Below are 51,286 nucleotides of genomic sequence, written 5' to 3'. Positions count from 1 at the left end.
GGTTGTTTCCGCTTAACTGTCGTGTCTCTTTGGAAGCTTGGACGCTGACAGACAACTGTCCCGCTCTCAGCCTTACTCCGAGGGTGTCCGCGTGCACTCCTCAGAGCCGGATGGCACAGAGCGAAAATGCATCAAACCCGCACTCACACCCATCTCCCCGACGTACGGTTTGCCCGTCAAGGGGAGGTACCGGCCATTTCCACGTTCGATGAGCTGCACGAGCTTGGGCACTTCGGTCCCGTCTGTCTGTCTTTGATCTACAAGTTGATCCGGGAGGAAGTGCGGCGGCTGCCCGTTCTGTCTCCGCCGGGTGGGTGGCAGGAGGCCGACCTGGAGGATCTGCTGGGTGATTTTCTGGCAGACCGAATCGAGCCGGTCACCGCCAACCTGCTGGCTCTGGCCAGGAATGACGACTCTGTCGGAAAGCTGCTGCGGACGTCGATCCGGTACTGGTTGATCGACCGCTCTCGTAAGACTGCGGTCGTATCGGTGGGCCGTTCACTGGAGAAGGTGCTGGCCGACAGCGATGCCTTCGAGGTAGTGCCTCTGGGCACGGAGGGCGCTGGCAGGTGGCGATTGGCCGGCACCACGGTGCAGCCGTGGTCGGGCCCCGTCACCCCGCTGGTCGAGGCCGCGTACGCCGTGCCGAACGTCAAGATTCCCAAGTGGAGCAGCGAAACGCGCCGTGCCCCCGTCGCCGACAGAGCATCGACAGAAGCTGTAACCATTGCAGTTCTGACCGCTGCCTCCGGCTCGATGGAGGTCGCTCAGCTGGTCGAGGTGTTCACCGCTCGCTTTCCCGTGGTGCTGGATCCCGTTGTGGTCTCGCTCCCGGCCGACGCCGGGTCAGAGATCACGGTAAATGCTCAGTCTTCCCCGGAAGAGATCGTCTTTGCGCGCATTGATGACGCCGAGACCACGTCACTGGCGGAAGAGGTCGTGAGCATGCTCAGCCCCCAGGAACGGCGCATAGTTCCGTATCTGGACGCTCCCGGAGAGATTCAGACGCTTCTGGGCTGCGGTCGCTCCCAGGCGTATCACCATGCAGCGCACCTGCGGGAGAAGCTGCGTCAGCTCGTCGGGGACGGCGACGATGTACTTTCCGTGGGGGCGGAGGTGATCCGGTTGTGCAGCGGAGTAGCGGAGACACGATGAACAGGACCAGGGCCGGACACCGTGAGCGCTATGACGTCAGTCAATGGTGGAGACCTGCTCAGTCGATGGATGCGGGAGGACACCATGAGTGACCAGGGGGTACCGCAGCGTTTCCTGGATCTGGCTCGGCGGGCTCGTGCGCCGCAGGCCCTGTCGGAGGCAGGGCTCAGAGAGCGGTTCGGTGATCCGGCTCAGGTGGAGCTTGAGATCGGTCAGGTGTGGCGGGCTCGCTGGGAGGACACCAGCATGCTCGTGCTGATCCTGGACGTCGAAACCCATGAAGTAAGCGTGGTGCCGGTCACGATCGACCCGCCGGGTGAGGACGAGAACAGCGTGGTGGTGGCCGGTTCGCGGACTGCATTCGGCGTCAACGCCACTGTGTGGGCGAGCCGGGCCTCTTGCATCCCGCTACGTGTGCTGGAACGCGTGGTCGACGCCTGGGGTGAGGACCTTGTGGAATTCACCGTAGCGAGGACCCGAGGCCAGTCGAGATCGGTTCCGACAGGAGTACGCGAGGGGCTGCCGATCCGTTCTTCCTTGGAGCCGGCCGCGGAGGTGCGCGCCACCCTCACCGATGATCTGGAGTACCTGCAGCATGCGCCTGGCCTGCCTGTTGAGGAGGACGGGCAACCGCCTGAAACCCTGGCATCGCTGCTCGGTGACCGACTGGACCTGGGGGCGCTGTGCGCGGCCTTGCAACTGCCGCAGCCGCAGGCCATGAAACTATTGCGAGGCAAGACGCCGCTGTCACCAGACCAGATCGACACGGTCGCGTCGGCCACGGGACTGCCCTCGGCGGAGATCGCCCAAACGGTCCGCCCCTTGCCTGCTGATCTTGTGCTCGTCGCAGAACACCCGCGGTGGCGCTCCGTCTGGGTACGCCGGGCCCAGCGCCTGGGGGTCAGCGAAACTCAGGCCCGGCTCTCGGGCGGTTACGGCGCCTTCGCGCTGGCCGCTCGCCAGACGGGCGGCGGGCCCGCCGCCTGGGATGCCCGTCTGAGGCAATTCCTCCAGGGCGAAGACGGCGCGGAGGACAAATGACACGTCACCGGTTCATCGAAGAGGCCCCTCGGCAGGCGGAAGCGATGATCTCAGCCGTCGAGCGCCTTCACCCCGGCACATTGGAGGCACTGCGCGCGGATCCGCTGGCTGAGCTGCACCGCTGGACGGAGATCCAGGTGTCGTTGGAGGCCGAGGCGGGAGACGGCGGCCGGTGTTCGGTCGCCGGCAGTTATCGGTCGGACTCCGATCCCCCGACCCTCGTGGTCGGGGAGGCACGCTCACTTCGGCGCCGGGGATTCACGGGGCTGCACGAGCTCGGCCACCATCTCCAGCAGACCGACACGGCGCTGGGCCAACGACTGTTCGACTGGGAGGACTCGGAGGCCTTCGAGGAAGCGGCGTGCGACGCGTTCGCGGCACGCATCCTGGTACCGGATGACCAGATTCCTGAGGATGTACGCCGCAGAGGTCCGTCCGCAGACGACGTCGTCACCATGTTTCGTACGTCCCAGGCATCGCGTGAGGCGTGCTGCGTGCGAGCGGCGCGGTATCTGGCGGGTGGCGGCGCCGTCGTACTGCTCGACACCACGGGTGAGGTCCTCTTCGCCGCGTCCCGGGGCATGATCCCGCCCGCCCGGGGCTCCGACCAGTCCCGGACACCGCTCGTCTCCGCGGCCCTGCGCACCCGAGCCACGATCCAGCGGGACAAGACGTACGTCGTCTACCGCTCCGGCGGCCACAGTGATCTGCTCTACGGGCAGGCGGCATGGTGCGACGAGGACTACCTGATCGCGGTGCTCGCGGAGGACAGCGTGGCATGGCGTGCCTTCACGGCGCCGCGCCCGTACACACAGAGCTCCCGGTTCGGTTCCTGGCGGGAATGCGAGACGTGCGGGGACTCGTTCAAGGTCACTGAGCCGGCGTGTGAGGAGTGCGGCGAGCCGCGGTGCGGGCAGGGGCACTGCGGGTGCACGACCGCCAGGAGCCGGAGTGACCGTACGTGCGAGCGCTGCTCCATGGTCCTGGCTCCGTCACGGTTCGAGGGCACGAGTACGACCTGCCGCGACTGCTCCTGAGCTGTTCGGATACTCCCCGAAACGAAGATCCCAGTGCGGCCCGGACGATCTCAGCGGTGTGACGTCAGAGGAGGGTGAGCCGCCAAGTGGCGGCTCCGCCCGGGGAAGTCCCGGGCGACGCGTGGCGCTCGGCGCCTCTCACCCGAACGGAACCCCACCATGGGATACACCGAAGACATCCTCAACGACATCCGCGGCCAGATCGACGCACATCCGCAGCCCCTGGCGGAGGCCCGGACGCGCCTGGATCTGGTCCGCTCCAGCGCCATCGGCTTCCAGGGCGCACTGCGGACCTACCGCAGTGGTTCGCTGCCCCAGCACACCTTCATCCACCCTGTCGGAGACGGCGACGGCGGAGTCGTACTCGACCGCCGCGTGTATCCGCAGCTGGGCCCCGAGGGAGGCGGCGAGACGCCCGCCGACATCACCGATGACCTGTGCGCGCTGCTCGGCCCTGCGGTGCGCAAGGTCTACCCGAAGGCCCGCTGCGGTACCTCCAAGCGCGGCCCGAAGATCACCTTCGGACAGCCCGTCGATGGCCAGGACCCGACCGTGGACCTGGTCGTCGCCCTCACCCGGAAGGCGGGTGCCGGGCTGTGGATCCCGAACCTGGAGACCAACAGCTGGGAGGCGTCCGACCCCGAGCGTCACGTGGTGCTCTTCACCGGTGGGGAGGAGTCGCTTCGGCGTACGCGACGGCGTGTGGTGCGTCTGCTGAAGGCGTGGAACAAGCAGTACGGTCAGCCGGGCTTCTCCTCTCACAACCTCACGGTCTGGGCGTGGGAGTTCGTCGAGCCCGGGATGGGCATGGCGAAGGCTCTGAGTACGGTGCTGTCCAAGGCTGCACTCCGGGTGGAGACCGGTGGGGCCACGCGGGACCCGGCCGGGGTCTCGCCGAACGTGAAGCTGCTGGTGGGGCGCGACGTCGCGGCCCGGCGTCTGCGCACCGCGTCGGACGGCGTGGCCGAGGCGCTGGCGAACGACAACGACCGCGAGGCGGTGCTGTCGGCCCTGTCGCGGGTCTTCTACCGGTACGTCGACGCCCCGGCGTCCGGCAGTCTGGCGGGCAAGATCTCCGCGCTGCGTCGGCCTTCCCCCGTCACGACGGTGGCCCTCGGGCTCGGCGGTGCGGCGGCCGCCGTGCGGCCCACTCGTGCCTTCGGCGAAACCGGACATCACGCGTGACACGCCGCCCCGCGTGGCGCAGGCCGGCCTGGTTCGCCAGGCCGGCGGCCCGTATCGCCTTCCAACACCGGCTCGCCGCCTGTGGCCAGCAGGTCCGCGTTACCCGTCCGCCGCATCGGCACCGCGGCGGCTTCGCCCTGGCAGTCCGGCTGCGCGTACCGGATGTCATGGAGCAGACGGTCTCGATCGTCTTCAGCCCCGGGGCGCCCGAGGTGCCGTATGTGTACACCGACGGGCCGTCCGAGTCTCCTCACCGGTACTCCGACCGCGCGCTGTGCATGTGGTTTCCGTACGATCCTCCCGAACAGCGATGGACCCGCAGCGACGGGCCCGCTGCCCTGCTGGGGCATGTCGTGGCCCACCTGTTGCGCGAAGAATGGTGGCGCCGTACGGGCGAGTGGCCCGGCGAGGAGGCGCCGCACGGCACGTAGAACGTAGTGCCGCATGACGACTTGGAGGGCCGCATGACGTCCGCGCAGACGGCGGTACCGTCACCGGTCCCCACCACGTCGACGACCACCGTGGTTCCGTCGACGCCTCCTGCAACGGACTCCACCACCTCCTCGCTCGAGTCCGGCTTCGTCCTGTCGGCCGTACTGTCCGGAGCGTTCCTCGCCGCCATGCTCACCGCGACCATCAACATCTGGCTCGCACGACGCAAAAGCCGTGAAGAGCAACTTGACCGGCTACGGACCGCGTTCTCCGAGGCATTCGCTGCACACAGCGCCTACAAGGAAATGCCGTACGCCATCCGTCGCCGACGCTCGGATGCCCCGGCCGAGGAGAGGGTGCGGCTGTCGGAAGCCCTGCGGGACATCCAGGCCAACCTCTCGTATCACCTTGCCTGGACGAAAATCGAGTCAGAAACCGTGGGCGCCGCATATGCGGAGCTCATACAGGAGCTGCGCAGGACGGCGGGGCTAGCCATGCACGCCGCCTGGGAAGCACCGGCCATCGAGACCGACACCGCTGTGAACATCCCGCCGACCGTGATCGATCTCAGTGCGCTGCAGCCCCTCGAAACTGCGTACATCGATGCCGTCCGGGCACACCTGCGTGCCCTTACACCGTGGTGGTATCGATAAGGCCCTATCAGACCGACCGCCTTGAGAGGGCTTTTACATAGATCTGGTCGGTTATAAGGCTTTCATGCGTGCCCTATTTCAGTATGCGACGCGGCGTTAGCGGCTATCGCCCCCCTCAGGGGTCGCGCACCCGACTGCCCGTCTCATCCGACCTTGAGTCCCGAAGTCCGTCTAATTGCCTGCGCCGGTAGCGAGCACCAGCAGGGCCAGCAGGATGTCCAGGACGATGCGGACGGCTGTCATGGTTGGCTATTTGCCTTCGGCTTCGCGCGAGACGGGGGCCCACGTGGCCCATTCGTCGAGGCGCTGCTGGTAGATGTGCCCGGCGATTGCGAGCGGCTGCTCACCGAAGAACACGCGCAGTGGCGCCTTCTCGGCGTCGACGATCTTGAGGATCGCGGACCCGAAACCCACGGGCTTGGGGATGCCACCGGCCATCTGCGCGGCCATGCCCTCGTGCAGGGGCGCGTACTGCGGCTGGGCGTCGGCGAAGACAGCCGAGGCGCCGCTCCAGTCGGTGTCGAAACCGCCAGGCTCGACGAGGGTGACCTTGATGCCGAACCCGCTGACTTCCTGAGCCAGTGCCTCGGTCAGACCTTCCAGCGCCCACTTGGACGCGTGATATCCGCCGAGCGACGGGTAGGCTGCGACACCGCCGATGGTGGAGATCTGAATGATGTGCCCCGAGTTCTGCTCGCGCAGGACCGGCAGGACGGCCTGGGTGACGTGGAAGACACCGAACAGATTCGTCTCGAGCTGGTCACGCAGCTGCTGCTCGGTGATCTCCTCGACCGTGCCGAACAGCCCATAACCCGCGTTGTTGACCACGACGTCGAGGCGACCAAACTGCTTGTGCGCCGCAGCGACCGCTTCGAAGACCTGCTTGCGGTCGGTCACGTCGACCTGCAGGGGCAGGACGGCGTTGCCGTACTTGTCCACCAGGTCGCTCAAGGTGTCGGTGTTGCGTGCTGTGGCAGCCACTTTGTCCCCGCAGTCGAGTGCTGCCTCGACGAACTGCCGTCCGAACCCCTTGGACGACCCGGTGACGAACCAAACCTTGCTCATGACATTTCCCTTCCCGAGGCGGGCGTACTGCGGCTGAAGCCGCTGGTCAGAACTGGTCTGACCGCCTGCACCTTCATCACCGTACATCAAACTTAGACGCCGTCCATGATTTGCTGTTATGATCGTCGGGAAGAGGTGACACGATGGGCTTGCGAGAACAAAAGAAGCTGGACGCATGGCGCGCCATCCGGGCCGCCGCGCTGCGACTGTTCGACCAGCGCGGCTACGAAGCCGTCAGCGTCGAGCAGATCGCCGCCGCCGCGAACGTCTCCCGCGCGACATTCTTCAACTACTTCGCCAGCAAGGAAGCCGTCGTCTTCGACCAGGACCCCGAAGAACGCGAGCACTGGCGCACCCTCATGAACGCGCGCCCCGCCGACGAGCCGCTGTGGGACTCACTGGCCGCGATCATGATCGGCTTCAACGAACGTCTCGCCGACCGCATGCCCCTGCAACGCCGACTCAAAGCGCAGTCACCCGCGCTCGCCCAGTCGACCCAGGACCTCGGCGAACAGTTCCGCACCGACCTCCGCGACTGGGTCGCCACCCGCACCGCCGGCACGAACCCCCTCACGGCCACCCTGCAGTTCAACCTCGCCTTCGCCGCAGTCTCCACGGCCTACCAGACCTGGCCGGCCAACGAGTCCTTCGACCAATACCTGCAACGACTCCGGAGCTGCCTCGACCAAGCCGGCGCCGGCCCCGCCACCAAGGCGCACTGACAGGCCGCGCTCGATGCACTGGGGACTCGATCTCGCCGCCGAGCCGCGCCGAGCTACAGTAGCCGCCGCGTCTCGCCCGCCGACTGGACCCGGTTGAGCGGTCCCGACCGGTCATGAGAGATTCCAACCTGCTGAAGACGTCCCGCGCCGCATCCGCATAGTTGGTGCCCGCATTGCCAGCGTTCTGCTGCAGCAGTCGCATCATTGCCATGGCCGTGTATCCCCAGACTTTGGCGTCTGCGGGGTCAAGGCCGGGGAAACGCACGGACAGCGCCTCGGCGAGGTGTTCCTCCCAGTCGGTGGTCCTGATCAGCAGGGCCGCCATCACCGTCCTTGATTTTTCGGCGATCGGCTGCAACGCCGCGAAAAGTTTTCCGTATTCGTCGCACCATCGCACGACAGCGCTCTTGCGGTCTCGATCAGCTCCATCAGGCGGGAGTTCGTCTGACCGTAGATGTCCAGCAGCACGGTTTCCTTCGACGGAAAGCATCTGAAGAAGCTGCGTAAGGTGACGCCGGCGAAGCCTTGATCGGCGAATACATACCAGATCGGCGTTCTCAGGTAGACGCCGAGCAGGGCAGTCTTCGCGCCGTCGCGGTCCTGCCACGACGCCGCGAGAACGGTGACACCGACCAGTAAGCCGAGGGTGTCGGTGACGATGAATCGCTTACTTCCGTTGACTTTTCTTGCCCGGATCGTAGCCGCGGGAGTCTCTGCCGACGGCGTCGGCTGCCTTGACCGATTGCGAGTCGATGACTCCGGCCGACGGCTCGGCATCGCCGCCCTGGTGCTGGTGGTGACGTCCGGGTCGGACGCCGGCCGGCTTCTGGGAACCGCGCAGTTCGCCACCACGCCGGCAGGCCACCGGCAACTGCTGAGCTGGCTGAAGCGGCACGGCACCGTGATCCTCATCGGTGTCGAGGGCACCGGCGCCTACGGCGCAGGCCTCACCCGCTACCTGCACACCCAACACGTCCGTGTCGTCGAGGTCGATCGGCCCGACCGTTCCCTGCGCCGCCACGAGGGCAAAAGCGACCTCGGGTTCACGTTCCAGGCCCGCAGAGCGCGGAGCAGGAAGGGGAAGAACTTCACCAACTTCCTGCCCGCGATCAGCAAGGAGGACCTGAAGAAGATCAGCGGGGAGGTCCGCTCCTGGCGGCTTCACCTGCGGATCGGCCTCACCTTCGCCGCAGGGCTTCGGCGTAGTCGCGTGATGTCCGGTTCGTGATCATGTGATGCCGAGCAGGGCGAGCGGGCGGTTCGGGTGGCGTGCGTTGGCGCGGAGTGCGGCGGCGATGTTGTGGGTGCCGGCCAGGCGGAGGGCACCGATGGCGAGGTTGCGCCAGGTTGCCATCGTGCGGGGCGCGTTGCCGGTCCGCAGTTGGGAGGCGTCCTCGGCGAAGGTGGTGTCCCGCACGTGGTGCAGGGCCTCGATCTGCCAGTGCGAGCGGAGCGTCTCGGCGAGTTGATCCGGGGTGGCCTGTCCGGCGTTCAGGCTGGTGACCGCGTAGACGGTCTTGACGGTGACCTTGCCGGTCTTGCGGTTCAAGCGGCGGCGCTTGAGCTGGACGGCCTGGCGGGCGCCGGGGAAGAGCAGGCCGTCCGTGGAGCAGATCTTGATGCGGCGGATCTCGCCGCGGCCGTGACCGGTCTCGCGGATGCGGCCCTGGAGCGGAATCCGGTTCCAGGGAAGGCTTTTGAGCTGCTTGCGGAGCTTCTTCTGATTGGCCTTGACGATCACGATGTAGTGCGCACCGCGACTCATCAGGTACTGCGCGTCCTCGCGCTGGGTGTGCATCGCGTCGCTGGTCACGACGGTTCCGGCGAGGTCGGCCACAGTATCCAGCAGGGGTTGGAAGCAGGTGATCTCGTTCGTCTGCTCCCCAACGTCAAGTTGGGCGAGGACCAGGCGGTCGGTGTGGTCGAGGGCTGCCAGCAGGTGGACCCTGCGGCCGTCGGATTTGGCGGCGCCGCGCAGGCTCTTGCCGTCCACCGCCACCGCGCGCAGGGCCTTCGGCCCAGGATCGGTACGGCGGTCGGCCAGCCAGGCGCCCACCGCCCGGTCCAGGGCGTCGGCGTCCAGGCGGGCCAGAGTGCGGCGGATCGTCGTCTCGCACGGCACCAGCCGGACGCCGGTCAACGGGCAGCGGTGGGCGCCGATGCGGTCCAGGACCGCCTGCGGGGCGTCGGCCGCCCACTCGCTCACCGCCAGCAGCGAGGTGGCGCCGGCCAGCACAGCGCAGGCCGCCAACGCCAGAACGAACACCAGGCCATGGCGGATGCCGCACGGCTTGCGCGGGTCGGGAACGGCGGCCAACCGGGCCAGCAGTCCGGGTAGTTCGTTCTCCGCGGGGTCGGGTTGACCGCGGAGTTGGTCAAGAACGGGTGGGATCGGGGATGATGCGTTCGCAAGCACGGGCTTCCGTAGGGATCACTGGACTCGACACCCAAATGATCTTGGAAGCTCGCGCCTGCTTCACGCCGGGGGTCACCCGACCGCGCGGATCCGGACAAACCACCCACATCGCAACTACGCCGAAGCCCTGCGGCGTCGCCTGGATCAACTTCCTCCTCGATGTCGGCGAGCGTCTTTAGCCAGCTTCGCGGCCGGAGCGAGAGTTAGGAACGGACAGCCCGCCTCCCGGCGAGAAGAAGTGATTCGCGCGGGAAGTCGTCAGTGCCCGGCGCCCTGCTCCCGCAGGACGGGGAGAACCGCCTGCGTCACGTTCAGCACGCCGAACAGGTTGACCTCGAGCTGGTCTCGCAGCTGCTGGACGCGGATCTCCTCGGCTGCTCCGAACAGGCCGTATCCGGCGTTGTTGACGACGACGTCGAGGCGGCCGAAGGTCTCCACGGAGCGAGCGACCGCATCGAAGACACCCTGGCGGTCGGTGACGTCGACCTCTAGCGGCAAGAGCACGTCACCGTACCGCTCGACGAGATCGCCCAGCGCTGATATGTCGCGAGCCGTCGCGGCCACGCGATCTCCCCGCTCCAGGGCGCTCTTGGTGAAGTCTGATCGTCACTCGTCAGGCGTTGGTCGGTCGCTCCGCCTGGCGGTAGGTCGCTTCATAGGCAGTGTCGAAGTACTCGCGGTACCCGACGACCTTGCCGTCCGCGACATCCAGGGCGTAGTGGCACAGGCTTTCGTATGGACGGCCATCTGCCCATGTCGCGGTGATCCGGGTCTCCACCGAAGCGCGATTACCATCCGCCAGTACCGACAGGAGTTCTGTGGAGAAGTCGGCACCGCCATCTTTGAGGCCGCCCACCCACGAATCGCGAATGACCGCGATCTCCGCCAGGTCGTGCATACCGCTCCACCAGAAGTCCCCCAGGATCCAGACGGTCATTTCCGGTGACGCTACCTTCGATACCGCCTCGTGATCTCCGGCGATCTGCGCAGTGAAGAAGGAGGTGACCACCCTTCGTGTCACCTCGGTCAGGTCGGGGTCGGTGAGATGCGTAACGGCAAATCGATTCATGAACTCGCTCCTTTGCGATTGATGTCCTCAGCGAGACAGTGGGGTGTGACAGAAAGCGAGGCCCTGCACCACGTGCGGGACACCACCTTCGCCGAGGACGCCTCCCAACTGCGGACCGGCAACGCGCCCCGCACGATGGCAACCTGGCGCAACCTCGCCATCGGTGCCCTCCGCCTGGCCGGCACCCACAACATCGCCGCCGCACTCCGCGCCAACGCACGCCACCCGAACCGCCCGCTCGCCCTGCTCGGCATCACATGATCACGAACCGGACATCACGCGACTACGCCGAAGCCCTGACCTTCGCCGAGCTGGCCCGCATGATCAACCCGATCGTGCGCGGCTGGATGCAGTACTACGGAGCGTTCTACCGCTCCGAACTGCTGCCCCTCCTGCGGCGTATCAGCGCCTACCTGATGCGCTGGATCCGCAAGAGGTACAAGCGATATCGGTCGTTCAAAGCAGCCCACAAGTGCTGGCAGCGCATCACCAGCCGGCATCCCATGCTCTTCGCCCACTGGTCATGGACACCGTGTTTCTGGTGATCAGAGTGACAAGAGCGGAGTGACGGGACCCTGTCACGCTCCGTTCTGTGGGAGCCCGGGGTGAGACTCCCTCGGGCCACCCGACCCGTGCAGCTCTGGGGTCGATGCGGCGGGTGGTGACAGCCTGGCCGATGACATCTTCGGAGATGTTTTCGGCGCCTTCGGTGGCGAGCCGGTCCATCAGACCGACGCCGACATGGACGTGCTGCGGGGCATGCAGGCCAAGGACTACGGCGAGCACAGCGCCTTCCCCGTCTACAGCGGCAAGTAACGACGACCGTACGAACGGCCCCGGCTCGGGCCCGACGTCACTCGGGCGGCCGCAGCGCCGCGAGGATCTCGTTGATCATCCGGAGCCACTCCTCCGCGAAGGCGGGGTCACGCCAGTCACGGTCCGTGATGAGTGTGGTGAGTTGCGGCAGAGCGGCCGGCGCGGTGGTCAGAAGGACGACGAGAAGCCCGAAGTACTCCGGGGACAGCGACGAGCGAAGCCGGCCGGCAGCCTGTTCGGCGGCGATGACGCCGACGATGCGCTGAAAATCGGCTTTCCGGTCGGGTCCGACAGGGATGTCGAGGCCGTCGGGGTTCAGGTACTCCCGGCCCTCCCAAACCAGGTGCGCGACTCCGTCCTGGTTGACGACGGACGTGTCGAGGGAGGCTTGGAAGATCTCGGAGAGCGAGGATGACGCGAATGAGTGCCAGAAGTCGGCTGTCAGCGCGTGATTCCTTTCGAGCACCGCCAGCGCGAGTTCCTTCTTGCTCGCGAAGTAGTAGTAGATTACCTGCTTCTTGATGCCGGAGAGCTGCGCGATCGACTCCATGCGTGCCCCGGCGAACCCCGCCAGCGCGAGCTCGCGGGAAGCCGCGGTGAGAATCCGTTCGCGCGTGTCCCCTCCCCGTGGACCCTTGCCGTCGCCTGCCTGGGACATCGAAGCACCTCCTAGAACGTTTGCCCTCACATCCTCCACTGCCAGCGCCCCGGTGCCTCAAGCGGGTCAGCCTGCCCGACGACATCCGCTGCGCGACGTCAGTGGGGTGACTTGCTGAGGATCGCTCCGGAGCCGAGGTTCATCAGTCCGCTGACCACGGCGACGTTGTCCGCCTTCTTGATCTGGCGCCTACCGGCGCGTCCTTGCACCTGCAAGGCGGCCTCGACCCAATGTCCCATCCCGTGCAAGCGCCCCTCGCTCAGATTGCCGCCGTGGGTGTTGATGGGGAACTCACCGTCGATGTCGATCCGCCCTTTCTGGATGAACTCGAAGGCTTCGCCTTCTCCGCAGAAGCCCAGTCCTTCAAGCCAGAAGTAGACGTCGGGTCCCCACCCGTCGTAGAGCATGGCCGCGTCGACATCGCTCGGACGCAGGCCGGAGGTACTCCAGAGGCTTTTCCCGATCGTCTTCGCGGTGTGCTGCATCTGCTCGAACATTCGCGGGCCGATACCGCTGCCGAGGCCACTGATCGATCGCGGCTCGATGCCCTTAGGAATGCCGGCTTGGCCGAGGCCGGAGACGTAAGCCGGCGGATGTGGCAGATCCTTCGCCCGGTCGGCCCGGGTCATGACGATGGCGGCCACTCCGTCGACCGGAATGTCGCAGTCGTAGAGGCACATCGGGTCGGCGATCATCCGCGCGTTCATATACTCGTCGGCCGTCAGCGGTGTGTTGCGAAAGTACGCGTTCGGATTGAGGTTCGCGCCCTTGCGCTGCGCCACGGCGAGCGTCGCGAGGTGCTCACGACGGGCGCCGTACAGCTTCATGTACCGCATGTAGGCGGGCGCGAACTCCGCGATCGAGGCCGATTTGCCGTACGGAAGGGTGAAAGCCGAACTGTCCGGCGCCTCCAGCGCGGAATGTGTGGCCTGGTAGCTACCGCCCGCCACGAACGACATCGCCCGCCAGACGACGGCGTAGTTGCATCGGTTGAGCGCCAGCGCGTGGGCGGCTTGTTCGATCGCCGTGCTCACGTTGCCGCTCTGGGTCTCGGCCCACCACGTGACGTTCTCAAAGCCCAGGCTGTTAACGAGCCAGGCCACGCTGACGAACTGTGTACCGTCTCGGGGTCCCTCGGGGAACTGCGGGAACGTCGCTGCGCCGTCCACGTCGTCGATCGTGATGCCCGCGTCTGCGATGGCGGCCAACACGGCGTCCTTTGCGAGGAGGCCGAGGGGGCGGGTGAGCCGGCGCCCTATCTGCGAGTGTCCGACGCCGACGATGGCGACTGGGTTGTCTTTACTGAACATCGGTGCCTCCGGCCAAGCGGAATTGCAGGATGATCTCGTTGCCGCGCGGTTCGAAGTCCGCGATCACGGGGAGGCCGAGCTCCAAGGACTCGAAGTCATAGTCGCCGAGTAGGTTGGTCACGAGGACCAGCGACGGTTGTTCTTCGAGGGCGACGGAAACGAGTACGTACGGTGTGTCGTCCTGGAAGGCGGTGACCCAGGTCTGGTGGACGCGCGTGAAGGAGTAAATGGTTCCCCGGCCGGAGATCTCTGCCCAGGTGAATTCCTCGCCGTGGCACTCCTGGCAGAGCATCTTGCGGCGCTGGCTGTACCAGCCGCAGGACACACATCGGGAGAGAACCACTCGGTGCTCGCGGAGCGCGTCCCAATAGGGCCGGTCTATTTCGGTGGGAACCGGAACCGGCTTCCCGATACTTGCCGTCATGTCGCGCCTGCCTCTGTGATGAGCATTATCGATCCTGTCCCGCCCGGGTCGTCGCCCACTGTGGGGCCGACGACCCCGCGTCCTCCGCGGGGCGGTCCCAGTACAGGTCCACACCGTCCACTCGGACGGGAAACTCCAGCCGCCTGGACGGCCGTCGGTTCATCTCGTGGACCCGCGTTCCCGTCGGCAGCGGCAACGGCAGGTCGATAACCTCGGGTCCGGCGGTGAACTCGGGCTGTGCCAGGAGTGTCGACGTCCGCGCCAGCGAGAACGTCGTGAGGGAGCCCTTCCCTGTCATGAGCTGGCGGCGCAGACCGTTGATCGCGGCCGCGGCGAGTTGGTACCCGGTGCTGAAATCGAGGATCTCGACGGGAAGGATCCGGGGCCGGGATCCGTCCACCCGGTGTCCGAGGGAGTTCAGCGGAAGCCGACGGCCGGGGTCCTCGTTGGCCCACCGGGCATGTTCGTGCGCCAGCCCTGTGGCGAACTGGAGGATTGTGTCGAAACCTCGGCGGTGGCTCAGCGGGCCGGTCCAGCCGTAGGCGTCGAGGGTGACCTCGACGAGCCCCGGGCTGATCTCGGCGCGCGCGTCCACGTCGAAGCCCAGAGCGTCGATAGCGCCCGGACGGTACCCGTGCACGAACACGTCCGCGGAGGCCAGCAGTTCGCGGTACCGAGCCCGGCCCTCGGGGGTTTTGGCGTCCAGCACCGCCCACCGCTTGCCAATCACGATGTCGTTGGCCTTCATCATCGTCACCTCGTCCCCGTCCGGAGGATCGAGCCGAAGCACCTCCGCACCCAGGGCGGCCAGGAATCTCGTGGCCATGGGGGCTGCCACCACACGGGTCATGTCGAGTACCCGCACCCCGAGCAGGGGCCGCAACGGGTGTGGGGACCACCGTGCGCTCCGCGATGTCGTAGTCCGAACGTCGGCGATGGGTTCGGCCGCGACAGCGCGTCCCTGGTCCGACTCCCGCCATTGCGCGAGTGAACGGCCGATGGTGGCGACGGCGCCGGCATCCACCAGCTGATGCTCCAGCGCCTCGGCCGTCTGGGCGCGAAAGGCGCGTGCGACCTCTCCAGGATCCTCGGCGACGTCCAGGGCCTCGCACATGCGGCGCCGCAGCGATGGGAAGGAGGCCTGGACCCGGATCCACCGATCGTCCGCGGTGAGATACTCGGCCATCCACCGCGAGTGGATCCCGTGTCGATCGGGTTCGTCGATGTAGCGGGTGGGTGCCATCGGGACGTCGAACCACGCCACCGACTCCCGCCGGTCGACGGCGACCGGCGGCGCGTCCAGCCCGGCGGCATTCAGCAGGGACGCTACCGAAAGCCCGCTGACGGCGAAGGACGCCGCGGCGAGGTCCGCGATCGGGAAAGGTGTTCCCAGATCGCCGTCGCCGCTGACCTGCAGGCAGTCGGCGCCGGACGACGGTTCGCCGAGGCTCTGCCAGATTTGCCGGGTGAACCACCGAGTGAGTTCGTGCTTTCCTTCGGGCGGCGTGAGACTTGGGTGGTCCATTAGTGGAGCCCCAGCCAGACGGACTTGGTCTCGGTGTACTCCAAGAGAGCGTCGGGCCCGATCTCACGTCCGATGCCGCTGCTCTTCACCCCTCCGAAGGGCACATTGTTGCTGAACGCGCGCCAGGTGTTGATCCACACGACACCCGACTCCAGGCGTCGCGAGACTCGGTGCGCCCGCGTGAGATCATTCGTCCACAGCCCGGCGACGAGCCCGTACCGTGACTCGTTGGCGATGCCGACGGCGTCATCGGCGTCCTTGAACCGGATGACCGCGCCGACCGGGCCGAAGATCTCCTCACGGCGGATCCGGGAGGCGGATTCCGGCGTCGCGTACAGCGTCGGCTCCACGAAGCGCCCCGTGCCGACGCCGTCGATCTCCTGTCCGCGACGTCCACCGACGAGGAGCTCGGCCCCGTCGCCGCCGGCGATGTCGAGATACCGCGTCACCTTCTCGTACTGCGGCCGCGACGCGAGGGGACCGATGTCGAACGCCGTGTTGAGCGGGTCGCCGATCCGGACGCCGGCGACGCGCTGGCGAAGGAGCGTCACGACGTCGTCGTAGATCGAGTCCTGTACCAGGAGGCGGGAGCCGGCGTTGCATGCCTGCCCGGCACCCGCGACGATGCCCTTGACGAGCGAGTCCACGGCCAGGTCCAGGTTCGCGTCGGCGAAGACGATCTGCGCGCCCTTGCCCCCCAGCTCGAATGTGGTGCGCAGGAAGCGCGGTGCGACGCGCTGTGCGATGGCCGCGCCGGTAGCGGTCGAACCGGTGAAGGCGACCTTGTCGATCCCCTGGTTGTCAATCAGTGCCTGACCCGTGGCGCCGAATCCGGTGACCACGTTCACGACGCCGGCGGGAAGCCCGGCTTCCAGGCCGAGCCGGACCAGCAACAGTGTCGAGACCGGCGTCACCTCTGACGGCTTGATCACCATCGTGTTGCCCGCGGCCAGGGCCGGGAACAGCTTCCACCCGAGGAGCCCGAGCGGGTTGTTCCAGGGGGTGATCGCCGCGACGACACCGATCGGCTGACGCAGGGTCCAGGCCTCGTGGTTCGGCATCGCCGGTTCGATCACTTGCCCGACCGGCCCGAGCGCGAGTTGGGCGAAGTACTCCGCCGTCGCCGCGAGCGCGCCGCTCGCCCCGCGCATCTCGGCGATCGTCTTGCCGTTCTCGTGCACCTGGGTCCGCGCCAACGACTCGACGTTGTCGGTGATCGCGCGCGCCCACCGGGTAAGGATCGCCGCTCGCTCATGGGCGGGCGTCTGGCTCCACGTGCGGAACGCCGCCCGCGCCGCGTCGACCGCGCGGGCCACGTCCGCGCTGGCGGCGAGGGGCACGTGCCCCCACTCGACGTCTTCATACGGATCGAAGCAGCGGAAGGTCTCACCCGTGGCGGACTGCGTCCAGCTGTCTCCGATCAGCATGTCGTACTGCTGCTCGATGTTGAACTCGGGAAATCTGGTGGGGCTCATCATTGACCTACCTGATCTGGTGAACGGACGCTCTCGATGGCGGGCTCGAATACGGGTAGCCGGCCGAGCACGGCATCGTTGTGCTCACCCAGCCGAGGCGCGCGGCGGCGGACGCGCCCCGGAGTCCGGGAGAGTCTGGCGACGAAGCCGCGCTGGATCGTCGCGTCACCGGGCACCGTTTGGTGGAAGCCGAGTGCGGCCAGTTGCGGGTCGTCCAGCACCTCCTCGGGACGCTGTACGGGGGCCGCTGCCACGCCCACCGCCTGCAGCTGATGGGCCAGCGCGCTCTTCTCGCGCGACGCACAGGCCGCGCCGACGATCTCGTCCAGCTCCGCGCGGTGGCCGCACCTGGCGTCGGTGGTCATGAAGCGTGGGTCCCGAGCCACCGCATCGAGGCCGAGAACCTCGCAGAGCCCGGCCCATTCGTCGTCCGACCGGACGGAGAGCGCGATCCAGTCGTCCCCGCCGTCCGTGCGGTACACCCCGTGCGGCGCGTGCCGCGGGTGGGTGTTGGAGTCGCTGGCCGATGAGCGGTCACCGCGGCTGGCGCGGACGATCTCGTGGCCCAGGAGACTGGTCACCGCTTCGCGCTGGGAATGATCGACGTGGACGGCTTCGTTCGTGTGGTCGCGCAGTCGCAGGGCCGCCAGTGCCAGGCCCGGCGCGATGATGGAAACGAGCTGGTCGGGGTAGTTAACGTTGTTCCCCGTCCACATCGGGTCGCCGGGTCCGTACCCGGTGACCGACATCAGGCCGCCGATGGCTTCCAGCGTGGAGCCGAACGAGATGAATTCCCGCTCGGGCCCGGTCGATCCCTGGCTGCTCAGGGAGAGCAGGACGATCCGCGGGTTCGCGGCCTTCAACTGTTCGAAGCCGACGCCCAGCCGCTCGAGCACCCCGCGGCGGAAGTTCTCCACCACCAGGTCCGCTTCGGCGACGAGCTGGAGAAACGCCGTGCGCCCCTCGTCGGTCTTCAGGTCGATCGCGACACCGAGCTTGCCCCGGTTGACGGCGTTGAAGGCGGGGCTGGCGTTGGGGTCGGGCGATCCGCCGTCCGCTATTTGGGACCAGTTGCGGAAGGGGTCGGTGTAGGTCGTCGACTCGACTTTGATGACCTCGGCTCCGAAGTCCGCCAGCACCTGCGACGAGGCCGCGCCAGCCGTAATGATCCCGAGGTCCAAGACCCGGAGACCGGCGAGCGGCAGGGGGTGATCGTGGTCCTCGCTCATCGGTGTTCTCCTCCTGTCGTCACGACACGCTGGGGTGCGGCGCTCCGGGCGCCGTTGAAGGTGACCGGCAGCGCCGGCTGGATGGTCTCGGGCCCTGCGGCGTCCATGGGCACGAGGAAGCCACGCTCGCGGTACTGCTCGGAACGCAACAGGTCGGTCGGCGTGTAGATCGGTCCGGCTGGTACGCCGACCGCTTGGAGCCGGTGGTACAACTCGTCGCGCGAGAGCCCGGCGGAGAGCTCGCTGATGACCTCGGCGAGCTCCCGGGTATGGCACACCCGCTGCCGGTGGTCGGCGAACCGTGGATCGTCGAGACGCTCGCGGCCGAACACCTGAAGGATCGCCGGCCAGTCGGTCGGGCGGTAGTAGAAGCCGAACGGGCCGTCGCTGCACTCGGTGACGATCGGACCGGAGCGGTCTCCTCGAGTGAGCACGTTGCCGGCCTGGTGATACATCCGGCCCTTCCACTCGATGTAGGCGGCGACCTCGAGCAGAGAGGTCTCGACCACCTGGCCGCGACCGTCCTTGTCGCGCTGGTGCAGGGCGACCATGGTGCCGGTGAAGGCCGCCAGTCCGGCCGAGTACGCGATCTGGTGGCCGCCGATGGCCAGCGGCGCTCGGTCCGCGACGCCCACCAGTGACATCAGCCCGGAGCGCGCTTGAGCGAGGAAGTCGCCGCCCGCCCACGCGGAGTGCGGCCCCGTGCGGCCCTGGTCGGTCACGACGACGGTGACGACGTGGTCGGGCAGCCCGCTCGGAACGTCGGACGTCAGGACCACGTCGTAGTCGCCCAGGGTTCTGGCCGGCCGCGGTTCTGTCGAGAGGTGTTTGCCGTCGTCCACGTAGTCGCGGACCACCTCGTCGTACTCGGTGAGTCGTGGTCCGCAGACCGTGACGTCCGCGCCGAGTCCGGCGAGGTACTTCCCGCAGAACGCCAGCGCGAGAGACGAGTCGAGTTCTGCGACCACCAGGCCTGCGAGGGGACGGACGGGCGTCATGTCTGCACCCCGGAAACGGGTGCCGGCTGCCCGTCGGCACCCGCGTTCTGCCTGCTCATGCGGTGCTCCTATCCGATTCGGTACGAATGTCAACCAACTGGTTGGATAAGCGGGGGTATAGGTTACATATGTTTGAGCGACAAGCCTGAGCCGACGTAGGGTGCTGGCATGTCCGCAGCTGTTCAGGCCCCAGACTCCACGTCCGAGCGCATCCTTCAGGCCGCGATCAAAGAGCTCGCCGAGCACGGGTTCGCAGGCCTGCGAACAGATCGTGTCGTCGCGGCTGCCCGGTGCAACAAGCAGCTCTTGTACTACTACTACAAGAGCAAGGCCGGCCTCCGAGACGCGGTTCTGGAACGGATGGTGAGCAGCTCCGTTCCCCAGTGGGAGCAACTCGAGGGCCTGGGCCTCGTGGACGCCGTGACGGTGATCACGGAGAGCATGGCGGCCGGTGAGCGCCAGTGGCGACGTCTGCTGGCCTGGGAGGGCGCCGAGCATGTGATCGGCGAGTCCGAAATCGTCCTCGAGCAGGTCCGCACCAGGGCGTGGCAGCAGATGGTCCGCGTCTTCGAATCCGCCCAGGCCGACGGCACCCTGCGCGAGAGCGTCGACGCGAGGATCCTGGCTCTGCTGTTCAGCCTGATGACGATGGCGCCGGACACGCTGCCCCAGATCACCCGCATGGTCACCGGGCGGGAGGCGTCGGATCCGACGTTCGTCGAAGGACTGGTGGACACGATCCGCTTCCTCGCTTCCCGCGTCGTGGAGGACGTCAGGTCCTGATCACGCCGGCCGGGTGTAGAGACTCTTGCCACCACAGACATAGAGAACCTGGCCCGTTGTCGAACCACTGGCCGGCCCGGCGAAGTACGAAACCGCCCAAGCCACGTCCTCGGGGCGTCCGATGACCCCCGTGGGCTGCGCCGCGAGCAGTTTCGCCAGCACTTCCGGCGTCTCGTTGCGGATGAGTGGGGTGTCGATCAGGCCGGGTGCGACCGCGTTCACGGTGATCCCGAAGCGGGCCAGTTCGATGGCCAGGGATCGGCTGAGCGAGACCACGCCACCCTTCGACGCCGAGTACGCCGATTGCCCGAACCATCCGAGCCACGCCCGCGACGTGATGTTGACGATCCGGCCCGACCGTCGGTCGGCCATCACGCGGGCGGCCGCGCGCGAACAGTTCATGACACCGGTCAGGTTGACGGCGAGGGTGCGATTCCAGTCCTCGTCGCTCAACTTCCTGATCCCGCTGTTGATGCTGATGCCCGCATTGTTGACCAGGATGTCCAGCGGCCCGTGGCGTTCTTCGCTCACCCTCACCAGCGCGTCGGCCGCGTCGGCCGAGGTGATGTCGGCGACCGCGGCGGAGGCGGTCAGCCCCGATGCGGTGAGCTCCGCCGCAGCGCGTTCGGCGCCCTCGGCGGACCGATCGGCGATCGTGACGGCCGCGCCCTGCGTAGCCAGCTCGGTCGCGATGGCCAGGCCGATGCCCTGCGCCGCGCCGGTGACGACAGCGGTCTTCCCCTTGAGCTTCACGATGCCCCCTCAGACGCTCAGGCTCGACAGCAGGCTGGCGCCCCCGCAGCAGAACAGAATCTGCCCAGTGATGTAGCTGCTCCGTGGATCGGCGAGGAACGCGACGGTGGCGGCGACATCCTCGACGGCGACGGGTGTGGGCAGCAGGCTGCGCACGTCCTCGACGGACGGGTCGAAAGGCGCGACCAAGTTCACCCGCACCTGCGCCGGTGCCAGCTCCAGCGCGAGGCTCCGCACCACCGAGGCGAGCGCGCCGGCGACCGCCGCGGCCTCGGCGCGCTTGCCGCTGCCGAGCTGGTCCCGGCTACCGACGACGACGATCGCGCCGCCGCCGGCGTCGCCACTGTGGAACGGCCATCGCCGGGCACCGGCGAGCAACTCCGCGACGGCGGTGTCGTTGACGGTCCCTTCGGCGAGTCCCGCATCGACCACGACGGCGTCGACCGGGCCACTCTCGTCCGGCGCGACGTCCCATCCGGCGTCCCGCAGCTGCGCGAGAACGGTGTCGGTCAGGTTCGTCGGGGCGGATCCGATCATGACGACTGGCATGTCAGTCCTCCGCGGTCAGGATGTGGATGGAGCACGCGCCGTTGTCGACGCCGAAGATTCCGCCGCCGGTCGTGTGGGTCAACGCGACTTGGGCGTTCGGAACCTGGATGTCGCCGGCGGTTCCTATGAGCTGCCAGTAGGCCTCGGCGAGCTGCGTCACCCCGGTCGCGCCGACCGGGTGCCCCCGGGAGAGCAGTCCGCCGCTCGGGCTCACCGCGACGCGGCCTCCGATGGCGAACTCTCCGTCTGCGACCGCTCGGTACGCCTTGCCGCGTTCGGTGAGGCCGAGCGCCTCGGCGTGCAGGAACTCCGCGATCGCGAACGCGTCGTGCAGCTCGACCAGGTCCAGGTCGGCCGGCGCAATCCCCGACATCTCGTACGCCGCCGACGCGGTGCGGTCGGTGATGTCCGGCCAGGTCATGTCGCGGTACGACGTGTGGAACTGCCCCGACCGCACCACGCTGGCGCGGATCCTGGCCGTGGGCCGTCCCAGCTGCTTCGCGAAGGCTTCGCTGCACAGCAATACCGCTGCCGCGCCGTCGCTGTTGGGACAGCAGTGGAAGAGGTTGAACGGATCGGCGACCGGACGTGAGGCTTCCACCTCTTCTGCGGTGACCGCCTTGCGGAGGTGGGCACGCGGGTTCAAGGCGCCGTTACTGCGGTTCTTTACCGCCACGTTCGTCAAGTCGGCGACCGTCGCGCCGGTCTCGTGCAGGTAGCGCTGCGCCCGCATCGCGTAGGTCGCCGGCATCACGACGCCCTGGTCGATCTCGATGTCGGCCGTGGTGAGCGGCAGGGTCCCGCCGCCGAACGCGGACAGGTTCTCCACCCCGACGACCAGCACGCAGTCGTAGACGCCCGCCGCCACGCCCTGCCACGCCAGGTTGGCCGCCGATCCGCCGCTGGCGCAGGCGTTCTCGACGGTGAACACGGGCTGGCCGGAGACCCCGACCCGCTGCAAGATGCGCTGCGCGATGAGGGAGCCGCCGTACACAGAGCCGACGAACCCGGCCTGAATCGCGTCCGGCGTGACGCCGGTGTCGGCGAGCAACGCCGCCGCGGCGGAGACACCGAGGGTGGCGGCCGACAGCGTCTTGTGCTTGCCGAAGGGGTGCACGGCCGCCCCGGCGATGTACACGTTGTTCATTACCGATCACCTTCGGTCTGGATTCCGACGCCGTCGGAGATCGCGCGAGCCACGTACGACACGAGCGGCGTTCCGTCTTCGTTGCCGACCTCGCCCAGCGTCAGCGCGACGGGAGTGTCCGGCGTCAGCGCGGAGTCCCCCTCGGTGTGGGCGAGCACCCGTACACCGTCGATGTCGACGTAGCTGAGAACGTAGGGGGCGGGGAATCCGGGCGGTCCGACGCGGACGACCGTGGAGGCGTAGGCGACACCGGTCGTGCCGCTGTTGACGTCGGTCAGGTTCGTTCCGGCGCACCGCGAGCAGATCGCGCCGGGCGGGAACCAGCGGCTGGAGCAGTTCCGACACTCGGTGATGCGCAGGTGCACCCCGTCGTCGCCGTGCGTGAAGTATTCGGCGGCGACGACTCTGGTAGCGACGCCTGTCGGGGCCGTTTCGTTGCGCATTTACTGTCCTCCGTACTTGGGGGAACGTCGTTCGCCGAAGGCCCGGCGTCCTTCGGCCCGGTCGTCGGTGTCGCGGAGCAGGCCCCACATGGCCTGCTCCATCGCGATCGCCTGGCTGAGCGGGAGCTCATAGCTGCGCCGGGCGAGCTGGGTCATAGCCCGGACGGAGAGCGGACCGTTCGCCGCGATCCGATGGGCCAGCTCGCGCGCGGCGCCGAGCAGTTGCTCCGGCTCGTACACGTCGCTGACCAGACCGACGCGGTGCGCCTCGGCGGCGCCGATCCGTTCGCCGGTCAGCACCATCTTCATCGCCACCGCCGGCGGGATGGCGCGCAGCAGGAGTGACAGGCCGCCGACGGCGGGAAGGCTCGCCCAGCGGGCCTCGGGCAGGGAGAACGTGGCGTTGGTCGAGGCGATCCGCAGATCACAGTTCAATGCGATCTCCAGGCCCCCGCCCGCGGCGTGACCGTTGATAGCGGCGATGAGCGGTTTGCCGACGCCGATCTCGTTGAGGGTGATGGCCCGGACGTAGCCGCCGTTGCGCACGCCCTGCTCCCACGGCTCAAGCAGGGCCTTCGCGAAGGGGCTGCCGTCCGGCGGCGTGCGGCGCAGGTCGGATCCGGCGCAGAACGCCCGTGTGCCGGCTCCGGTGAGGATTGCGACGGCGAGCGAGTCGTCGTCGCGGAAGTCTTCGAGGGTGTGCCGCAGCAGAACCATCGAGTCGGGGTCGAGGGAGTTGTGGACGTCTTCGCGGTCGAGACGCACGATCAGGATCGCGCCGTCTCGCTCCGTGCTGACACCCGGGCGCGGCGACTGGTCGGTCTCCGGCATAAGGTGTCTCCTCTCTTGCTTGTGCGGCCGATCAGTCGCGGGAATTAGGACGCTTCGGAGGTGAAGGATCGCCTCCTGCGCAGGGGGACGGACGGGTCCTGGAGGTCGCTGAGGGGGACGACGGCGCTCGAAGCGATGAGCGCCTTTCCGGCCGCGAAGTCCGCGGGGCTGCAGATGGCGTCGACCGCGCGCACCACGCCGTCGCGGAGGTAGAAGACCGAGAAGCGGCGCCCCGACATAGCGTCACCGCGAACCGCTACGGTGTCGTAGCCCGCACTCGACCCGGCGGCCTGCAGCTTGACGTCGTACTGATCCGACCAGAACCAGGGAAGGTCGTTGTAGGGCCGCCCCCGCCCGAGGATGTCCTCGGCGACGAGACGGGCCTGGGCCGCGGCGTTCGGCATCGACTCGAGCCGGCGCAGCCCTCCGTTCAGCGGATCGGGGTGCCGGGCGACATCGCCGATGGCGTAGACGCCGGCGGTCCCGGTCCGGCAGAACTCGTCGACGACGATGCCGTTGTCCACGTCCAGGCCGGCCCGCGCGGCGACCTCGTCGTTGGGCACCATCCCGATGCCGATCAGCACCTGATCCACCGGGATCCGAGAGCCGTCGCCCAGCACCACCGTGGAGACGTTTCCGTCCTCGACCTGAAAGAGCTCGACTTGGGCCGAGAGCCGGACGTCCACCCCCTCCTGGGTGTGGACACGGAGGAAGAACTCGGAGACCACCGGCGAGGTCACCCGCGCGAGGAGCCGGTCGGCGGCCTCGATGACGGTCACCCGCGCGTCCAGGCGGCGCAGCACCGCGGCCACTTCGAGCCCGACGTACCCGCCGCCCACGACGGCGAAGCGGGAGCCGGCGATCGTCGTCCGCCGGAGACGTTCCACGTCCTCGATGGTGCGGACGTAGTGGACGTTGCCGGCGCTTTCGAGGCCGGGGTCGGCGACGCGGCGCGGGCGCCCGCCGGTGGCGAAGACGATCCGGTCCCAGTCGAGCACGGAACCGTCGTCGCAGCCGGCCCTCCGGCCGTGCAGATCGACCCACTCGACCGCCACGCCCCGGTGCACCGTGATGTCGTGGTCGCGGTAGAAGTCCGCAGGGCGCAGATACAACTCCGCAATCGCCACCTCACCCCGCAGATAAGCCTTCGACAGCGGCGGCCGGGTATAGGGGAAGTGCGGCTCAGAACCCACGAGGGTCACGTGGCCCTCGTGACCGCCCGCCCGTAGCGCACCCGCGAGCTCGCCTGCCGCTTGTCCCGCCCCGACGACTAGCACACGCGAGTCTCTGGTCGGCTCCATCATCTCTGCACCCCGCGGCCTATCGTTGCGTCGAGGGAACGTGGACGACGATGCCGTCGAGGTCGTCGGTCAGCGTTACCTGACAGCTCAGACGACTCGTCTCGGTGGGCTCCTCCGACGTGACGTCGAGTAGGGACTCCTCGTCATCACTACGCGGTTTGAGCTTCCCGAACCAGGCTTCGTCGACGAACACGTGACACGTCGCGCAGGAAAGGTCACCCCCGCACTCGCCGATGATCCCCGGCACGAGGTTCTCCACCGCCACCTTCATCAAGCTGCGGCCGTCTGCTGCGCACGTGGTGCTGCTGCCGTCGGGCTGCACATAAATCACTCGTGCCATACCTCTGGTACTCCGATCCATGCAAGTCTCTGCGCGAGTTCAGAACTGGTCGACGACCGGGCACCGCGACGCGTCGCCGGTCCCGTCGTGGGCGTGGCCGGCTTCAGCGGCCACCGGCAGCATCTGGACGGCCGTCATCACGTCCCGTGCGTGCTCGATGACGAAGGACCGCATCACCGGGTTCGTAGCGGTGATGTAGTCGCCGCGGAGCAGACCGTCGACCGCGGCCCGCGCCACGTCCCGGGTGTTCTGCGCGTGCGGCTCGATGGCCCGGGCCAGTTCCGGAGAGGAGCGGACGAGCTCGACGACCTTTTCGGTGCGCACCCAGCTGGGAGCCAGCAGGGTGACCGAGACACCCGTCCCCTCGAAGTCCCGGCGAGCCGTGTCGGTGATGCCCAGCGTCGCGTACTTCGCGGTCGTGTAGGCGCTCGCCGCGAAGACGTGCGGGGGAACGCCGAGCGAGTGCTCCGACCCGACGAGCAGCAGGCGAGCGGCCCGCCCCGACCGGGCGGTGTCGATCAACGCCGGTCCGAACGTGTGCACCGCCGAGAACGTCCCGAACACGAAGACGTCGAACATCGCACGGACGTCGTCCAGGTCGTGTTCCCAGATACGCCCGCCGCCGTTGCCGGCCATGATGCTGACCACGGCGGTGGTCACCGGACCGAACTGCGACTGTGCGGCTCGTACCACCTGCCGCAGTTCTTCCCCGCTCCGTACGTCCGCGTGAGCGTAGGCGGCCGCACCGCCGGCTTCCGTGATCGCGGCCACGGTCTGCTCGCCGCCTTCGTCGTCGATGTCGCTGACGACCACGCGCGCGCCGCGAGCGCCCAGCTCGAGGGCGATCCCTCGGCCGAGGCCGGATGCTCCGCCGGTGACGACGGCAACCTCGCCGTCGAGCCCTGTCTTGTTCTCCATCAGGAAACCCTCGCCACAGGAAGCGAACGGATCTGGTTGATGAACGTGGACCAGCCCCGCTGCGGTGCACCGTTGAGCCGGAAACGGAAGTCCCGCTTCGCCATCTCCTCGAAGAGGATGCGCAGCTCGAGCTTGGCCAGCGCGTTGCCGATGCACCGGTGCGGGCCGCTACCGAACGCCAGCGAAGCGGTCTCGGTGCGCCACGGATCGAACTCGTCCGGGTTCGCGAAGACGGCAGGATCACGGTTCGCCGCCGTGAAATAGAGGTTCAGCAGATCGTTCTCGCGAACCTGCTGGTCACCGACCACGGTGTCCTGCGTCGCCGTGCGCGACATGAACATCGCCGGCGTAATGAACCGCAGGAATTCCTCGATCACCTTGTCCGGGCCGAGTTCCTCGATGCCGCGGAACGTCTTATCGGCGATCTCCGGGCTTTCGAGAATCATGCGCATGGACTGACCGATAAGCGTGTGCGTCGTCTCGAAGCCCGCCGCCTGGAGCAAATTGAGGAAGTCGTAAGCCTCAGCTTCGGTGATCTCACCGCGTTCTGCCGCATGGATCAGCACACTCGTCATGTCCGACTGGGGATTGCGCAGCTTCTCCGGTACGAGTTTCTCGCGGTAATAGACGTGCGTCTTATGCAAGACCTCCCCCACCGCGTTGACGTCGGCGGTTTGCATGGCTTCGAAGGACGCGAGCGTCTGGTCGACGATCCACTGCCGGTCCTCGGCAGGTACACCCTGCACGCGGGCAATGACGAAAGAGGGGATGATCTGGGCGACCTCGAGGATGTAGTCGAACTCGTCAAGGTGCTCGATCCGTTCGAGGACTTCCACCACGATCTCGCGGACCCACGGGTCGAAGTTCTTGACGATCCGGGGCCCGAAGGCCGCGGCGGCGACCCGGCGCACAGAGCTGTGCCGCGGCGGATCCATCATCATGAGGTTGTTGTAGAGCGGGTTCTCGGCGGGGTCGGGCGACAGATTCGTCGACGGCCACGCTCCTCCCGGCTGAGAAGCGAACAGCGCCGGGTTGGACTCGATTTCCACGATGTCGGCGAACCGGGTGACGGCCCAGAAACCGCCGTTCGCCGTCGCTATTTCTGTGGGCTGCCAATGGAATCCCGGCGTTTCCCGCAGGCGTGCGAAAGCTTCGTGGGGCACGCCTGCGGCGAACGTCTGGGGGTTGGTCAGATCGGGGATTTGGTTCGTCTCCACACCCGTAACCACGATTCCTCCTAGAACCGTTCGATGCGTCATCGCATCGGGTTAAGGGGAGCGTATGCCAACTAGTCAGTTGAAGTCAACGAGATGGCTGCCAGATTTCGCCGTGGTTGCGAGGCTCCGGCGTCGGCACGGCAAGCGACACTCACCGCAGCACGTCGCCGTTGATCGACGCTTGACGCGTCACCCGCAAGAGCGTCTGGACGAACGGGCCCGCGCAACGTTCGCCGTGCGGGCCCCGGTGGATACGCTCAGAGGGCATTTGATCTAGGCGAATTGCCCTCTGAGAGTGCTACCGCTCTCGGGAAGTGTCTGATCATGCGACATGGATCGCCGCTGCTCCTGCCGGCTGTACCGCCTCCGTACCGAACCGGTCTCGGGCGCGATCGGCGGCAGCCTCGATACGGCGGGCTTTCTCGTCGGTCGGCTCGAAGAGCAGTTGGCGGGAGGCTCGTTCGGCGGCGATCAGGTTCTCCGCCCGCAGGGAGATGGTGCGGACGCGGGCGCGCTGAAGAGCGAGTCGGTCGTGGAGGTCGTAGGCGAGTGCTGTCAGAGCGCGCGTGTGGGCAGTGGGTTCGGGCAGCTTGCGGGTGCGAGTTGTCGTCGAGCGGTCCGCGTAGCGGATGATGAGAGTGAGAGCGCAGGCCGCCTGGGACTCGCCGCGCAGCCGTAGGCCGAGGCGGTCGGTGAGCGCGAGCAGGGCGGCGCGCTGCCGGTTCCGGTCCAACTCGTCCTGGGTGAAGTGGTGTTCGACGCTCATCGAGCGGGGCGGGGCTGAGGGGATCACTGGAGTGGGATCGAGGCCGCGGGCCGTGTCGTGGAGGTGGCGTCCGGCGGTGGCGCCCAGGATGCGCTGCAGCGTGCCGAGTGGTGCGGCGGCGATCCTGCCGACGCTGTCCAGGCCGTACGAGGACAGGGTGCGGGCGGTCACCGGTCCCACGCCCTGCAGAGCGGCGGTGGGTTTCTGCGCGAGGAAGGCGGTGACTGTGTCGATGTCGTCGGGCAGGGTACGGACTGCCGAGGGCGGGCCGTCGACCGCGACCATGCGGGCGAGCAGCGGGGTCGCAGCGACGCCGACTGTCGAACGGAGCCCGTACAGCCCACCGGTCCGCGCCCGGATGCGCTCGGCCAGTGCCGTGGCGTCCGTACCGAAGTAGCGCAGGCTGCCGGAGACATCGGCCAGCGCGGCATCCGGTGGCAGTGCCTGCACCAGGGGGGTGTACTCGGCCAGCAGGGTAAGAAGACGGCTGTAGAGCTGCTCGTCCCGCAGGTCATGGAAGTGGATGTAAAGGATGTTCATCCTGCGCTCCCGGGGCTCTGGTGCCACAGCTTGCGGCTCTGTTTGACGGACTCGCCGGGCGGCTGCAGATCCGCCCAGGGATGCAGTGCGTAACCGGTTTCCAGTTGGAGGCTGCGGCTGCCCGCGGCTCTGCCTGGTGGTGAATCGGCCTGGGTGAGTCGTTCCGTCACCGCCGAGAGGCCGTCTTCGCGGCGCAGCTCGGCCAGTTCGGTGAGATCCCAGGCGGCGGAGCCTGTCACCGACAGCGCCTTCCCGCTGCCTCCGCCACGGCGCTGCACCACTCCGCGCACGAGCAGCAGCCAGGAATGGAAGACGGTGTGTGCGCAGGCTTCGTGGCTGTCCTCGAAGAACGCGCAGTCCACCAGGCCTGTCGTGTCGTCGAGCGTGGTGAAGATGACGCGTTTGCCGGAGCGGACCGGCGGGGTCTGAACGGCTCCTTTCGCGCCGGCGACCAGCACTACCTGGCCGTGCGGCAGGTCCTTCAGCCGTTTCGCGGAGACGACTCCGAGTTCTTCCAGCAACTCCCGGTGGTCGCCCATGAGATGGCGGGAGGTGTCCATGCCGAGCACCCCGAGCTCGGCTCCGAGTCGCTCAGCGTCGTCCAGGTCGGGCAGGCCGGCGGGGGCGACCGCACTGCGGGCCGTGTCAACCTCCCCCAGTGTCAACTGGCCTTGCGCAGAGCTCCGCTGGCTGCGATGCAGCTCGGCGAGGTGCAGCAGCAGGTCGCGGCGGTTTCGGCCGAAGGTGTCCAACGCGCCAACCTGCGCGAGGCGTTCGGCGACGGGTCGGGATGGCCGGGCCCGGGCAGCGAAGTCCTGGAGCGAGCTATAGGGGCGCCCTGCGACGATTCGCGCCGCCTCACTCTCGCTCATCCCGCGCACGTCACATAGAGCGAGCCGGATCCCGTGGACGGGGCGACCACTCTCCGCATCAGACACCAGTTCGATTCGATAGGCGGCATCCGACGCATTCACATCCAGCGGCAGGATCGGCACGCCCCGCCGCCTGGCATCCGCGAGCAGCAGTCGCTTCGGATACATCCCCGGGTCGTGTGTAAGGAGCCCTGCATAGAAGGCTGCTGGATGATGGGCCTTCAGCCACGCCGACTGGTACGAGGGCACCGCGAAGGCCACTGCGTGCGCTTTACAGAAGCCGTACGCCCCGAACGCCTCGACGATCTCCCAGGTCCGCTCGACGACCTCCTCCTCGTATCCCCGCCTGCGGGCCTCCTGCGCGAACCATGCCCGTACTCGTCCGAGCTGGTCGGCGTTCGACAGCACCCGCCGCGTGTAGTCACCGAAGGCCGGGGTGCAGCCGGTCATGACAGACAGGATCCGGATGATCTGTTCGTGGAAGACCACGACGCCGTACGTCTCCCGCAGCGCGGGCTCCAGGTCGGGGTGCGGACAGCGGGGTGCCTGGCGCCCGTGCCTGGATTTGATGAACGGATCGACCATGTTGGCCGCAACAGGTCCTGGTCTGAATAGCGAGATGTCGACGACGAGGTCGTGGAAGGTTTCGGGCTGCAATCGGGCGATGAGGTCGCGCTGGCCGGGTGACTCGGTCTGGAAGCAGCCCAGGGTCTGCGAGGACTTGATCAGCTGGAACGTCTTCGGGTCGTCCGGCGGCACCTGGGTGGCGTCGTCCAGGTCGATACGCTCCCCGGTGTTCCGCTCGATCTCGGCGACGGCGTGCGCCATGGCGGACTGCATGCGTACGCCGAGCACGTCGAGCTTGAGCAGGCCGAGATCCTCCACGTCCTCCTTGTCGAACTGGGACATGGGGAAGCCCTCGCCACTGGTCGGCATGACCGGGGTGCGGTGCAGCAGGGTCGCGTCGGAGAGCAGCACGCCGCACGGGTGCATGGCGATGCCTCGCGGGAGCGCATCCAGAGCCTCGACCAGGTCCCACATGTGCGGGCCGTATGACTCCGGGTCAATGCCGCGCAGTTCCGGTAGTTCCTGCAGAGCGGCGCGGGCGTCCCGGGCTCGGATGTGAGGAAACGATTTTGCAAGTCGGTCCACCTCAGCTGGGTCCAGGCCCAGGGCAAGGCCGACATCGCGTACGGCGTGCCGGACCCGGTAGGTCTCCGGCATGGACACGGTGGCCACCCGCTCCGGGCCGAAGCGGTCGATGATCGCCCGGTAGACCTCCAGACGGCGGGCGGACTCCACGTCGATGTCAATGTCGGGCAGTTCCGTGCGCCGGTCGGACAGAAACCTCTCCATGAGCAGACCGTGCTCGACGGGATCGGCGGTGGCGATCCCGAGGAGATGGTTGACCAGGGAACCCGCGCCGGAGCCGCGGGCGGCGACCCGGATACCGAGTTCACGGGTGTCGGTGACGACCTGGGCGACGGTGAGAAAGTACGAGGCGTACCCCAGTTTCTCGATCAGACGCAGCTCGTCTTCGAGCCGCTCCCAGCGGCGGCGATCACGGTCGTAGCGGTGCCGCAGCATGGCGGCGTCGCACGTCGAACGCAGCACCCGGTCGGGGGTCCGTCGGTGGGCGCCGACGAGTTCCGGTTCGGGGAAGTGCACCCGGCCGAGCCCCAGGTCGTCCTCGGGGTCGACACGGCACGCCGCGGCGGTCTCCTCGGTGACCTCAAGCAACCGGCGGGCAGTGTTCGCCCGGTATCCGGCGGCCTCGGCGACCTGCTCGGCGATGCGCGCCATGTCCGTTGCCGGCTTGAGCCACCGCTCGCCACAATCGCGCTCGCCTCGCGTGTCGATCGGCACCAGACGGCGTGCAGAATCCAGGACATCCGCGACCGGGCCTTGGCCGGGGTCGGCATACCGTACGGCGTTGCTCAGGACGGGCGTGATCCTCTGGTCGGCGGCGAAGCCGAGGGCGCGGGCCGCCAGCCGCAGCGAACCGGAGCCGGTGCCACTGCGGCCATGGCAGACGACCTCGATGCGCAGCGCCGCGTCCCCGTACCGCTCCCGCCAGGGCGCGAGCAGCTGGGCGGCACGGTCCGGTCGCCCAGCGGCCAGGGCGCGGCCGACGTCCGAGGTGGGGCCGAGTAGCACGGTGAGATGGTCCCCGCCGAGGGCGCCCCAGGGCAGCAGGGGGCGCCGGTCCTTCTCGGTGTCCGCATGCGCCGCGCTCACCAGCCGGCACAATTCGGCCCAGCCGCAGGCACCGTCCCGGGCAAGAAAAACCACGCGCTGAGCCGACTCGTCGACGAAGGCGCCGCCGCGAGCCGGTGTGCGTCGCCGCTCCGTGCGTCCAGCCACTTCGGGAGGCGCCTCCACCGCGAGATCCACTCCGAACAGGGGACGGACACCGGCCCGATCTGCGGCCTTGGCGAAACGAACAGTCCCGCCGAGGGTGTCTCGATCGGTCAGAGCGACCGCATCCATCCCCCGCGCGGCGGTCTGCTCCGCAAGCTGCTCTGGGTGCGAGGCGCCGTACCGCAGGGAGAACCCGGAAACGGCGTGCAGATGCGTAAAACCGCGCACCTGGACCACCTCGCCACTGACTGCCCCCTATCCCGCATTGCCACTCCGGCCCCTCCGGGGTGATGACACCACCCTAGACCAGCATCGAACGTTTATGCGATTCGAAGAGGATGGTGTCGTCGAATGCCCGGGGAGGCCTGCGCGCTCCCACGCGGAGCCGGGCTGGCGAGTGCCAGGCATCCCCCACCTGCCGGGATCGGAATATGTGACCAGTGGTTATCACAGAGTGTAACGATGCTCTCGGGCCGCTTGTCGTGTGGTCACTTGTCGGTGTCGTAGGTGATCCAATGCTCAGGAACGAGGGCTTCGCCGTTGCTGCGCCTCCAACGTGCCCGGACAGCGCTGCGGAAGGGCTCGTCGTCGAGGTCGGCGTGTTCGACGACTATGACCTGAAAGCCGCCCCGGAGCGCCTCGACGCTTGCCTGGATCGTCTTGTAAAGGTTGAGGAGGGTGGCGCGGGCGGTTCCGAACCCACCGTCGCGTGTCTCATCGGGAAATCCGGCTTGAGAGGGCTGGTCGAGGATGAGGAAGCGCGGGACGGGGCTATGGATCTCGGCGAACCACTCGTGCAGGCTCAACATGGTCGCGATGTGGTAGCCCAGATAGTTCTGCCCGCTTCCCATCTCGGACATCTTGGTGGGTCGCGGTCGGGTGTCGGCGATGAGCGTCAGTGCCTGAGGATCGAGTCGGATGGGCTCGTCGTGGTGCTCCAACTCCAGCGCAGTCGCTTTAGCCTGGATCTTTTGGTTGACCAGGGACAGATGGCTGCTAAGCAGGTCCTCCTGGACAGTGTTGGCGAGCTGGTCTTCGAGTTCGGCGATCTGCACCGTGAGCTCTTCCCTGCGGTCCACGACAGGCGGTGCTTGGGTGTGGCGAGTCATGGTGTCAAGGAAGAGGCTGATGCGTCCTTGCACGACAGCTGCGCGGTGCTGTGAGTCGTTCTGGGCGCTCGCCCGTTGGCCGGCGCTGAAGACCTCGATCTCCTCTTGATTGCGGGCCAATGCCGAGCGCAGATCCGCGAGGACCTCTTCCTCTTCCGTGATCCGTGCGTTGATGTCCGGGGTCGCTTCCCCGATCGTGGTCATCTCGGCATCCAGACGCTCAAGGTCCTGTCGCATGATCTGAGTCGCCTGGCCTGCGTCAGGCGCGTGGCTGCCACACACCGGGCACAGCCCTTGCTGTGGTGGCATCTCCGGGCGGGCGAGTGGCAGGAGGCCGAGGGTGGCCAACCGGGCGTGCTGCTCACGTACCTGGCCTAGGAAGTCGTCCTTTTCTCGGGCAATGGTCTTGAGGTTGGAGATGCGCACGCGGGTCTGAGCGTAGGCCTGGCGCAGGTCGCGGCGGGCTGCATTGAGCTCCGACAGCGGATCCTCCGCTGCGGCGGAACCCGTGGCCGGGACGGTCGGTTCCGTGACGAGGCGCAGTCTGGCGACGATCTCGTCGTGCGATAGAAGGCGGCCAGACGGAGCGGGGTCAAGCAGGTTGGCTTCCACGGCTTCAGCAAATAGCGCGGCAGCCGTTCCTGACGCATGCCGGAAAGGCCGCGCTGCCTCCAGGAACTCTTGGGCCTCGGCCAGTTGCCGACGTAGGAGCTTGAGTTGATGCTCACGTTGAGCGCGCTCGGGATCGACGGCACCGAGGAAGTACGGCAGCATCGCCCGCAGCGCTGGGCGGTGGTACTCCTCGGTCTGCCCGTGAAAGAGGAGATTCTGGTTGGCGACCTCGTTCTGCTCCTGCAGACAGAAGAACAAGCCGTGCCGGATTGACGGGGAAAGCTGGCGGACGCTGCGCGCCACGGGCAACTGCACGGAAGGGTCAATGCCGGTGAACCGGGACAGGACCTTCTTGGCGATCTCCAGCGGCATGGAGAAGGTCAGTTCTGTGATGGCGGGCGGCGGCGCCCCATGCGACTGGGAGACGATGCAAAGGGTGGTGCTGTTTGCAGCCTTGCCTGTGGGGGCCGGTCGGGCCACGAACAGCTGCTGATCGCCATTGACGACGGTGAGGGCGAAGATATGCACGAAGTTTCGGAGTGCTGCTCCGCGGATGACGAAGCCCTCGCTGCCCAGGCAGTAGTCGACGATGGTCAGAATGGCGCTCTTTCCGCGCCGGGCATCCCCCGTGATGATGTTGAGTGCGCCCGTCTGAAACGGGACCGTGCGAATCTCTCCTTCCTTGTTGTAGATAGAGATGGCGCTGATCTGGAACGTCAAGGCCGCACTCCTAGCAGGGTCATGACGGTGCTTATGCTTCCGGCGCTGGGAAGCCAACGTCCCAGCAGACGCGCGGCCTTCTGGAGGGCAACGACTTCGTCGCTGCCCCCGGTGATCGCCTGTCTCAAGGCTCCCTCAGGAACATAGAGGCGGCCTTGTTCATCGCAGGCCAACAGGCGCGTTTGCAGCGCCATCAATAAGCCAGGGCGGACAACGTCGGCGATAGCAGTCGCGTTCAGGGTCATGGAAGTACGTACGGACGGGTTCTCCTGCACCCAGCGGTGCAGTCCGCTCGCGGTCGACCGCGGCAGGGCAGTGCGTATTGCCGGTTGTAAAGCCATGACCGCGGCCAGAATCGCGACGACGACCGGGCTCGGCGTGCCAAACTCTGTCTGGTGGCCCTGTACAGAGCGGGCTGCGAGTAGCCCCGTGAAGGCAGGGTTGTACAGGGCACGCTCGTCTCGGCTGAGAGTGCTGAACTCGCTCATGCGGACGTGGTCTCAGCCGGCTCAAGCACGGCCATCAGCCGGGCGACGAAGTCCATGTGCCAGCCGATCTTGTATTCGTCGGCCAGGATGTGGAACGAGCCCTTGGCCACGAAGGGCTCATCGCACTCGGGCCGGATCCGCCATCGAGCCTCGGTCATCGCCCATCGGTAGATGCTCCTGGCCGCAGCGATCTTCTCTGTTTCCGCTACCTCCGCGCCGAGCGCATCGACCATTTCATCGAAGAGGTCTTCCCACTCCTCGGTCAGACGCCGCTCGTAGCGGCTGATCTCTTTTGGCAGCAAGAGATTCTCCTTCAGCCAGCGCGAGCGCTGGCTGAAGGCTCTCATATAGTCGCGTACCGCCTTGTTCACCCGGTTGGATCCCAGCTCAATGAGCTCCAACTGCTGGACGAAGGGCTGCCTCGCGTACTTCGCGAGGTCGGCCTGCATCTCGGCGATGTCCTCGTCGATGGGCAGGTTTGCCCTCCCGAACTGGTTGCGCAGGTCGGAGAAGGCTGCGTCGAAGTCCAGTCCGGTGATCGCGTCCAAGCTTCCCGCGAGCAGTTGCTGGATGGCTCGCCGGAAGAACCATCCTTCTAGACGGACGAGGAACGATGTGGCGTGCTCTCGGCCTACGACCGCGACCGCCGTCTGACGCAACTTCTGCTCAACAGCGACCACATCCGGAGCATCGCCGATCACCTGGATCTTGGACACCATGCGTTCCAGCTGAGCGTCCGTCAGAAGATCGAAAGCCGCGAAGGCTTTTGCCAGCTCGTCGCTCTTCGAGGTCCTGCGAGTGGATTTGAGTCCCTCGAGTGCGCGCTGTTCGTCGCGCTGGCGGGAGTCCTCGGACTGCAGCATGCTACCCACGGTCTCGCGTGGCAGTTCGGCCGTGGTGAGCAGGATCAGATCGGTTTCATCCAGGTCGATTTGTCCGTGGGCGATCGCGTGACACCAGATCCGAAGGGTCTTCCACAGGTCCACGCTGGCATTGGTCATGCGTGTGCCCGGCGAACGGTGTTTGAGCTGATAGTACGTCCGCCCATCGCGGCGGATCTCCTCGATGTCGTCCCCGGCCTCGATGGCCAGCGCCCAGTCCAGAGTCCCGAGACGGCTCACACATAAGTGGAGAGCTTCACGCAACTGGTAGACGTAACCGAGGGCAGAGGCCGACGCCTTGAAGTCCGGTTCCCGCTCGCTCATGTTCGCCCCCTTGCAGGCCACAGCTCACTGCGAGTGACCCGATCTTGTCACGGAGTGTCTGCCGATAACACCCCTTCCGTCTGCCAACGCTCGCGGCGGCCTACGGTCTCAGGCATCCGCTGCGTTCGCGGCAGTAACCAACCCCAGCCCTCATCCTGAGGACATTACGAGTCCCGCACCGAGGCTCGAGGACGCCTCGAACGCATTTGTTGGGTATGTCTGGCAGTGTCCCGCCCCTACCGTTGGCGGGCATGGAAGTGGCGTTCTACTCCAGTGCGGGCTGGGGCTCCTGGGGGCTCCCTGCGAAGCCGGTGATCCCTGAAGGGATGGCCTTCCTGGTCGATGACGACCTGCTGTTCGAGGACGACCGGGGGTTACGGGCGAGCGCCGTAGCGAACGTTTGGCTGCGGCTTCGCCCATCGGACGGGTGTCCGGCGCCATCATCGTGGGGGACGTACGCGCGGATGCTGCGGGACTGGATCGTTGCTGCTCAGTTGCACGGGGTGGACGTCTTCGACACCCGGGACCGTTTGAAGGCCCTTCTCAGTACGTATGCGGTGGACCGTGCGGGCGGCGATCCGAAGCAGTACCTGGGGGCCGAGACCTGGAACCAGCACATGAGCGTGCTGAGCAAGTTCTACAAGTGGGCGGTGAGTGAGAAGTACGCCACGGCGGTTCCGTTCACCTACCACGAGGCGGAAGCGGTCTACGCCGAGACGACCGACAAGATTCTCGTCAACGATGCGAACCGACGGGCCCCTCACCCACACGTGAAGATCAAGTATCTGGAGGATGACTTCGCCTCCATGCTCGTCAACGCATTTGCAGGGCTACGGCCGAACGGCAGCGAGGACGAGGGTTCGGAGCGGTTCCGAGGCCGGCATCTGGCCCGGAACTCGGCGGTTGTCGACCTGGTGCTGTCCTCGGGGCTTCGGCTGCAGGAGTTCACCTACCTGCTGGTATGCGAGATCCCGCCGCTGCCGACTGCCCCGCGGCTGATGCCGATCCCATTCCCGATTCCGGAGAAGATCACCAAGGGCAGCAAGTTCCGGGTGGCATGGACTTCTTACACCTCATTGGCTCGCCTGCACGCCTATATCGGGCTGGAGCGGATGCTGACCTGCGAAAGCTCCTCGTGGCGGCCGCCGAGGCGTTGGGGAGAGCCGCTGTTCGTGTCGCAGATGGACTCGGTGGGAGGGAGAGTCAATGGCCGCCGGGTGAAGTGGAATTCGCTTGGCCCGGGCCAGCGCCGTCGTCTGGTGGCACCGGATGGCGGGTCGATGCTGCTGGCGACTCGATCGGATGGCGGCCCGTTCACTGCCTGGTCCAGCCTGTTCGAGCGGACAAGCCGACGGATCGCCGAGCGCTACGAGCCGCGCTTCCCGCGCGTTCATCCGCACCGATGCCGGCACACGTTCGCGATGGCCACGATGGAGCGGCTGGTCGCCGGTTTCTACGAACAGGCTGCCCGGCTGTCGGCCGCAGGCGGCGACGCCGATGCGGCGCTGGCGCACTACCTGACCACCACTGAACCGTTGCTGGTCCTGCGTGATCTATTGGGCCATTCCTCGGTGCTGACCACGGAGAAGTACCTCAAGCGCTTGGACATGTTGCGGATTTTCCGCGAGCACTACGAGGACACCGGCCGACGCTGGGGGCTGCTGGACCACGAGCGGGCGGAACGCGAGGCGGACGCCGAACTGGAGGACGAGGGGGCGCTGGTCTGATGCCGGCGACTGCGCTCACGGATCCGCTGCGGGTGGAGGGCATCTTTCCCGATGGCTCGCGGGCCACCTGTCTGCTGCGGGATGAGTCGTTCCCGGAGTTCGCCCAGATGCTGCTGCGGGCTCTGGCCGATCTGGTGCATCCGCACGGGCCGTTGAAGAGGGCGGATTCGGTGCGGGAGTATCTGGCGTCTCTCAGGCATTTCTTGCCGCAGTTGCAGGTGGTGGGCTTCGACGGGACGGTTCAGTGGCTGACCAGGCCGCGGCTGGCGGAGTGCCTACTGGGCATCAAGCTGGCCCGGCACGAGCACCACATCCGGGCCATGTTGCGGCGTCTGGATGAGCTGGAGCGAGTGTTCGCGCCGGATGTAAGACATTTTGTAGACGGTCATCCGTTCAAGACCCGGCCCACGCGGTTGCGTAAATCGCTGCCCGCCTACAGCGAGGCTGAGTGGCAGCGGCTGCGGGAGGTCTGCGAGGCGGGAGTGGCCGCCTCCTATGCAGTCTTCCTCCGGGCGAGAGAAGAGTCGGAACGGGGCCAGGACTGGCGAACGGGTGGTCTGAACAGGGAGAACATCCAGTTCACGCTGCGGCACGAGGGGCCCGAGAATGTGGGGTTCGGCCGGAAGTACATTGGGGCGACCCGCTACGACGCAGAGGTGAGGCCACTCTATGCGGGCGGGGTGTACGAGGCGGTAGCAGCACTTTTTCCGTCGGCCGTGACGGTTTTCGACTACCAACTGTTGTTCGGGATTCGCACAGGAATCGTCCCCGACGGCATTGCCGAGCTAGGCCTAGGCGACATCGACTGGGCCGGGGACGCGACGGTGTTGCTCGACTACATCAAAGGCCGCACGGCGGCCGAATCGCTGACCCTGTCCCGCAAGGCGACTCGGCTGCTGGAGCAGTGGCTGGACCACTCCAGCATCTCGAGGCTATTCATGCCGGAGGCATTCAAGGATCAGTTGTGGAGCCGTTACTCGGTCACTGGTCCGGCAAGGTGGACAACCGATGAGATCGATGGTTACACCCGAGGGGTCTGGGCGAAGCAACGTGGGCTGGTGGACGCGGATGGAAAGCCCTGGCAGATCCATGTCCACCGGATCCGCACCACATTCGAGGCTTCCCGGGACCGGCGGATTTGGCGGGGCAGTAGCAGGGCGACGATCGATCCCAACCACACCCCGGCAGTCGAGGGTGACCACTACGTGGTGGGCCAGACACCCGCGCAGAAGGATGCCACCGAGACGGTCATCGAGAGCGGCCAGGCAGATCTGCTGCGACGGGCCCAACCGCGAGTGATCGCCGACGGGGATGGCCTCGCTGACCTGGTGAGGAAATTCCCGGAGCTTGTCGAACAGCTCCACTTGGACGATGCGGCTCTGGCCGATCTGATCGGCGGAGAAAGGGACGTGTTCGCCGCGGGATGCGCGGATCAGCTGTCCGGGCTGCATGGGCCCAAGGGCAGACCCTGCCCGGCCAGGCCGTGGGTGTGTCTGCTCTGCCCGCTGGCATTGTTCGCGCCCCGGCACGTAGGGAATCTGATGCGGCTGCGGGCGTTCTTCGGCCGGCAGTGGCGACAGATGACGTCGGCCGCATTCATGGCCGTCTTCGGGCCTTATGCCCAGCGGCTTGATGCTCTGCTGACCCTCGCGTACTTCAGCGAGGCGGTGTTGCGGGAGGCCGCCGCCGAGGTCAGCGATACCGATGAGGAAATTCCCCTGCGACCTGAGGAGTTGACCGCATGAGCACGCTAGAGTCCGCCGCCGGAGGCGGGACAGGTGCCTCGCCCTTCGCCGGCCAGTACATCTGCGCGGTTGCTGGGCTGCGGATGACGCCGGGCGCCACCGGCCCGGTCTTCGAGCAGGATGTGTGGGATTTCAAGGATGGTGAGGGCTTTCCGAGGTCGATGCCGGGCGACAGGAAGATCTTCGACTTCCGCAAAATTCACAACCCAATCTGGCAGTCGGTGGCCAAAGAATACGTCGTCGCGATGATGGCGCCCGAGCATGAGGCGGTGCGACATCTGGCCCATGCCTACCGGATCCCCCGCATGGTGTGGACCTGTGCCAGCAGGCTGGAGTATTTGCAAGGCTGGTTCAACTGGCTCACTGAACAGGGTGTCACTTCTCTGGCTGCGGTCGACCAGCGAACCTGTGAGGCGTTTCTCCGATGTCGCACTTTCCTCGAGGTTAAAAAGAGCAAAGAAGAGGGCGAACCTGGACAGCATGAAACAGTGGAGACGGACGAGGAAGAGGTAGAAGCCAGCAGTGGCTATCGGCTGCTGTCGGTGCTGATCCCACAAGAGGTGGCCAACTACAGCGAACTGTTCACCCACGATCGCTGCCGGGCGGGGTTCCGTCCCTGGGGTGGTGCGTCCGCTTACTCGGTGATCGGGTCCCCGAAACGCCAAGGCAACAAGACTCAGCCGGCCCGCGAGGAACTGCTTCAACCTTTGCTGCACGACTGCCTCTTCCTGATCCAGGTCCTGGCTCCCGAAGCGCTCGCCCTACGGGACAAGATCGAGCGGGAATTCGTCCCCGACCGCAAGGATGGCTCCAAGCGCGGAGTGCGCAGTGTGGCTCGCGAACGCCAGGCGGCCCTGGAGCAGGTCCTCCGACGTCACATCGCTGAAGACCGACCGTTCATCGAAGTCGAACGCCGAGCCCAGGGAGCCAGGAAACGATGGGGCTGGGACGAGACCCATCCCCTCGGCCGCGTCAGTATCATCGCCATCCTCCGCGAGGCCGGAATCCACGCCACTGCGGCACGAACCGTGAGAAGCAGCGCGAAGGGCGGCATCCTTTCCCCAGGCGGACTGCTGGAACCGCTCAAGCCACTGCTGGAGGAAGCTATCCACCTGGTGGGCACCACCCCGCCCTGGGGCCGCAATGCCCCTCTCGTTCCACGGGCGGACGGGCGCGGTGACGTCCCCTGGACACTGCCGATCCACCGCCGAGGCCTGGATGTGGTGCTGGATCGGATCCGCACGGCCTGCCTCATCGTCATCGCCCTGGTCAGCGGAATGAGGCGATGCGAGCTGATCGAACTGCCCCGGGACTGCCAACTGCCCCACGAAGGGACGTCCGGTCGGATCCGCTACCGTCTCAAGAGCAAGCTGATCAAAGGCCAGGGCTACGACCGAACAGTCTGGGACGAGTGGGTTGTTGCCGAAGAAGCCTTCCACGCCGCCGGAATCGCACACTACATCGCCGGAGAGGAGGCCAGCCACCTCTTCTCTGCCACCCTTGACTTCGACGAGTGCCTCAAACGGTTGCGGCGGTTCACCAACGGACCCGAAGGAGCCCGGCTCGGCCTGACACCGATCCCTGACGACCTGCTGAATCTGCGGATGCTTCGCCGCACGCTGGCCGTTGAGATCGCCCACCGGCCCGGCGGACTGCTGGCCGCGAAGATCCAGCTCAAGCACCTGTCGGTGGCTACCACAGAGGGGTACGCGAACCGACCCGGAGGAGCTCAGGCAAAGTTCCTCGCGGAAATCGGCGAGGAGGAACAGAAACGCAACCTGACCCTGACACTGCAGGCCTTCCGCGACTACCAGAACGGCAGATGGCCTGCTGGCCCCGGTGCTCGCGAACTCCTCACATTCTTCAGGTCAGTTGAGGATGAGCTCGGTGAACTCCAAGTCGCCACACCCGTGATCAAGCATAGTGACCAGGAAGTGATCACCCTGCTGGGTCGGCGAGCTGGCGCCCTGCACCTGGGAGTCGCCAACTACTGCTGGTTCCTCGACCCGGACAAGGCTCTCTGCCTCAAGCTCGCCAAGACCAAGGACCGCAGCCGACCCCTGGCAGGGATGTGCGACTCGGCTCGCTGCCCTCAGGCCACCCACCACCCCTGCCACCGCCCCGTCTGGGCAGCATCCGCTGCCAACAGCCGAGTCTTCATCGGGAAGATCGGTCGCGGGCAGAAGACCGAGCGGGCCCGGCTTCAGGTCGAAGCCGACAGGGCCGAGGCCATCGTCGCCGGTATCGACGCCGCCCAGACAGCAGACCACGGAGGACGTCGTGGGCCGGATCACTGACACCGAGCGGGCCCGAAACGAGACAGCGATCCGATCCGCCATGGATCGCCTTCTTCGCGGAGAACTCCCAGCCGGCGGACGCTGCGATCTCAAGACCCTCGCCACCGAGGCCGGCGTGACGCGCACCGGTTTCTACCCGAAACAGGACCGCGACGGCACGGTCCGCGAAGGCCCCTATCAGCACCTCGGTGATGAATTCACGCGCCGCCTGAAGGCACTCCAGGAAGCTGGGACCGTCCCGGATCCCAGAGACGCTCAGATCCAGCGGCTGAAGGACCAGAATGCCAAACTCAAGACCCGCATCGCCGCCCGGGACAAGGCCGTTGAGGACCTGACCGCCTTCAAACAGCTCGCCCTGTCCCGGATCGCCGCCCAGCACGACGAGATCATGCACCTGCGCACCCCACAGCCAGCTTCGGAGATCCCGCCACCCACCCGGCTGACCAGCGTCCCTCGCGACAGAACCACAGTCATCGCTCCCCACAAGTGAGGGACCGGAGGCGGGCTGCATGCGACGCCAGCAACGCCATGCCGGGCCGGTCTGCGGTACGGGGTTGCTGGACGGAAGCTTCCGTGAGTCATCCGCCTGCCTTCTCGTGCAGGGAGGTGCTGCGTGCCAGGCCGCCGAGGTCGAGGCGGTGCCGAGCCCGAGTGACGGCAACATAGGCGAGACGGGCGTCGGTGTCACTCACCTGTTCCGGGGCCTGGTCGGCTGCGCTTCCCTCTTGGTCAGCGTCTTTGGACTGCGGGAAATCGTTGCCGATTTTGACGGTGGGCCATTCACGGCCTTTGGCTTTGTGCGCGGTGGAAACGGTGACGTCGGCGTTTGCCTCGTCGGTCAGTTCGGCCACGGCGGTGAGGATGGCATCGGGGCCGTGGGCGTCGACGAGGTCGACGAAGGGCTGCAGATCGCGGCCGGCAGGGTCGTAGGCGGCGTAGTCCTGCAAGTCGCCCCAGGACGCGAACAGCACGAGTTCGGGGTGGTGGGTGCGTCGGCCTTCCTTGAGGTCACGGGCAGCGAGGGCGAGTGCGGACAGCTGCTGTCCTCCCCGAGTGAGAGCGACGCGATGTCCGTCGCCGAGCAGGCGCATGACCTCGGTCATCGCACCGATGTTGGTCCGGCACAGGACCGCGTCCGGGTGGGGAACGTCGCTGACTTCGGCACGAATGCTGTCTGTTCCCGTCAGACGAATGGGGGCGTCGGCGAGGGCGAGCCACCGGTTGGCCTCCTCGGCGATCCGCGGGCCGAAGCGGAACGAACGGGTGAGGGTCAGCTGCTCGGCGTCGAATCCGGTCATCACGTCCGTCGCGCCACGCCAACCGTAAATGGCCTGTGCCGAGTCGCCGACCATGACCAACTGTGCGTGTTCACGCTGAGCGGCGAAGACCTGCTCCAGAACGGGATTCGTGTCCTGGGCCTCGTCGAGAAAGAGGAAATCGGCTTCGATCCTCGGTTCTGTCAGCGCCCACATCTTGAGGTAGTGATCGTGTTCGAAGCGCACCACGCCATGATCGGGGTGCTGCAGGTCTGCCCATGCCTTGGCAGCGAGGGGCAGCACGATGTCGGCGAACTGCCCGTGGTCGGGTTGTTCGAGGCCGCGCAGCCGCGGCACGTGGTGGCGGGCCAGGGCGTGGTCGGATGAATAGCAGAAGCGGGTGACGGCGTGTAGCACGTTGTGGGAGAGGACCCTCTGACTGATCTCGTGGTTTCCGATCCGTACGGGGCGGAGGATGCCGAGGGCCTGGCCAGTCCTCCAGGCCGGTTGGCGGGGGCTGTTGAGACGATGGGCGTACCGGTGGCCGAGTGCGGCGAAGGCTGTGGCGTGGGCCGTGCGGCACTGCACCGTGGCCGGGAAGCGGGTCGCGGCGTCACGGGCGATGTCCTTGTTGAAGGCCAGGTAGCGGCCGCGGCGTGAGGTGTTCGAGGCGAGCAGGCACAGCGTGCTGGTCTTGCCGGTCCCGGCGCCAGCCTGCAGAGCGAGGTGCCGTCCGGCGCGGAAGGTGTCGGCCGCGTGGACCTGTTCAGGGGTGGGAGGGTGCAACGAAGGCTCCGTGAGGCGAAGAGAAGACGGCGGCTCGGTCAGCCGGGCGGATGCTGCGGGAGAAGGTGGGCGGCCGCGTAGGCCACGACTTCTTCTGGCATGTGGTCGGTGAGCAGGTGCTGGATCTGTCTCTCAAGGCGGTGCCGCCGCTGGCGTTGGTATTGGGTGAGGCTCGCTGTGATCCGTTCGCCGAGGACGTCCCCAGGCCGTTGGCCGCTGGCCGCTGCCGCCCGGCGGATCTCAGCGTCGGCGTATGGGCCCAGAACGACATTGAGCAGGATGTGGCCGTCGTGATCCGGGTAGTGCGTGGTCAGCACGTCGATCGGCAGGCTCGTGCCCAGTCGTCGCCTCAACTGGTGCAGGGCGCGGGTAGGGCTCTTGCCGTTGTGCACTGTCATGAGCCGCGTGCGATCGGCGTTGGCGGCCAGGGGGACACGGTGTCGGGCGTGGTGGAGCTCGGCGGGAGTGGCGGGCCGGGTCAAGGCGATCTCGACAGCGTGGTGACGTGTCATGACAGGGCGCGCCTTTGTGCGTGGTGGCCGGGGCCGGGCGGGCGCCTGTGCGAGGGCAGTCGGGTGCGGATGTGCTCGTGGTGGCGGAGGGGGTCGAACGGCTCCCAGCCGGCAACCGCGAGATCACCCGCGGTGCGGCTCGCGTCGTGCTGCACACACCGCTGGGCGCGCCAGCGCAGTTGCTCCTGATAGGACAGCGCGGACAGGCTGTAGACCGCCATGACGTCGGACGGCAGGGCCAGTTGGCCTCGGACCGCGCTCGCGGGCACCAGAGTCCACACGCCGCCGGGGGCATCCGGGCTGAGGACCGTGGCGGTGCAGCGGTGACGGTGCCGGGTCTGGGCGACGCACTGGATTTCATCTACGGGACGGGACGCGAGATAGCGGACGTACAGCAGTTGCACGATGGGCCTTGCCGGACGACAGGCCGCGCCGTCTGGCACCTGGCCGCCCGGCGGCTGGGCGGACGGGACGGACGGGGCGAAGGCTCCGGTGTCCAGCAGCCGGCGGGTGCGCAGGGCGAGCGACCGGCGCAGCCCGGATAGTTGGTGCGCCGACGGCGGTGCCGGACGGGCCGGGCACAGCACGGCGTGCGGCAGCCTGCACCATCGGCTGCCGTCACCTGCCGGATGGGCCACGCCAGAGCTGACGTGCCAGCGGCAGTCGTCCGGCACCCAGTCCGTGGGCAGTTCCTGCGGATGCAGCCGGACCCGGCGCTCGTCGCTGCGCACGTACCACTCGATCGGATTGCCGCACTCGCGGCAGGAACCGGTCTGGCCGCAGCGCAGTAGGCGGCTGATGCCATCGGGGTCGACTCTCAGGGGCCGCCGCTGAGGGGCATGCGCGCAGCTGCCGTCCCGACGCCGCGCGGAGGATTGAGGTGAGGTGCACATGCGGGCGAAGCTGCCAGCCAACACGCCGCTGGGGCAGCATCCGGGCCGCTCGTTCGCCCAGTCGGCCCTCAATAGGGCGACGTCAGTGCGAACGGTTGATCACGCATTCGATGCGGCGTTGCTGTTCGGGTGATTCGCGGAAGTATTGCTGCCCCAAATCAGCCCTCGGAGCCTCCGGGCAGATCATGCCCGCGGCAGAGAGTGCTGAAGAGCTCATCGAACCGGGCGTCCAGGGCATGGGCCAGGGAGTGCCACGTCTTGAGGGTGCCGACGGTGCGCCCTTGCTCGATCTCGATCACAGTGCGCCTGGCCAGGCCGCTGCGGGCCGCGAGCTCGTCGTAGCTCCACCCGCGGGCGGCCCGCAGACGCGCCAGTTCCAGCCGCAGCGCATCAAGGTCCGGGTCGGGCGGGAAGATCGTCACCCGACCATCCGACGGTGCAGACCCCTGCCCTGTCAGTGCAGACCTCTGCCCTATTTCCCTGGGTATTGGCGGTGACGGTAGGGCAGAGGTCTGCACTACCGTGTCGGCCGTCCCGCCGTACGCCGCAGTGGGACAGGCGCCGGGTCAGGAAGGAGGGCACACGCCCATGAGGCTGCGCACCGTGTGCCCTCAGGCGCCGCGGGTCTGGACGGTGGAACTGAGGCGCCAGAGCGGCGAGCTCGTTCTCATCTGCCAGCAGTGCCCACAGAGTGGCCGATTGGTCGCTGCTGAGTTCGCGCGCTCGGCGGCCCTCGCTCACCTTGCCCGGCATGCCCGCGGTGATCTCCGGGCGTCTCATCTGCGGACCTGCCAGTGCCACGAACGTGGCTGCCGCTGGCACCGCCGCCACCGCGGATGCACAGGGCCCATCCGCCTGCTCCTGTCCTGCGAACGGGGTGGCCGGGTCTGGCGCCTCGCCGATGCCTGCGGCGCCTGTGCCGCGGCAACCGCCCAGGCCGCCGTCGTGCCTGACACAACGCTGGCCGCGCCGCTTCACCCGTCTGCTGCACGACCGCGCAGCAGACGCCATTCAAGGGGACCCGGAGAGCACGTGCGCGTGAGGGAGATCCTCGGCTACCTAGCTGTGGTCCTGCCTGCGGACGCTTCTGCCGGGACGAGGCTCCTTGCCCTGCAGTGTGCGCTGCGAATGAACGCATACATGCGGGTCGAACTCCCCACGGGCATGCTGCGCAGTCTGCGGATCGATGCTGTGGATGCCTGTCACGAACTGGAGCGGGCGCAATGGCTGAGTATCGTTGACGGTCCCGGAGCGGCTGGTGTTACCGCAGAGTTGCACGATGCGACCCTACTCGCCCAGGCGCCGGCCCGCCCCGACCGAAGGCGTGCTGCCGACTGGGCACTGCGCAGCGGGAGCCCAGCGCGGAGGGGGGCGGCAGAGCCTCTACTACGGCTGCTGGCCATCTATCTGACTGCGCACAGCGATCCGTCCTCGCGAGAGGGGCTATCCGAATGCGACCGGATCGTTCGCGACTGCGCCATGGGCGATCAAGTGCTCCATGGTGCACTAAGTCGTCTGACGGCGGCCGGCACTCTGGAAGGGTGGCGAATCTGCCCGAACTCAGAAGACCTGCATTGGAAGCTTGCGCCGGGACAGTGATGAGCACCCGTCCCCGCGGACCGGCACAACATGAGGCTGCGGCGGTAGTGCGTCAGCCGCGGAGCGAGGCGATGTCGATGACGAAGCGGTAGCGCACATCGCTGGCGACGACGCGGTCGTAGGCCTCGTTGATCTGGTCGCCGTCGATGACCTCGATCTCGGCGCCCAAGCCGTGCTCCGCGCAGAAGTCGAGCATTTCCTGGGTCTCCCGGATACCGCCGACCAGCGAGCCGGTCGAGCGCGGCGGCGTCGTGGGCAAGCCCGTGATCGCACGTGATCGCGGTGTCCGACCTGACCTGGCCTTTTACCTGGCCTGACCTGGCCTAGGCGATACGACTCAGCTCAGCGACCCCAGCGCAGCCGCGTCGTACGCCTTCAGCTCGCCCGTCCTGCCTTCGAGTACCTTCGCCGCCCACTCCGGGTCCTGGAGCAGCGCGCGGCCGACCGCGACGAGGTCGAACTCCTCGTTCTCCAGGCGGTCCAGGAGGTCGTCGATGCTCTTGAGCGGCGCCCCCTCACCCTTCTCGATGCCCCGCATGAAGTCGCCGTCGAGGCCGACCGAGCCGACGGTGACCGTCGGCTTGCCGGTGAGCTTCTTCGTCCAGCCGGCCAGGTTGAGGTCCGAGCCGTCGAACTCGGGGAGCCAGTAGCGGCGCGTGGAGGCGTGGAAGGCGTCGGCGCCGGCCGCCGCGAGGGGGGTCAGGATCGACTCCAGCTCCTCGGGGGTCTCGGCGAGGCGGGCGTCGTAGGCGCCCAGCTTCCACTGCGAGTACCTGAAGGTGATCGGGAAGGACGCGGACACGGCCTCCCGTATGGCGGCCACGATCTCCGTCGCGAACTTGGTACGGGCGACCGGGTCACCCCCGTACGCGTCCGTACGGCGGTTGGTGCCGGCCCACAGGAACTGGTCGAGCAGCTGGCCGTGGGCGCCGTGCAGCTCGACTCCGTCGAAGCCGATGCGCTCGGCGGCCACCGCGGCCTCGACGAACGCGTCGATGACGTCGTCCAGGTCCTGCTGCGTCATCTCCTTGCCACCACCGGCGGTGCCGTCCAGCCGCAGACCGGACGGGCCGACCGGCGGGGCGTCGGCGTACGGGGGCTGCCCGGCCTCCCTGACCATGCCCATGTGCCACAGCTGCGGCACGATCTTCCCGCCGGCCGCGTGCACGGCCTCGGCGACCTTCGCCCACCCCGCGAGCTGCTCCTCGCCGTGGAACCGGGGGACGCTGTCGCGGCCACCGGCGGAGTCGTGTCCGACGTAGGCGCCCTCGGTGACGATCAGACCGACCCCGGCGCCCGCGCGGCGCGAGTAGTACGAGGCCACGTTCTCGCCGGGGATGCCACCGGGCGAGAACTCGCGTGTCATCGACGCCATCACGATCCGGTTCGGCACGGTCAGGCCGTTCACTGTCAGGGGGCGGACGAGGATCTGAGCCGCGCGGGAGGTCTGGGCGGGGGTTGTCACGTGAGGGCTCCTTGGGAGGGGGTGGTGGATGAGTGGAGATGTGATTACTTGCATGCATCAACTACGCTGGCTGCCATTCAGGCCCGCAGGGGCGTCTGGTGAGATCCCGGCCACCGCGCGGCGCGACACCGTGGCAGTTGCCCGCGTAGGCGATCCCGATCAGTAGGTCGTGCTCGCGCGGATCGCGGCGCTCGATGGTGGTGCGTTCCAGGGGTGCTTTGGCGGCGGGGGAGGCGTAGGCGATGGCGGTGACCCTGGTTATGCGGGTGGTTCTGCCTGGGATGTAGGGGGCAGTACGCGGTCCGGCACCGGGGGCTGGGCGCCGTTCGGGCTCGTGATGGTGGTGTTCGTGTTCGTCGTGCTGGTCCAGTTGGCCAGCAACTGCAGGGCCGCCTCGGAGGGCGAGTCCGCTTCGGCGGTGTAGACGCACAGGGTCTGGTTGTCCCCGCCGGGGACGGCGAAGATCTCATAGGACATGGTCATCTGGCCGACCAGGGGATGGTGGAACCGCTTCACACCGTGAGTCTTCTCCCACACGGTGTGACCGGCCCACCAGGCCCGGAACTCCGGGCTCTTGATGACCAGCTCGCCGACCAATTCGGTCAGCAGCCGGTCGTCGGGGTGCCGGCCCGCCCGCAGTCGCAGCGTGGAGACCATCTCGGCCGCGCACCGCTCCCAGTCCATGTAGAGCTCGCGAGCGGCCTCGTTCAGGAACATGAACCGGGCCAGGTTGCGCTCCCGGTGCGGCAGCTTTTCGAAGTCCGTGATCAGTGCCCGGGCCAGCTGGTTCGACGCGAGTACGTCCCCCCGGAGGCCCAGGACGAACGCCGGTGACCGGCCCTCCAGCATCCGCAGCATGCTGTACACCCCGGGGCGCACCCGCTGCGGCCGCGCGGGCCGCGCCCGGGCCGCTCGGTGCGGCCTGGGCCGGGCCAGCTCGAACAGGTACGCGCGCTCGACGGTGTCCAGCCGCAGCGCCCTTGCCACGGCGTCCAGGACGGACTCCGACACGTTGAGCTGCCGGCCTTGCTCCAGCCGGGTGTAGTAGTCCGTGCTCACCCCGGCCAGCCGTGCCAGCTCCTCCCGCCGAAGCCCCGGCACCCGGCGGGTGCGGCCTTCGTCAGTCGGAATCCCGGTCTCCTCCGGGCTCAGCCGTGCCCGGCGCGACCGCAGGAATTCTCTGAGCTCGGCGCTTTGGTCCATGACTCAAGTATGGGATGGCCGTTTGGGCCGGTGGGGGCCAAAAGTAGGTCTGCCAGACCCACGCAGATCGCGCGGCGGGGGCGGTGCGGCCCGCCGGGGCCCACAGGGGGCCCACGGCTCGGTCAGCCGGCTCAGCCGTTCCTGGAACAGGTCGAGGCGGGCCTGCAGCAGTGCCGCCTCCGCCGCGAGTTACGGAAGCACCTGCTCGGGACGCACGACGAGTGGATCGCCTTCCCCGGCCGCTACCTACCCGAAGGCGGCATGGACCAGATCTACCCCACCGAGCCCCGTGAAAGCGCCCCCGCACTCCCCAACGCGACCGACGATTGATCGCCTGCACCACGTCAAGGGACACGGCCCTGTGATCCGCGGGTCGAGGCCAGGGTGCTGCGGGCGTTCAAGGGGTGAACCGGCTGTCCCGGACGGGGAGTTCGTGGGACCGTGATGGTGGAACAGTTCCGGTGGACCCGCTGACCGTGAGTTTGAGAACGATCAGTCGCGGTGGGCCCCGCGGGAGGCGGACTGCCCGCTCCTGCGGGAGGACCGGCGGGTGATGCGCCTGGTCATGAGCGTGATCGCCGCCCAGGTGATCAAGGATTCCGAGTGCTGGGTCAGCCGCTCGTAGTCCCGCGCCAGGTAGGCGTCGACCTCTTCCCGGTATTACTGCGGTGTACGGAGATCACGCGTCAGTGTGTACGGCAGGGAACTCCTGGCGATCTCCTGGAACCGCAGCAACTCGTCGACGGCCCACTGCTGTCCTTCGGGAAGGGGAATACCGTCCCGTTGCCGACGTGGTCGCCGATCGGCCCGTGGGAGAGACGACAGCAGTGCGCGACGACGTCTTTCCACCACGGCTTCGATCGCGGACGCGCCGACTGTCACATCTACCGCGGCGCCGTCCTCGACCGCGAGATCGAGATCCATCGCAGGTCCGGCACGCAGTCCGCTGTTCACCAACTGGTACACGGTGTCCGGCGAGAGGTACCGCGTGTCGTCACCGTGTCGTTTCGGGATCGCGACCCCGCCTTTGACGAGTTTGCCGTCCTCGTTCAGGGTCTTGGTGACCAGTGCCCAGCGGTCGTTCTCCGGGAGCGCTCGCACTTCGATCACGAGGTAGCCGAGTTCCGAGTTCTGGGGATCGTCGTACCAGGAGAACTCGACGCCGATGGAGGGGCACACGAGGTCATCGATGATCGCTTTGTACCGCTCGGTGTTGACCAGCCTCTTCGCGAAGGGGACCGGCTTCACCACGGTCTCGTGGAGGTCTGTCGGCCGCCGCGTCGCCTTGAACCCGCACACGAGGAGACCGCCGGCCGCGTTGGCGAACGCCGCGAAGTCCTTGGCCAGCTCGTACTTCTTCGAGTCGAGGCCGAAATCGTACGGGCCCTCGGGCCCACACCCTTGAAGTCCACCCATTCGGACTCCGGAATCCCCGCCACGGCTTCTGGCCGCTGCTGGGCGAGCAGGGTGACGATCCTGACGCGGTTGTCGACAGCGCGTTCAGCCAGGCGTGTCCTGCTCTCCATGCCCTCCGCCCTCCGCCCTCCTCAAGAAGACGGCGTTGGGACTCGGCCCGCGATGTTATTTCGGCACAACGAGACACGACCAGCGCGGGACACAGCGAGTGCGGAAACAAGA

General features: G+C 67.3%; 47 protein-coding genes and 3 pseudogenes. 15 read left to right on the top strand and 35 right to left on the bottom strand.

The genetic code is table 11. The features are described from left to right. The first annotated feature begins 126 nt into the window (after nucleotides 1–126). The 6 genes from AQJ46_RS49850 to AQJ46_RS49825 all read left to right on the top strand — a co-directional run bounded on the left by AQJ46_RS49850 (nucleotide 127) and on the right by AQJ46_RS49825 (nucleotide 5,503). Entirely contained in the window at nucleotides 127–1,155 is a 1,029-nt protein-coding gene (locus AQJ46_RS49850; protein ID WP_059211992.1) for a hypothetical protein, read from the top strand. A 30-nt stretch (nucleotides 1,156–1,185) separates the two neighbouring features. Beyond that, a complete protein-coding gene (locus AQJ46_RS49845) occupies nucleotides 1,186–2,196 on the top strand; it encodes a hypothetical protein (RefSeq protein WP_159064253.1) in 1,011 nt (336 codons plus the stop codon). Continuing rightward, nucleotides 2,193–3,233 carry an ImmA/IrrE family metallo-endopeptidase gene (locus AQJ46_RS49840; protein ID WP_059211990.1) on the top strand — a complete coding sequence of 347 codons (1,041 nt, stop codon included), beginning with the start codon at nucleotides 2,193–2,195 and terminating at the stop codon, nucleotides 3,231–3,233. Before AQJ46_RS49845 ends, AQJ46_RS49840 begins: the two co-directional genes overlap by 4 nt. Before the next feature lie 159 nt (nucleotides 3,234–3,392). Further along, nucleotides 3,393–4,418 carry a nucleotidyltransferase family protein gene (locus AQJ46_RS49835; RefSeq protein WP_059211989.1) on the top strand — a complete coding sequence of 342 codons (1,026 nt, stop codon included), beginning with the start codon at nucleotides 3,393–3,395 and terminating at the stop codon, nucleotides 4,416–4,418. Continuing rightward, nucleotides 4,415–4,849 (top strand): hypothetical protein, encoded by a 435-nt coding sequence (locus AQJ46_RS49830; RefSeq protein WP_059211988.1) that lies wholly within the window; start codon nucleotides 4,415–4,417, stop codon nucleotides 4,847–4,849. Before AQJ46_RS49835 ends, AQJ46_RS49830 begins: the two co-directional genes overlap by 4 nt. A 33-nt stretch (nucleotides 4,850–4,882) precedes the next feature. Continuing rightward, a complete protein-coding gene (locus AQJ46_RS49825; RefSeq protein WP_159064252.1) occupies nucleotides 4,883–5,503 on the top strand; it encodes a hypothetical protein in 621 nt (206 codons plus the stop codon). Between the two features lie 249 nt (nucleotides 5,504–5,752). Here the strand turns inward: AQJ46_RS49825 and AQJ46_RS49820 are convergent, their stop codons facing one another. Then, on the bottom strand, nucleotides 5,753–6,568 hold the full coding sequence (locus tag AQJ46_RS49820) for an SDR family oxidoreductase (RefSeq protein WP_059211986.1): 816 nt from the start codon (nucleotides 6,566–6,568) through the stop codon (nucleotides 5,753–5,755). Between the two features lie 143 nt (nucleotides 6,569–6,711). Here AQJ46_RS49820 and AQJ46_RS49815 point away from each other — a divergent pair, with 143 nt between their 5' ends. Continuing rightward, nucleotides 6,712–7,290, top strand: a complete 579-nt coding sequence (locus tag AQJ46_RS49815; RefSeq protein WP_059211985.1) for a TetR/AcrR family transcriptional regulator — start codon at nucleotides 6,712–6,714, stop codon at nucleotides 7,288–7,290. 324 nt (nucleotides 7,291–7,614) lie between these two features. On the opposite strand, the gene AQJ46_RS59330 is transcribed toward AQJ46_RS49815, so the two are convergent. Next, nucleotides 7,615–8,067, bottom strand: a complete 453-nt coding sequence (locus AQJ46_RS59330) for a transposase (RefSeq protein ID WP_159064251.1) — start codon at nucleotides 8,065–8,067, stop codon at nucleotides 7,615–7,617. Between AQJ46_RS59330 and AQJ46_RS49810 the strand changes: the two genes are divergently transcribed. Next, nucleotides 8,033–8,518, top strand: coding sequence for an IS110 family transposase (locus tag AQJ46_RS49810; RefSeq protein ID WP_059211984.1), 486 nt, complete (start codon nucleotides 8,033–8,035; stop codon nucleotides 8,516–8,518). The two genes, AQJ46_RS59330 and AQJ46_RS49810, sit on opposite strands and share 35 nt — an antisense overlap. Here the strand turns inward: AQJ46_RS49810 and AQJ46_RS49805 are convergent, their stop codons facing one another. From AQJ46_RS49805 to AQJ46_RS49795, 3 genes and pseudogenes are all read right to left on the bottom strand, one after another. Beyond that, complete coding sequence (locus AQJ46_RS49805) at nucleotides 8,519–9,706, bottom strand: ISAs1 family transposase (protein WP_059211983.1); 1,188 nt, start codon at nucleotides 9,704–9,706, stop codon at nucleotides 8,519–8,521. Between the two features lie 261 nt (nucleotides 9,707–9,967). Next, nucleotides 9,968–10,303 (bottom strand): annotated as a pseudogene (locus tag AQJ46_RS49800) (SDR family NAD(P)-dependent oxidoreductase); the annotation flags it as partial. Nucleotides 10,304–10,319: 16 nt separating this feature from the next. Further along, on the bottom strand, nucleotides 10,320–10,775 hold the full coding sequence (locus AQJ46_RS49795) for a nuclear transport factor 2 family protein (RefSeq protein ID WP_059211982.1): 456 nt from the start codon (nucleotides 10,773–10,775) through the stop codon (nucleotides 10,320–10,322). 45 nt (nucleotides 10,776–10,820) lie between these two features. Here AQJ46_RS49795 and AQJ46_RS49790 point away from each other — a divergent pair, with 45 nt between their 5' ends. Together AQJ46_RS49790 and AQJ46_RS49785 are read left to right on the top strand one after the other, a co-directional pair. Continuing rightward, complete coding sequence (locus tag AQJ46_RS49790) at nucleotides 10,821–11,036, top strand: hypothetical protein (protein ID WP_404828539.1); 216 nt, start codon at nucleotides 10,821–10,823, stop codon at nucleotides 11,034–11,036. Further along, nucleotides 11,033–11,320: a group II intron maturase-specific domain-containing protein gene (locus AQJ46_RS49785; RefSeq protein ID WP_079072846.1), complete on the top strand. Its 288-nt coding sequence runs from the start codon at nucleotides 11,033–11,035 to the stop codon at nucleotides 11,318–11,320. The genes AQJ46_RS49790 and AQJ46_RS49785 overlap by 4 nt, the downstream gene beginning before the upstream one ends. 308 nt (nucleotides 11,321–11,628) lie before the next feature. On the opposite strand, the gene AQJ46_RS49780 is transcribed toward AQJ46_RS49785, so the two are convergent. The 7 genes from AQJ46_RS49780 to AQJ46_RS49750 all read right to left on the bottom strand — a co-directional run bounded on the left by AQJ46_RS49780 (nucleotide 11,629) and on the right by AQJ46_RS49750 (nucleotide 19,210). After that, nucleotides 11,629–12,249, bottom strand: coding sequence for a TetR/AcrR family transcriptional regulator (locus tag AQJ46_RS49780; RefSeq protein WP_059211980.1), 621 nt, complete (start codon nucleotides 12,247–12,249; stop codon nucleotides 11,629–11,631). A 98-nt stretch (nucleotides 12,250–12,347) separates the two neighbouring features. After that, nucleotides 12,348–13,559 carry a thiolase C-terminal domain-containing protein gene (locus AQJ46_RS49775; protein WP_059211979.1) on the bottom strand — a complete coding sequence of 404 codons (1,212 nt, stop codon included), beginning with the start codon at nucleotides 13,557–13,559 and terminating at the stop codon, nucleotides 12,348–12,350. Further along, nucleotides 13,549–13,983, bottom strand: a complete 435-nt coding sequence (locus AQJ46_RS49770) for a Zn-ribbon domain-containing OB-fold protein (protein ID WP_063803972.1) — start codon at nucleotides 13,981–13,983, stop codon at nucleotides 13,549–13,551. The genes AQJ46_RS49775 and AQJ46_RS49770 overlap by 11 nt, the downstream gene beginning before the upstream one ends. Before the next feature lie 25 nt (nucleotides 13,984–14,008). After that, nucleotides 14,009–15,508 carry a CoA transferase gene (locus AQJ46_RS49765; protein WP_059211977.1) on the bottom strand — a complete coding sequence of 500 codons (1,500 nt, stop codon included), beginning with the start codon at nucleotides 15,506–15,508 and terminating at the stop codon, nucleotides 14,009–14,011. Then, nucleotides 15,508–16,983, bottom strand: coding sequence for an aldehyde dehydrogenase family protein (locus AQJ46_RS49760; RefSeq protein ID WP_063803971.1), 1,476 nt, complete (start codon nucleotides 16,981–16,983; stop codon nucleotides 15,508–15,510). Before AQJ46_RS49760 ends, AQJ46_RS49765 begins: the two co-directional genes overlap by 1 nt. After that, a complete protein-coding gene (locus AQJ46_RS49755) occupies nucleotides 16,983–18,212 on the bottom strand; it encodes a CaiB/BaiF CoA transferase family protein (protein ID WP_059211975.1) in 1,230 nt (409 codons plus the stop codon). Before AQJ46_RS49755 ends, AQJ46_RS49760 begins: the two co-directional genes overlap by 1 nt. Further along, nucleotides 18,209–19,210, bottom strand: a complete 1,002-nt coding sequence (locus tag AQJ46_RS49750) for a CoA transferase (RefSeq protein WP_059211974.1) — start codon at nucleotides 19,208–19,210, stop codon at nucleotides 18,209–18,211. The genes AQJ46_RS49755 and AQJ46_RS49750 overlap by 4 nt, the downstream gene beginning before the upstream one ends. 168 nt (nucleotides 19,211–19,378) lie before the next feature. Here AQJ46_RS49750 and AQJ46_RS49745 point away from each other — a divergent pair, with 168 nt between their 5' ends. Continuing rightward, complete coding sequence (locus AQJ46_RS49745) at nucleotides 19,379–19,993, top strand: TetR/AcrR family transcriptional regulator (RefSeq protein ID WP_059211973.1); 615 nt, start codon at nucleotides 19,379–19,381, stop codon at nucleotides 19,991–19,993. Here the strand turns inward: AQJ46_RS49745 and AQJ46_RS49740 are convergent, their stop codons facing one another. From AQJ46_RS49740 to AQJ46_RS49675, 14 genes are all read right to left on the bottom strand, one after another. Then, a complete protein-coding gene (locus tag AQJ46_RS49740; RefSeq protein ID WP_059211972.1) occupies nucleotides 19,994–20,746 on the bottom strand; it encodes an SDR family NAD(P)-dependent oxidoreductase in 753 nt (250 codons plus the stop codon). It abuts the gene before it with no gap. Between the two features lie 9 nt (nucleotides 20,747–20,755). Further along, nucleotides 20,756–21,295: an SDR family oxidoreductase gene (locus AQJ46_RS49735; protein WP_059211971.1), complete on the bottom strand. Its 540-nt coding sequence runs from the start codon at nucleotides 21,293–21,295 to the stop codon at nucleotides 20,756–20,758. Nucleotide 21,296: 1 nt separating this feature from the next. Then, complete coding sequence (locus AQJ46_RS49730; RefSeq protein ID WP_059211970.1) at nucleotides 21,297–22,442, bottom strand: thiolase family protein; 1,146 nt, start codon at nucleotides 22,440–22,442, stop codon at nucleotides 21,297–21,299. Then, nucleotides 22,442–22,885: a Zn-ribbon domain-containing OB-fold protein gene (locus tag AQJ46_RS49725; protein WP_059211969.1), complete on the bottom strand. Its 444-nt coding sequence runs from the start codon at nucleotides 22,883–22,885 to the stop codon at nucleotides 22,442–22,444. Before AQJ46_RS49725 ends, AQJ46_RS49730 begins: the two co-directional genes overlap by 1 nt. After that, nucleotides 22,886–23,716: an enoyl-CoA hydratase/isomerase family protein gene (locus AQJ46_RS49720; RefSeq protein ID WP_059211968.1), complete on the bottom strand. Its 831-nt coding sequence runs from the start codon at nucleotides 23,714–23,716 to the stop codon at nucleotides 22,886–22,888. It abuts the gene before it with no gap. A gap of 44 nt (nucleotides 23,717–23,760) precedes the next feature. Next, nucleotides 23,761–25,017: an NAD(P)/FAD-dependent oxidoreductase gene (locus tag AQJ46_RS49715; protein ID WP_159064249.1), complete on the bottom strand. Its 1,257-nt coding sequence runs from the start codon at nucleotides 25,015–25,017 to the stop codon at nucleotides 23,761–23,763. Between the two features lie 19 nt (nucleotides 25,018–25,036). Next, nucleotides 25,037–25,357 carry a 2Fe-2S iron-sulfur cluster-binding protein gene (locus tag AQJ46_RS49710; protein ID WP_059211966.1) on the bottom strand — a complete coding sequence of 107 codons (321 nt, stop codon included), beginning with the start codon at nucleotides 25,355–25,357 and terminating at the stop codon, nucleotides 25,037–25,039. A gap of 39 nt (nucleotides 25,358–25,396) precedes the next feature. Further along, on the bottom strand, nucleotides 25,397–26,275 hold the full coding sequence (locus tag AQJ46_RS49705; RefSeq protein ID WP_059211965.1) for an SDR family NAD(P)-dependent oxidoreductase: 879 nt from the start codon (nucleotides 26,273–26,275) through the stop codon (nucleotides 25,397–25,399). After that, nucleotides 26,275–27,504, bottom strand: a complete 1,230-nt coding sequence (locus AQJ46_RS49700; RefSeq protein ID WP_159064248.1) for a cytochrome P450 — start codon at nucleotides 27,502–27,504, stop codon at nucleotides 26,275–26,277. The genes AQJ46_RS49705 and AQJ46_RS49700 overlap by 1 nt, the downstream gene beginning before the upstream one ends. A 310-nt stretch (nucleotides 27,505–27,814) precedes the next feature. Beyond that, the gene (locus AQJ46_RS49695; protein ID WP_059211963.1) at nucleotides 27,815–28,798 is read right to left on the bottom strand and encodes a DNA polymerase Y family protein; all 984 of its coding nucleotides are present in this window, start codon (nucleotides 28,796–28,798) and stop codon (nucleotides 27,815–27,817) included. Further along, the gene (locus AQJ46_RS49690) at nucleotides 28,795–32,259 is read right to left on the bottom strand and encodes a DNA polymerase III subunit alpha (protein ID WP_059211996.1); all 3,465 of its coding nucleotides are present in this window, start codon (nucleotides 32,257–32,259) and stop codon (nucleotides 28,795–28,797) included. Before AQJ46_RS49690 ends, AQJ46_RS49695 begins: the two co-directional genes overlap by 4 nt. A 260-nt stretch (nucleotides 32,260–32,519) precedes the next feature. After that, a complete protein-coding gene (locus tag AQJ46_RS49685; protein ID WP_059211962.1) occupies nucleotides 32,520–34,472 on the bottom strand; it encodes a DUF3732 domain-containing protein in 1,953 nt (650 codons plus the stop codon). After that, on the bottom strand, nucleotides 34,469–34,960 hold the full coding sequence (locus AQJ46_RS49680) for a three component ABC system middle component (protein ID WP_059211961.1): 492 nt from the start codon (nucleotides 34,958–34,960) through the stop codon (nucleotides 34,469–34,471). The genes AQJ46_RS49685 and AQJ46_RS49680 overlap by 4 nt, the downstream gene beginning before the upstream one ends. Further along, nucleotides 34,957–36,165, bottom strand: coding sequence for an ABC-three component system protein (locus tag AQJ46_RS49675; protein ID WP_159064247.1), 1,209 nt, complete (start codon nucleotides 36,163–36,165; stop codon nucleotides 34,957–34,959). The genes AQJ46_RS49680 and AQJ46_RS49675 overlap by 4 nt, the downstream gene beginning before the upstream one ends. A gap of 251 nt (nucleotides 36,166–36,416) precedes the next feature. Here AQJ46_RS49675 and AQJ46_RS49670 point away from each other — a divergent pair, with 251 nt between their 5' ends. The 4 genes from AQJ46_RS49670 to AQJ46_RS49655 are packed head-to-tail and all read left to right on the top strand — an operon-like array spanning nucleotide 36,417 to nucleotide 42,424. Continuing rightward, on the top strand, nucleotides 36,417–37,892 hold the full coding sequence (locus tag AQJ46_RS49670; RefSeq protein WP_318656752.1) for a site-specific integrase: 1,476 nt from the start codon (nucleotides 36,417–36,419) through the stop codon (nucleotides 37,890–37,892). Continuing rightward, the gene (locus AQJ46_RS49665) at nucleotides 37,892–39,637 is read left to right on the top strand and encodes a hypothetical protein (RefSeq protein ID WP_059211959.1); all 1,746 of its coding nucleotides are present in this window, start codon (nucleotides 37,892–37,894) and stop codon (nucleotides 39,635–39,637) included. Before AQJ46_RS49670 ends, AQJ46_RS49665 begins: the two co-directional genes overlap by 1 nt. After that, the gene (locus AQJ46_RS49660) at nucleotides 39,634–41,934 is read left to right on the top strand and encodes a hypothetical protein (protein WP_063803969.1); all 2,301 of its coding nucleotides are present in this window, start codon (nucleotides 39,634–39,636) and stop codon (nucleotides 41,932–41,934) included. Before AQJ46_RS49665 ends, AQJ46_RS49660 begins: the two co-directional genes overlap by 4 nt. Further along, nucleotides 41,918–42,424: a hypothetical protein gene (locus AQJ46_RS49655; protein ID WP_107117514.1), complete on the top strand. Its 507-nt coding sequence runs from the start codon at nucleotides 41,918–41,920 to the stop codon at nucleotides 42,422–42,424. Before AQJ46_RS49660 ends, AQJ46_RS49655 begins: the two co-directional genes overlap by 17 nt. 88 nt (nucleotides 42,425–42,512) lie before the next feature. On the opposite strand, the gene AQJ46_RS49650 is transcribed toward AQJ46_RS49655, so the two are convergent. The 9 genes and pseudogenes from AQJ46_RS49650 to AQJ46_RS49615 all read right to left on the bottom strand — a co-directional run bounded on the left by AQJ46_RS49650 (nucleotide 42,513) and on the right by AQJ46_RS49615 (nucleotide 51,064). Then, the gene (locus tag AQJ46_RS49650) at nucleotides 42,513–43,976 is read right to left on the bottom strand and encodes a UvrD-helicase domain-containing protein (RefSeq protein WP_059211957.1); all 1,464 of its coding nucleotides are present in this window, start codon (nucleotides 43,974–43,976) and stop codon (nucleotides 42,513–42,515) included. Between the two features lie 38 nt (nucleotides 43,977–44,014). Further along, nucleotides 44,015–44,488, bottom strand: a complete 474-nt coding sequence (locus AQJ46_RS49645; protein ID WP_059211956.1) for a hypothetical protein — start codon at nucleotides 44,486–44,488, stop codon at nucleotides 44,015–44,017. Continuing rightward, the gene (locus tag AQJ46_RS49640; protein ID WP_059211993.1) at nucleotides 44,485–45,381 is read right to left on the bottom strand and encodes a DUF6083 domain-containing protein; all 897 of its coding nucleotides are present in this window, start codon (nucleotides 45,379–45,381) and stop codon (nucleotides 44,485–44,487) included. Before AQJ46_RS49640 ends, AQJ46_RS49645 begins: the two co-directional genes overlap by 4 nt. Nucleotides 45,382–45,539: 158 nt before the next feature. Continuing rightward, nucleotides 45,540–45,803 carry a helix-turn-helix transcriptional regulator gene (locus AQJ46_RS49635; protein ID WP_059211955.1) on the bottom strand — a complete coding sequence of 88 codons (264 nt, stop codon included), beginning with the start codon at nucleotides 45,801–45,803 and terminating at the stop codon, nucleotides 45,540–45,542. A 1,229-nt stretch (nucleotides 45,804–47,032) separates the two neighbouring features. Beyond that, nucleotides 47,033–47,212: pseudogene (locus AQJ46_RS53680) on the bottom strand (alcohol dehydrogenase); the annotation flags it as partial. 105 nt (nucleotides 47,213–47,317) lie between these two features. Then, entirely contained in the window at nucleotides 47,318–48,445 is a 1,128-nt protein-coding gene (locus AQJ46_RS49630) for an NADH:flavin oxidoreductase (protein WP_059211954.1), read from the bottom strand. Nucleotides 48,446–48,575: 130 nt separating this feature from the next. Continuing rightward, nucleotides 48,576–48,707: pseudogene (locus AQJ46_RS58205) on the bottom strand (alcohol dehydrogenase); the annotation flags it as partial. Beyond that, nucleotides 48,704–49,648, bottom strand: a complete 945-nt coding sequence (locus AQJ46_RS49625; RefSeq protein ID WP_059211953.1) for a helix-turn-helix transcriptional regulator — start codon at nucleotides 49,646–49,648, stop codon at nucleotides 48,704–48,706. The gene AQJ46_RS49625 and the pseudogene AQJ46_RS58205, both read right to left, overlap by 4 nt. A 660-nt stretch (nucleotides 49,649–50,308) precedes the next feature. Then, nucleotides 50,309–51,064 carry a hypothetical protein gene (locus AQJ46_RS49615; protein ID WP_059211951.1) on the bottom strand — a complete coding sequence of 252 codons (756 nt, stop codon included), beginning with the start codon at nucleotides 51,062–51,064 and terminating at the stop codon, nucleotides 50,309–50,311. Between the last annotated feature and the right edge of the window lie 222 nt (nucleotides 51,065–51,286).

This window comes from Streptomyces canus, from assembly GCF_001514145.1.
Taxonomy (GTDB): Bacteria; Actinomycetota; Actinomycetes; order Streptomycetales; family Streptomycetaceae; genus Streptomyces; species Streptomyces canus.
This window is presented reverse-complemented; position numbering and strand designations above follow the sequence as displayed.

What these genes read in the sequence shown, in the direction of transcription:
- AQJ46_RS49850 (WP_059211992.1), top strand. Translation starts at nt 127, where the DNA reads ATGCATCAAACCCGCACTCACACCCATCTCCCCGACGTACGGTTTGCC.
- AQJ46_RS49845 (WP_159064253.1), top strand. Translation starts at nt 1,186, where the DNA reads ATGACGTCAGTCAATGGTGGAGACCTGCTCAGTCGATGGATGCGGGAG.
- AQJ46_RS49840 (WP_059211990.1), top strand. Translation starts at nt 2,193, where the DNA reads ATGACACGTCACCGGTTCATCGAAGAGGCCCCTCGGCAGGCGGAAGCG.
- AQJ46_RS49835 (WP_059211989.1), top strand. Translation starts at nt 3,393, where the DNA reads ATGGGATACACCGAAGACATCCTCAACGACATCCGCGGCCAGATCGAC.
- AQJ46_RS49825 (WP_159064252.1), top strand. Translation starts at nt 4,883, where the DNA reads ATGACGTCCGCGCAGACGGCGGTACCGTCACCGGTCCCCACCACGTCG.
- AQJ46_RS49820 (WP_059211986.1), bottom strand. Translation starts at nt 6,568, where the DNA reads ATGAGCAAGGTTTGGTTCGTCACCGGGTCGTCCAAGGGGTTCGGACGG.
- AQJ46_RS49815 (WP_059211985.1), top strand. Translation starts at nt 6,712, where the DNA reads ATGGGCTTGCGAGAACAAAAGAAGCTGGACGCATGGCGCGCCATCCGG.
- AQJ46_RS59330 (WP_159064251.1), bottom strand. Translation starts at nt 8,067, where the DNA reads ATGCCGAGCCGTCGGCCGGAGTCATCGACTCGCAATCGGTCAAGGCAG.
- AQJ46_RS49795 (WP_059211982.1), bottom strand. Translation starts at nt 10,775, where the DNA reads ATGAATCGATTTGCCGTTACGCATCTCACCGACCCCGACCTGACCGAG.
- AQJ46_RS49785 (WP_079072846.1), top strand. Translation starts at nt 11,033, where the DNA reads ATGATCACGAACCGGACATCACGCGACTACGCCGAAGCCCTGACCTTC.
- AQJ46_RS49780 (WP_059211980.1), bottom strand. Translation starts at nt 12,249, where the DNA reads ATGTCCCAGGCAGGCGACGGCAAGGGTCCACGGGGAGGGGACACGCGC.
- AQJ46_RS49775 (WP_059211979.1), bottom strand. Translation starts at nt 13,559, where the DNA reads ATGTTCAGTAAAGACAACCCAGTCGCCATCGTCGGCGTCGGACACTCG.
- AQJ46_RS49770 (WP_063803972.1), bottom strand. Translation starts at nt 13,983, where the DNA reads ATGACGGCAAGTATCGGGAAGCCGGTTCCGGTTCCCACCGAAATAGAC.
- AQJ46_RS49765 (WP_059211977.1), bottom strand. Translation starts at nt 15,508, where the DNA reads ATGGACCACCCAAGTCTCACGCCGCCCGAAGGAAAGCACGAACTCACT.
- AQJ46_RS49760 (WP_063803971.1), bottom strand. Translation starts at nt 16,983, where the DNA reads ATGAGCCCCACCAGATTTCCCGAGTTCAACATCGAGCAGCAGTACGAC.
- AQJ46_RS49755 (WP_059211975.1), bottom strand. Translation starts at nt 18,212, where the DNA reads ATGAGCGAGGACCACGATCACCCCCTGCCGCTCGCCGGTCTCCGGGTC.
- AQJ46_RS49750 (WP_059211974.1), bottom strand. Translation starts at nt 19,210, where the DNA reads ATGACGCCCGTCCGTCCCCTCGCAGGCCTGGTGGTCGCAGAACTCGAC.
- AQJ46_RS49745 (WP_059211973.1), top strand. Translation starts at nt 19,379, where the DNA reads ATGTCCGCAGCTGTTCAGGCCCCAGACTCCACGTCCGAGCGCATCCTT.
- AQJ46_RS49735 (WP_059211971.1), bottom strand. Translation starts at nt 21,295, where the DNA reads ATGCCAGTCGTCATGATCGGATCCGCCCCGACGAACCTGACCGACACC.
- AQJ46_RS49730 (WP_059211970.1), bottom strand. Translation starts at nt 22,442, where the DNA reads ATGAACAACGTGTACATCGCCGGGGCGGCCGTGCACCCCTTCGGCAAG.
- AQJ46_RS49725 (WP_059211969.1), bottom strand. Translation starts at nt 22,885, where the DNA reads ATGCGCAACGAAACGGCCCCGACAGGCGTCGCTACCAGAGTCGTCGCC.
- AQJ46_RS49720 (WP_059211968.1), bottom strand. Translation starts at nt 23,716, where the DNA reads ATGCCGGAGACCGACCAGTCGCCGCGCCCGGGTGTCAGCACGGAGCGA.
- AQJ46_RS49715 (WP_159064249.1), bottom strand. Translation starts at nt 25,017, where the DNA reads ATGGAGCCGACCAGAGACTCGCGTGTGCTAGTCGTCGGGGCGGGACAA.
- AQJ46_RS49710 (WP_059211966.1), bottom strand. Translation starts at nt 25,357, where the DNA reads ATGGCACGAGTGATTTATGTGCAGCCCGACGGCAGCAGCACCACGTGC.
- AQJ46_RS49705 (WP_059211965.1), bottom strand. Translation starts at nt 26,275, where the DNA reads ATGGAGAACAAGACAGGGCTCGACGGCGAGGTTGCCGTCGTCACCGGC.
- AQJ46_RS49695 (WP_059211963.1), bottom strand. Translation starts at nt 28,798, where the DNA reads ATGAACATCCTTTACATCCACTTCCATGACCTGCGGGACGAGCAGCTC.
- AQJ46_RS49680 (WP_059211961.1), bottom strand. Translation starts at nt 34,960, where the DNA reads ATGAGCGAGTTCAGCACTCTCAGCCGAGACGAGCGTGCCCTGTACAAC.
- AQJ46_RS49675 (WP_159064247.1), bottom strand. Translation starts at nt 36,165, where the DNA reads ATGAGCGAGCGGGAACCGGACTTCAAGGCGTCGGCCTCTGCCCTCGGT.
- AQJ46_RS49670 (WP_318656752.1), top strand. Translation starts at nt 36,417, where the DNA reads ATGGAAGTGGCGTTCTACTCCAGTGCGGGCTGGGGCTCCTGGGGGCTC.
- AQJ46_RS49665 (WP_059211959.1), top strand. Translation starts at nt 37,892, where the DNA reads ATGCCGGCGACTGCGCTCACGGATCCGCTGCGGGTGGAGGGCATCTTT.
- AQJ46_RS49660 (WP_063803969.1), top strand. Translation starts at nt 39,634, where the DNA reads ATGAGCACGCTAGAGTCCGCCGCCGGAGGCGGGACAGGTGCCTCGCCC.
- AQJ46_RS49645 (WP_059211956.1), bottom strand. Translation starts at nt 44,488, where the DNA reads ATGACACGTCACCACGCTGTCGAGATCGCCTTGACCCGGCCCGCCACT.
- AQJ46_RS49640 (WP_059211993.1), bottom strand. Translation starts at nt 45,381, where the DNA reads ATGTGCACCTCACCTCAATCCTCCGCGCGGCGTCGGGACGGCAGCTGC.
- AQJ46_RS49625 (WP_059211953.1), bottom strand. Translation starts at nt 49,648, where the DNA reads ATGGACCAAAGCGCCGAGCTCAGAGAATTCCTGCGGTCGCGCCGGGCA.
- AQJ46_RS49615 (WP_059211951.1), bottom strand. Translation starts at nt 51,064, where the DNA reads ATGGGTGGACTTCAAGGGTGTGGGCCCGAGGGCCCGTACGATTTCGGC.